Consider the following 54,527-nt stretch of genomic DNA (forward strand, 5'->3'; position numbering starts at 1 on the left):
GACGGCATCCCTCGCAGCGGATGAAGTTCCCCTGCACCGTCACCCGCTTGTCCTTCCGGTTACGCCACTCCCGCGCCATGCCCTCATCCCTTTCTATCCGTTGACCGGCCGCAGGCCCTCAGCCCGCCCGGCGTCCCTCCGCTAACTCGCCCAGTAAGTGAGCGATCTCCCGGACGCCCTCAGGCTGCATCCAGACCACCGACTCACCCCGGATACCCGTGTGCGGGATGGCCCGCACCAGGTGACTGGCGATCCCCAGAGCTTCAGCAGCCTCGTTGACTTCGGTCGCCGCCTCATCCGCAGCAGTCCAGGCAGCAACGTAGTCAACGCCTGCCACCCACACCGCGTCATCCGGCTCCCCGCCGTAGCCCGATCCCCGCTGGCTCACCATTGCGTCCTCACTCCTCACGACGGCATATGCCGCCATCGCATCTGCAACGAACTACGTTGCAGACAGCCTGAGTTCGGCCCGCTCAGGCCTACGGACCCCCGGAAATGCTCAGTCTGCTACAGGCTGTGATGTTTCTGAATGCCAATCACAGAACTATTCCGAAGCCCCATGCGATCAATTGATCTCCCAGGCCGCACGCCACACACTCACCACACGCCCCATCAGGCCGAATGAAGCCAACACCCGCCCAAGCAACGCGAGTTGAACAACCAATGATCGAGGCCAGCGCGGCTGCACCGGGAGCCCACATCGAGCCAAGCGCCAGCGCGGCCCCCTCCCTGCCGACACAGAGCGCGGCCCCCTCCCTGCCGACACAGAGAGGGGGCCGCATTCTTACGGGCTCAACCGCCGCCACAGGCCGTCAGTACAGGTACGAGCCCACGACCCAGCCGACATAGCCACCCGGCAGACCACCCGCCGAACTGCCGCTCAAGGCCACCCGATACCAGGACTGTCCGCCGCTGTCCTGCTTCAGCCCGATCAGCTTCATCCGGTCACCCGTGTAGAGCTGGCCCAGGACCCCGTAGTTGGTACTCGGGCCCGTACGCATCCGCAGCCCGTTGACCGTGGCCCGCACGTGCTCACCGCACGTCAAGCGCCCGTCCGCCAGACCGTTGTCGGCAGTGTTGTGCGGTGCCACGGCGGCACCGCTGGAGCCGTTCGGCCCCGGAAGGGGCATCGCGGACGCTCCCGCCACCCCGACAGCCCCCAGCCCCAGCACCGCCGCGCCAGCAACGACCAGCGCACGCAGACCCTTGCGGTATCCCATCATCTGACTACCCCTCAGTTCGCAACATGACGAGCAGCCACCGGCCACATTCACCGGTTGACCACTCATCCGAATGAGTCACCAGAATGGGGTAGCTCGCCAGACGGGTCAACCACTTATCCGAATGAGTCGGTCTTGGGTGACCTGTCTCGGACACAGTCGGCAGAGGACACGCGCCGGGGCGGCCATTTCGTGGCCTATCGGCCAGCCCTCTTCCGGGAGTAGCTTTGTCGTAGTCCGTGGGATGACTGTTGGCCGTCAGCGCGGCAACGGCGTACCGGCGACCTCATGGGCCCGGAGTGGGCCCCCTACGCCAGCGGCTGCACAGCGGGACTCTGCACCCGCCACATGGCACCGCGAGAGACGCCGCTCCCTTTCGGGGCTCCCCCTGGCTTCGCCTGCTCTCGACGGTGCACGGCATCCGGGACCTTCCATGCACGGCTACTTCGCCGACGATTCTCTGATCATCGTGCCGTCGGGCGCCTCCCAAGGTGTGCGCCTGTTCGGGGAAGTCCTCGGCACGCACAAAGGCGCGCTGACCTTGGCCCTGACCGACCAGCACGGCTCCACGCAAGAGATCGCCATCGACCTGACCGGCGTCCACTACCTCGCCAACAGCGCCCTGGAGATCCTCGTAGCTCTCGCCAACCACCTCCAGCCACCCCACTGCCTCCTCATCCGAGCTACCCCCGAACTGGCCCTGCGAGAGAGACTCACCGCACGCGGATGGGACGACATCGAAACGCTGCAACTGATCGACGGATAGTCACCCGCTCCGCGATCACGGCCCAGCATTCAGCAACCCACAGTGGCACCTGCCGAGCAGGCGAAAGCCCGCGCAACTCCAGGGTCCGGGGAATTGCGCGGACGTTCGCCTGCTCGCCTGCTCAAACTCTTGCCATCTCAGGCGCTACCCGCCTAGATCCTGCTTCTGCCTCTCCGTTGCGAGCTTCAGCGCTTCCGCCCTGGCCCCCCACTGCCGCCCCGAAGGCCTCTGGAGGATGACCTCTCCCCCAGCGACCAAGCGCACCCGCCCGACAAGGTCTGTGTCCAGGTCATGCACGACCAAGCCGAAGATCAGTTCGTGACCCTGCATTGGCGTCTCCTGTGTCAGCGATAGACCCGCTCCGGCCGTTGTCCTCGGTCGCGTGGGAGGAGCGACCGGAGCGGGCTTTATCCGCGCCTGCCGAAGGGACCAACCACAGCAGGGCGGAGCTTCAAAGGCGGCCTGACATGGCCAGACCGATCACGGCGAGCAGGGACGCGACGCACAGCGAAGTGAGAATGCCGCCCCAGAAGGCCCCGTCTGAACTGACCCTCCAGCCCCTTAACCACCTCACGGCAAGGCCCTCTTGCACTGTGCCGCTGCTTCAAGGACCGCGCGTTGAACGAAAGCGAAGCCCTTCCGCTCCCGGTCCGTAGCTGGGCGACACGCCTTGTCGTCGGTGTCCCATGTGATGCCGGACGGTCGGGCGACCGTGAGCCTCTCGGCCTCATCATCAACGGCGATCACCTCCGCAACCTGCCCGTTCCTCCAGTCCTTGACCAGATCACCAACTCTGTTGTCTGCTGCCATGACCTGAGCATGGGCTGTGGTCGAGGACGTATCTCCCCCTGAAATTGGGACAGTTAGAACGTCCCGCGCTACGGTGGAAACGTCCCAACTGTCCATGGGGGAAGTCTTGAATGTCGCTCTAGAGTCGGCTATGGCAGACGCTAATCTCTCCCCGCGGAAGCTGGCTGGGCGTATCGGCGTCTCAGTGAAGACCATTCAGCGTTGGCTAGAGGATCCTGAACTGACACCCCATGCGCGGAACCGCGCGGACGCATGCAGGGCGCTAGGAGTAGACGAAGAGATGTTGTGGCCGCAGTCCATCAAGGACCGCATCAAGACCGGCTCTGATCGCGAGATCATTCACAGCTACCCCTATCGCTCCGCGTGCCCTTCCACGGTGTGGGCGGACCTGGTAGCGGGCGCAGAGACAGACATCTTTCTCGCCGGATACACCAACTACTTCTTCTGGACGCAGATCCCGCAGTTCGCCAACCTCCTACGGCAGAAGGCTGGGCAAGGGTGCCGCGTACGGTTCCTGCTCGGAGACCCGGAAGGCGAGACGACGCGACAGCGCGAAGCTATTGAGGACGCCACCCTGAGCGTGTCAGCACGCGTCCGGATCACGCTAGGGGAGCTGGGTCGCATCTCGCCCGTCGAAGGGCTTGAGACGCGCTTCAGTGCCGCCGAGGACGCGGTGAATCACGTATCCCTTTCTGTGTTCAGGTTCGACGACGACGCGCTAGTGACGCCTCACCTGGCGAGGCTTGTAGGGCATGACTCCCCGCTGCTGCACCTAAGGCGCCAGGGCGACGGGGGCATGTTCGATCGGTTCGCGGAGCACTCCGAAGAACTGTGGACGCGAGCCGTCCCGCCCACGTAGGGCGCAGTCGCGATCCCTCTCCCCAGCCCGTTCGCGGTCCGGGCAGGTAGCCTGTGCAGCGCTCCAGAGCCCTACCTCTCAGGCCCGACGCGCAGTGCCCCGAGACGGGACCCGAGGTCGACACCAAGTCATCACCAGACCCCGCGCGGTCCGGTTTCAACCGGTATGAACAGGGATTGAGGGTAGACCGTGGAAAGCCGCCTGACCTGTACAAACGCTGATCAGAGGGATATGCCCTCCGCTCCCCCGGTGAACTTCCAGTTCACCGGGCAGCGCTTCTACCGCATCGAGAACGGCCGTATCACCGGCCAGCTGCGCGATGTCGCGTACCAGGCGACGACCACCGACTTCTGGGGTTCGATGGCGGCGGTCGGCGGCCCGCAGACGTACGTGCTCGGCGGCGCCTTCAACTGCGGCAAGGCCCAGCCGGGCCAGGTCGCCGCGGTCTCCCACGGCTGCCCCTCGGCCCTGTTCCGAGGCGTCAACATCCTCAACACGACGCAGGAGGCAGGGCGATGACCTCTCGTACGAACCGGGCGAGCCGGATGAACAAGCCGCACGAGATCGTCGAGCGCGCACTCGAACTGTCCACCGCCGACGGCTGCGTCGTCATCGCCGACGAGCACTCGACCGCGAACCTGCGCTGGGCGGGCAACGCCCTGACCACGAACGGCGTCACCCGCGGCCGCACCCTCACCGTCGTCGCGACCGTCGACGGCAAGGAAGGCACCGCATCCGGCGTCGTCTCGCGCTCGGCCGTGACCGCCGCCGAGCTGGAGCCCCTGGTCCGCGCCGCCGAGCGCGCCGCGCGCGGGGCGGCTCCCGCCGAGGACGCGCAGCCGCTGGTGGCCGGGTCCGAGGAGTCCGCGGACTTCAGGGACGCCCCCGCCGAGACGTCGTCCGCGGTCTTCGCGGACTTCGCCCCCGCGCTCGGCGAGGCTTTCGCCACGGCGCGCGCGGGCGGGCGTGAGCTGTACGGCTTCGCGAACCACGAACTCGTGTCGAGCTACCTCGGTACGTCCACGGGGCTGCGCCTGCGGCACGACCAGCCCAACGGCACCCTCGAACTCAACGCCAAGTCCCCGGACCGCACGAAGTCCGCGTGGGCGGGGCGTGCCACCCGGGACTTCAAGGACGTCGACCCGGCGGCGCTCGACGCCGAGCTCGCCAAGCGCCTGGGGTGGGCACAGCGGCGCATCGACCTGCCGGCCGGGCGGTACGAGACGATCCTGCCGCCGACGGCCGTCGCGGACCTGCTGATCTACCAGCTGTGGTCGGCGTCGGCCCGGGACGCGGCCGAGGGCCGGACGGTGTTCTCCAAGCCCGGCGGCGGCACCCGCGTCGGCGACCGGCTCGCCGAGCTGCCCCTGACGCTGCGCAGCGACCCGAACGAGCCGGGCCTGGAGTCCGCCCCGTTCGTCCTCGCGCACGCCTCCGGCGGCGACTCGTCCGTCTTCGACAACGGGCTGCCGCTGACCGCCACCGAGTGGATGCGCGCCGGCGAGCTCTCGCACCTGACCAGCACCCGGCACAGCGCGGCCCTGACCGGCCTGCCGGTGGCCCCGGCCATCGACAACCTCATCCTGGACGGCGGCACCGACCGCTCCCTCGAGGAGATGGTGGCCAGCACGGAGAGAGGGCTGCTCCTGACCTGCCTCTGGTACATCCGCGAGGTCGACCCGGCCACGCTGCTGCTCACCGGCCTCACCCGGGACGGCGTCTATCTCGTCGAGAACGGCGAGGTGGTGGGCGAGGTGAACAACTTCCGTTTCAACGAGTCGCCGGTCGACCTGCTCTCGCGGGCCGCCGAGGCCGGGCGCACGGAAAAGACGCTGCCCCGGGAGTGGGGCGACTGGTTCACCAGGGCCGCGATGCCCGCCCTGCGCATCCCCGACTTCAACATGAGCTCGGTCAGCCAAGGCGTCTGACGCCCATAGACTGGCCGGTACCAACCGGTACCGGCCAGAGCTTTTCCCAGAAGCCTTTCAAGGAGACACAAGACCGTGACGGACATCGTCGACGAGCTGAAGTGGCGCGGGCTTTTCGCCCTGTCCACGGACGAAGATGCACTGCGCAAGGCGCTCGCGGACGGCCCCGTCACGTTCTATTGCGGCTTCGACCCCACCGCGGCCAGCCTGCACGTCGGACACCTGGTGCAGGTCCTCACGGTCCGCCGACTCCAGCAGGCCGGGCACCGCCCGCTCGCCCTGGTCGGCGGCGCCACGGGTCAGATCGGTGACCCGCGTCCGACGGCCGAGCGCACCCTGAACGACCCGGAGACGATCGCGAACTGGGTGGCCCGGCTGCGCTCGCAGATCGAGCCGTTCCTGTCCTTCGAGGGCGAGAACGCCGCGCTGATGGTCAACAACCTGGACTGGACCGCGGGGATGTCCGCGATCGAGTTCCTGCGGGACATCGGCAAGCACTTCCGCGTGAACAAGATGCTGACCAAGGACTCCGTGGCCCGCCGCCTGGAGTCCCAGGAGGGCATCTCGTACACGGAGTTCAGCTACCAGCTGCTGCAGGGCATGGACTTCCTGGAGCTCTACCGGCGCTACGGCTGCACGCTGCAGTCCGGCGGCAGCGACCAGTGGGGCAACCTCACGGCGGGCATCGACCTGATCCACCGCCTGGAGCCGGACGCCACGGTGCACGCCGTCGGCACGCCGCTGATGGTCAAGGCGGACGGCACCAAGTTCGGCAAGTCCGAGAGCGGCGCCGTCTGGCTCGACCCGGAGATGACCACGCCGTACGCCTTCTACCAGTTCTGGCTGAACGTGGACGACCGGGACGTCTCGACGTACGCGCGCATCCTCAGCTTCAAGTCCCGCGAGGAGCTCGAAGAGCTGGAGAAGCTCACCGAGGAGCGTCCGCAGGCCCGTGCGGCCCAGCGCGCGCTCGCCGAGGAGCTGACGACGCTGGTGCACGGCGCCGACCAGTGCGCCGCGGTCATCGCCGCGTCCAAGGCGCTGTTCGGCCAGGGTGAGCTCGGCGACCTCGACGAGGCGACGCTGAGCGCGGCCCTCTCCGAGCTGCCGCGCGTCCAGGTCGCCGAGCTCGGCCCGGTGGTGGACCTCCTCGCGGAGGTCGGCCTGGTGGCGAGCAAGTCCGCGGCCCGGCGCACGGTCAAGGAGGGCGGTGCGTACGTGAACAACGCGAAGGTCGCCTCCGAGGACGCCGTACCGACCCGCGACGAACTCCTGCACGGCCGCTGGCTGGTGCTTCGCCGGGGCAAGAAGAACCTGGCGGCGGTCGAGGTCACCGCGGGCTGACCCGCGGTACCGCAGACGCGCGAGAGGGGCCGGCCCACACGGACCGGCCCCTCTCGCATGCCGCGTACCCGCAGGTCAGGCCTGCTGTTTATTGCCCTTGATCATCTTGTACGCCATGTCTCCGACGCCCACGACGACGAGGGCCGCCACCAGCTGGAGGGCGTGCCGGCCCCAGTCGATGCCCTTGGTGTCATCGATGCCGAATCCTGAGGCAAGCGAGTTGCCGATGATCGCACCGATGATGCCGAAGATCGTGGTCAGCCAGAGCGGACTGTGCTGCTTTCCGGGAAGGATCGCCTTGGCGATAAGCCCCAGCACGAATCCGACGACGATGGCCCACAACCAGCTCATAGCTGCCTCCTCATTCGGCTCAACATGAGCATTACGGTCAGTGTCGGCCGATCCTCCATACGGCGCATGTCGGGCACCCCCATACGTGGCATGACGCAGTCAGGACACCGAGAAGCAACCTGCCCCGGTCTCGAAGGCTGCGCAGCCCCGGCGTAACGTGGAGCGGGTCCGGGCCGGGGAGTGCCCGGCTTCTTGTGAGCAGGCGGTGGAATGTGATGCGGAAGCAGAGCGGCGCCCAGGTCTTCCGGATCACAGGGGCCCGGCAGGGACTCGAGGACGACGTGCGCGGCCGGCAGCGGCGGTACGTGATCTCGATGTCGATCCGTACGCTTTCGGTCATTGCCGCGGCGGTGCTGTGGAACGTCGAGCGGCACGTTGCTTCCGTCGCACTGGTGCTCGGCATCCTCCTGCCGTACGTCTCCGTGGTGATCGCCAACGCGGGCCGGGAGAACACCCCTTCACTGCCGTCGACCTTCGTACCGGCGCCGTCCCGGCCGATGCTCGCGCCGCCCGTCGCGCGCGACGAGTCCGCGGAACCCTTCCCGGAAGCCGACACAGGCCCCGCGCGGGGCGAGCCCAACGCTCCGTCGGGCCACCAGAACTGACCGTCGACGTTGCGCCAAGCTCAAGAAAAGCTCAGATCAATCATGTAGTTCCGGTGCCAGGCAGCGGGTCCCCCGTGACATACTTCGTACGCGCTCCGCATCCCCCGTCGGAGCGACAGACCGACGCCGGGCAGCTCCCCCCGTGGCTGCTCGGCGTCGCCTTGTTTTGAACGCACTTGGACGTTACCTGTGAGCGACGAGACACCCATCTGTTCCGCCAAGGGCTGCCGCGCCGACGCCGTGTGGGTGCTCGCGTGGAACAACCCGAAGATCCACACTCCGGAGCGCCGCAAGACGTGGCTCGCATGTGAGGAACACCGCGAGCACCTCTCCCAATTCCTCGGTGTGCGCGGCATGTTGAAGGACACCGTGCCGCTGGCCGACTGGGAAGCCCCGGAGGGCTAGCCGCCGATCGCCGACATCGGGCGCTCGGGCTGCAGGAACGTCGGGTCGTCGAGGCCCGAGCCCGCCTTCTTGCCCCACATCGCGAGCTTCCATATGCGCGCGATCTCCTCGTCCGAACCCGCCTCGCTGCCCTCCCCATTGGCCCGCAGAGCCGCCCGCAGGTCGGTCTCCTCGGTGGCGAACAGGCAGGTGCGGACCTGGCCGTCGGCCGTGAGCCGGGTGCGGTCGCAGGCCGAGCAGAACGGGCGCGTGACGGAGGCGATGACGCCGACGCGATGCGGCCCGCCGTCCACGACCCAGCGCTCGGCCGGCGCGGAGCCGCGCTCGCCGGAGCCCTCTTCGGTGAGCTCGAAGCGCGTACGCAGAGACTCCAGGATGTCACCGGCAGTGATCATTCCGTCGCGCTTCCAGCCGTGCTGGGCGTCCAGGGGCATCTGCTCGATGAAACGCAGTTCGTAGTCGTTCTCGACGGCCCAGGCGAGGAGGTCCGGGGCCTCGTCGTCGTTCAGGCCGGGCATCAGGACCGTGTTCACCTTGACCGGGGTCAGGCCCGCGTCACGGGCCGCCTCGAGACCGTCCAGGACGTCCTTGTGGCGGTCACGGCGGGTGAGGGTCTTGAAGACGTCGGGGCGCAGCGTGTCCAGGGAGACGTTGACCCGGTCGAGGCCCGCGACCTTGAGGGCGGCGGCGGTGCGCTTGAGACCGATGCCGTTCGTCGTCAGGGACATCTTGGGGCGCGGCTCCAGCTGGGCGCAGCGCTCGACGATGCCCACCAGGCCGGGGCGCAGGAGCGGCTCGCCGCCGGTGAAGCGGACCTCGGTGATGCCGAGCTGCGTCACGGCGATCCGGACGAGACGCACGATCTCGTCGTCGCTGAGCAGCTCGGACTTGGACAGCCACTGCAGGCCTTCTTCGGGCATGCAGTACGTGCACCGCAGGTTGCACTTGTCGGTCAGCGAAACCCGCAGATCGGTGGCCACTCGGCCATAAGTGTCGATGAGCACGTGGGCCCCCTCCCTGATCCTGATTCAGCCGGTCCGGTTCAGATACCACGAGCCTACGTGACGGGACTGACATCGACGGGGGCCCGATCCCACGAGGAGCGGTGCGGCCGCGTCGTAGAGATCTACCAACGATCTACGACGCGGCCGCTGACGTGCGCGTTCAGATGGAATCAGACGGAATCAGTGGGCTCCGGTACCCGTGAGGGACCGTACCTCCAGCTCCGCGTACTTGCCCTTGTCGGGCTCCTCCTTCGACAGCATCGTGCCGAGCCAGCCGAGCAGGAAGCCCAGCGGGATGGAGATCAGGCCCGGGTTCTCCAGCGGGAAGAAGTCGAAGTTCGCGTCGGGGAACATCGAGGTGGGCTTGCCCGAGACGACCGGCGAGAACAGCACAAGGCCGACCGCGGCCACGAGTCCGCCGTAGATGGACCAGAGCGCGCCCTGCGTGGTGAACCGCTTCCAGAAGAGGCTGTAGAGGATCGTCGGCAGGTTCGCGGAGGCCGCGACGGCGAAGGCGAGGGCGACCAGGCCCGCCACGTTGAGGTCGCGGGCCAGGGCGCCGAGTGCGATGGAGACGATGCCGATGAAGACGGTCGACCAGCGAGCGGCCTTCATCTCCTGCTTCTCGGTGGCCTTGCCCTTCTTGATGACGTTGGCGTAGATGTCGTGCGCGAACGAGGACGACGAGGCCAGGGTGAGACCCGCGACGACCGCGAGGATCGTGGCGAAGGCGACCGCCGAGATCACGGCGAGCAGGAGCGCGCCACCGGTGGAGTCGCCACCGCCGCCGATCTCCAGGGCGGCGAGCGGCGCCGCGGTGTTGCCCGCCTTGTTCGAGGCGATGATGTCGCCGGGCTTGAGCAGGGCGGCGGCGCCGAAGCCGAGGACGATCGTCATCAGGTAGAAGGAGCCGATGATGCCGATCGCCCAGTTCACGGACTTACGCGCGGCCTTGGAGGTCGGCACCGTGTAGAAGCGGATCAGGATGTGCGGCAGTCCCGCCGTGCCGAGCACCAGGGCGATGCCGAGCGAGATGAAGTCCAGCTTCGAGGTGCCGCTCGCGCCGTACTTGAGACCGGGCTCCAGGAAGGCCGAGCCCTTGCCGCTGTTGGAGGCGGCGGTGCCGAGCAGGTCGGAGACGTTGAAGTTGAACTTCAGGAGGATCAGGAAGGTGATCAGCACGGTGCCCGCGATGAGCAGCACGGCCTTGACCATCTGCACCCACGTGGTGCCCTTCATGCCGCCGATGGTGACGTAGACGATCATCAGGACGCCGACGAGGGCGACGATCAGGATCTTGCCCGCGTCGCTGGTGATGCCGAGCAGCAGCGAGACCAGGACACCGGCGCCCGCCATCTGCGCGAGCAGGTAGAAGATCGAGACGACGATCGTGGAGGTGCCCGCGGCAGTGCGCACCGGACGCTGGCGCATGCGATAGGCCAGGACGTCGCCCATCGTGTAGCGGCCTGAGTTGCGCAGCGGCTCGGCGACCAGGAGGAGCGCCACCAGCCAGGCGACCAGGAAGCCGATGGAGTAGAGGAAGCCGTCGTACCCGAAGAGCGCGATGGCGCCCGCGATGCCGAGGAAGGACGCGGCGGACATGTAGTCGCCGGAAATCGCCAGGCCGTTCTGGAAACCGGTGAACTGGCGGCCGCCCGCGTAGAAGTCGGCGGCGCTCTTGGTCTGGCGCCCCGCCCAGACGGTGATGACGAGGGTCGCGACGACGAAGGCCGCGAAGAGGCTGATGATCAGCACCCGGTGCTCGGAGGCGTCGGACGTCGCGGCCAGGACTGTGGTGTTCAGCGCGGGGCTCATGCGCCGCCCTCCATACGGGACTTGATGGCCTCGGCCTTGGGGTCGAGCTTCGCAGCGGCGTGGCGCGAGTAGAACCAGGCGATGAGGAACGTGGTGAGGAACTGCGCGAGACCGAGGACCAGGGCGACATTGATGTTGCCGAACAGCTTGGTGCCCATGAAGTCGCCCGCGTAGTTCGAGAGCAGGACGTACGCCAGGTACCAGACGATGAAGGCGACGGTCAGCGGGAAGGCGAAGGAGCGGTGCGCCTTGCGGAGTTCACCGAACTCGGGGCTCGCTTGCTCCTGGAGGAACTCTTCCGTGGACGGCGCGTGCGGAGCGGGGGCTTCTCCGTCCTTGGACGGTGGGGATGCATCGGGGGCCACGGAGTCTTCTCCTCGTGGTGCGGGTGCGGTGGGGACGGACAGCTGATCCATTGACTCTCTCTGGTCCGGCAGTGACGCGGATCACGTGAGCCACGGATGGCGATGCTAAGGCCACAGGACGTGATCCGACAGGGGTCGATGTTGCTTCCGTTACTTGTTCAACGTCACGGCGGCACGCCCGGCGCGGCGAGACGTACTGCTTTCTTCCGGAATCCATTGCTGGCCTGGGAGTTCGGGGGATAGCTTCACCCTGAACGACCCGTCATGTACCTGCCCGATCACAAGTTGTGTTCGGGCAGTTCACGTATCCGGATGATGTGGAGATCCCATGGCTCATCTGCGTTCCAGACGTCGCATCGCGCTCACCGTGCCCCTCGGCATCGCGCTCGCGGCGTCGGTCGGCTTCGCCCCGGGTGTCGCGACCGCGGTCCCCGCCGACGCACCCGCCACCGCGTCGGCGAAGGCCGAGGCCCCGAAGCTCGCGTATGTCGTCAACACCCGTACGGACTCCAAGACGATCGCGTACGTCAAGAAGGCGATCGCCAGGGCGGACGGCTCCGTCGTCGTCGCGTACCCGAAGATCGGCGTCATCGTCGCGCACTCGGCCAACCCCGACTTCGGCAAGCAGCTGCGCAAGGTCAAGGGGGTCCAGTCCGCGGGCGCGACCCGCACCTCGCCCCTGACGGCGGCGGGCACCACGGAGGAGGGCGCGCCGACCCTCCTGTCGAAGGCCGAGGCCAAGTCGCTCAAGGCGCAGGCCGATGCGGGCGCCGAGCCGCTCGAGGCCGACCAGTGGGATCTGCGCGCGATAGGCGCCGACAAGGCAGCGAAGATCAACCCGGGCAGCAAGAAGGTCACCGTCGGCGTCATCGACACCGGAGTCGACGACACCCACCCGGACCTCGCGCCCAGCTTCTCGGCCTCGCAGTCGGCGAGCTGCGTCGGCGGCAAGGCGGACACCTCTCCCGGCGCCTGGCGCCCGGAGAAGCCGGACCACTACCACGGCACGCACGTCGCGGGCGAGATAGCCGCCGCGCGCAACGGGGTGGGCGTCGCGGGTGTCGCGCCCGGCGTCAAGGTCGCGGGCATCAAGGTGGCCGACCCGGTCAGCGAGCTGTTCTACCCGGAGAGCGTCGTCTGCGCCTTCGTGTTCGCCGCCGACAAGGGCATCGAGGTCACGAACAACAGCTACTACGTGGACCCGTGGCTCTACAACTGCATGGACGACCCGGACCAGCGGGCCATCGTCGACGCGGTCAACCGCGCCCAGCTGTACGCCCAGAAGAAGGGCACCCTGAACCTCGCCTCGGCGGGCAACTCCAACCACGACCTCGCCTCCGACGAGATCCTGGACGACTCGAGCCCCGACGACTCGACCCCGGTGCCGCGCACCATCGACCCCTCCGAGTGCTTCGACCTCCCGACGCAGCTTCCCGGCGTGGTCACGGTCAGCGCGACGGGCGTCAAGGACCTCAAGTCGTACTACTCCACGTACGGCAAGGGCGTCATCGACATCGCGGCCCCCGGCGGCGACAAATACCAGATCCCGGCCGACACCCCGTCGAAGAACGGCCGCATCCTCTCCACGATGCCGGGCAACCAGTACGGCTGGCTGCAGGGCACCTCGATGGCGTCGCCGCACGCCGCGGGCGTGGCCGCGCTCCTGAAGTCGACGCACCCCAAGGCGAGCCCCGCCGAGATCCAGCGGCTGCTCAAGAAGCAGGCCGACAACCCGGGCTGCCCGACGGAGCCGTACGACCCGGACGGTGACGGCAAGGTCGACGCGGTCTGCGAGGGCGGCAAGAACAAGAACGGCTTCTACGGCAGCGGGATCGTCGACGCGCTCGACGCAGTGAAGAAGTGATGGGGACACACGACATGACCGCACCCCTCACGCGTTCCCGACGTGTGCTCGCACTCCCGCTCGGCATGGCGGTGGCCTCGGCCGTCGCCTTCCTGCCGGGCACGGCGTCGGCCCAGACCGACGCCGCGTCACAGCCGGGCGGCCCCGTGTCGTCCGTCGTGTCCGCCCTGGACGCGACGCTCGCGGACGGCACGTCGATGAGCTATGTCGTCAACGTCCGCTCCGGGCACGGCGGTTCACCGTCCGCCAAGACGTCGGCGTACGTGAAGAAGGCCATCGCCAAGGCGGGCGGCAAGGTCGTCATCGCGTACGACAGGATCGGCGTGATCGTCGTCCACTCGTCGGACGCGGACTTCGCCAAGAAGATCCGCAAGGCGAAGGGCGTCGCGTCTGCGGGGGCCACCCGCACGGCGCCGCTGTCCGCGCAGTCCGACGACGCCCTTGAGGCCGACCGGCCGCTGACCGCCGCCGAGGCCAAGAAGGCCGCCGGGCAGGCGGGCGCCGGCCAGGACGAGCTGGAGCCGCTCCAGTGGGACCTGCCGGCCATCAAGGCGGACAAGGCCCACAAGGAGTCGCTCGGCAGCTCCAGGGTCACCGTCGGCGTCCTGGACTCCGGCGTGGACGACACGCACCCCGACATCGCGCCGAACTTCGACGCGAAGGCGTCCGCGAGCTGCCTGGGCGGCGTGCCCGTGCAGAAGGACGACGCGTGGCGTCCGGTGTCCGGGGAGAGCGACCACGGCATGCACGTGGCGGGCACGATCGCCGCCGCGAAGAACGGCACCGGCGTCACCGGCGTCGCTCCGGGCGTGAAGGTGGCGAGCCTGAAGGTGGCCGAGCCGGCGACCGGCATGTACTACACGGAGGCCGTGGTCTGCGGCTTCATGTGGGCGGCCGACCACGGTGTGGACGTCACCAACTCCAGCTACTACACCGACCCGTGGCTGTTCAACTGCAAGACGGACGCCGACCAGAAGGCCCTGGTCGACGCCGTCGGGCGGGCCACCCGGTACGCGGAGCGCAAGGGCGCGGTGAACGTCGCGGCGGCCGGCAACGCCGAGACGGACCTCGCGCAGGACGAGATCGTCGACGACTCCAGCCCGGACGACACGACGCCCACGGAGCGCACCATCAAGACGGCGGACTGCCTCGACCTGCCGTCGCAGCTTCCGGGTGTCGTGACCGTCTCGGCCACGGGCGCGAAGGGCATCAAGTCCTCGTACTCGAACTACGGCCAGGGCGTCGTCGACATCGCGGCGCCGGGCGGCGACTCCACCAAGTTCCAGACGCCGGACGCACCGGCCACGGACGGTCGCATCCTGTCGACGCTCCCGGGCGGCAAGTTCGGCTACAAGGCGGGTACGTCGATGGCGTCACCGCACGCCGCGGGCGTGGCCGCACTCGTCAAGTCGGCCCATCCGCACGCGTCTTCGGCCACGGTGAAGGCGCTGCTCTACGGCGAGGCCGACGCCATGAAGTGCACCGATCCGTACGACATCGACGGCGACGGCAAGATCGACGCGGTGTGTGCGGGCGGCAAGAACAAGAACGGCTTCTACGGCGTGGGCATGATCGACGCGCTCGACGCCGTACGGAAGTAGCGGGTTCGCGAGGCGAGCCGGGCCGGGCGGTTGCGTGCCGCCCGGCCCTTCGCGAGAGGATCTCGTCCCATGTATGAGTATCGGAACCCCGCATTCGGCTCCGTCGACACGGACAGCTGGGTGCCCCGGCCCGCCCGGCCCACCTGGCAGCTGACGCTCCAGTTCATCGCCACCGTGATCGTGCTGCCCGTGTGGTGGGTGCTGTGGCTGGCGTTCGCGATCGTCCTCATCGGCATCGCGATGATCACCGAGATCTTCACGTACATCATTCCCGGCTACGAGCGCGGCTTCGAGAAGGTCATGGACGCGACCCTCGGCCGCATGGAGCTGTGGCCGCTGTGGGCCGTGACCTGGCCGGAGCTGCGGCACGAAGGGGACGTCGACTTCTACCGCGCGCGGGTCGACAAGCACCTCGACAAGTGGACGAAGAAACTGTCGGCCCCGAAGGACCCCAAGACCCCGGAGCTGCCCAAGGAGTGCGTGGTCCCGCTGCGGTTCTACCGAGGCGTCGGCGGCTCCTACGTGGTGCGGACCGCGACCCCGCTGGGCTGGGAGCTGCAGCCCAGCGAGCCGGAGAAGGAGATCAAGCTGGGGTGGGCGGCCGCAGCCGCCGAACCGTCGGCGTGAGGCGCGCGGCATAGTGCCCCGCGTGACGTGCGCGGCATAGTGCCCGCATGACGCACACACCGATGGCCGGTACGCGGGCGGCCTGGGCCGCGCTCGGCGGCGACCCCGCTCTCCTCTCCCGTGTCACGCCCCTCGTGCGGGACGGCACGCTGCCCGCGAAGCTTCCGGTGCGCGAGCTGGCCCGCGGCTGCGTCGGGGCCTGCGCGCTGGCCGCCGCCGAGCTGACCGCGGCCCGCACCGGGCAGGCCGTGCCCGGGGTGCGGGTCGACGACGGGGCGGTGGCCACGGCGTTCACCAGTGAGCGGCACCTCCTCGTGGACGGGCGCGCGCCCGTCTCGTTCGCGCCCCTGTCCCGCTTCTGGCGCACCGCGGACGGCTGGGTGCGGACGCACGCCAACTACCCCCACCACCGGCAGGCGCTGCTGGCCGCGCTGAACCTCCCGGATCCCTCCGTGGACGCGGTGGCCGCACGGCTCGCGGAACGGTACTCGCTGGACGTCGAGGACGCCGTGTACGCCGCCGGGGGCCTCGCGGTGGCGCTGCGTACGCCCCAGGAGTGGGCCGCGCACCCCCAGGGCGTCGCGGTGGCCGAGCGGCCGCTGGTGGGCCGCGAGCGGGTCGGTGACGGGCCCGCACGGACCCTTCCCGCGCTCACCGGCTCCCCCGTGCTGCCCGCCGCGGGACTCCGCGTCCTCGATCTCACCCGGGTCATCGCCGGCCCGGTCGCGACCCGCACGCTCGCGCTGCTCGGCGCGGACGTCCTGCGGGTCGACCCGCCCCGGCTGCCCGAACTCCCCGACCAGCACGCCGACACCGGCTTCGGCAAGCGGTCGGCGACGCTCGACCTGGCGGAGCGCACCGGCCGGCGCACGTTCGACGAGCTGCTCGCGCGGGCCGACGTGGTCGTCACCGGCTACCGGCCCGGCGCCCTCGACCGCTTCGGGCTCGATCCTCGGGCGCTGGCCGAGCGCAGACCCGGGGTCGTGGTGGCGCAGCTGTCGGCGTGGGGCGGATACGGGCCGTGGGCGGGGCGGCGCGGGTTCGACAGTCTGGTGCAGGTCGCCACGGGGATCGCGGCCGTCGAGGGGTCGGCGGACCGGCCGGGCGCGCTGCCCGCGCAGGCCCTGGACCACGGCACGGGCTATCTGCTGGCGGCGGCCGTCCTGCGCTCGCTCACGGAGCAGCTGGCGGACGGGGGCGGGGCCCGGTGCGTGCGGCTCGCCCTCGCGCGGACGGCGGGGTGGCTGCTGGCGGGGGACGTGGCGGACGACCCGGGTGAGGGGGCCGCTTCGTACGATCCCGGTGCCTGGCTGACCGAGGCGGAGGGTCCGCTGGGCCGGCTGCGGTACGCGCTGCCGCCGGTGAGCTTCGCGGGCGGGCCGGTGAACTGGGCGCGCCCAAGCGGCCGTTGGGGTGCGGATACACCCGAATGGCACTGAGAGTGGCCCGGCGGGCGGAATGGTGTTCCGCCAGTTGTTTGCCAGGACTTGCCCGTTAAGGGGACACCTGGTGAAGATCATGTGGTGAGCTCCATACAACCGTCCGCCGACCCCGGCGGCGAGGCCACGGCGGACGCGGTCGCCGCCACGCCCATCGCCTCCCCTCGCGCACCGCGCCGCCGCCCCTCGACGGGCCGTGCGGTCGCCGTGCTCGTCCTGGTGACCGTCGCCGCGCTCGTCCCGCTGCTCGGCCCGTCGGCGGCGCTGAGCGGCACCGGAGAGGCCGAAGCGCCCGGCACGGCCGGGATCACGTTCCTGCGGACGGTCATGTTCGCCGCGCTGTGCGTGCAGTTGGGCGAGGTGTACGCGACGCGACTGGCCCGCCGGGTGCCGGGGGCGCCGCTCGACCACGCGCCGCGGAGCTGGGCCGCGTACGCGGCGGGCGCGGGCCTCGTCGCCGCGCTCGGCCTCGCTTCGGTGGTGGCCACCGGCAATCTGGTGCCGCATCAGCTCTCCGACATGGACATCGGCGGTCTCTACGCGTCGCGGGACGGCAGGCTGGCGCTCCTGGAGGTCAACGCCTTCATCGTGGCCCTGCTGTGCGCGCGCTCGCGCCGCCCGTCCGGTGCCACGCTTCCGCTGGCCGCGGTGATCGTGGCGGAGGCCCTTCGGGCGCATCCGCCTGCGGAGGACACCCCGCTCATCGGCACCGGTCTGACGCTGGTGCATCTGACCTGCGGGGTGCTGTGGGCAGGCGGCCTGCTTCAGGTGCTGCGCATGCTGCGGCTGTGGCGGACGTCGGCTCCGGAGGCGGGCGCGGCCGTACTGGGGCTCTACGCGCGCGTGGCGGCCGTTCTGTTCGCCGCGATCACGGTGACGGGGGTGTGCAGCACCCTGCGCCGGATGCCGGCGAGCACAGTGCTCGACCAGCTGACGGACACGGCCTACGGACGCACGCTGCTCGCCAAGGTGCTCCTCGTGGTGGCCGTGGCCGTCCTCGCGCTGCTCGCGCGCCGACGGCTGCGCAGGGCAGCCGACCCTGTGTCCGCGTACTCCCCCGCGCGGGGAGAGGTCATCGTGCTGGGTGTCGTGGTGGCGGTGTCGGCTCTCCTGACGGCGTTGCCTCTGCCGATTCGCTGGTGAGCCGCGCGGGCTGGACGGATTGCGTGGGGCGGGTGGGCTGCGCCGCCAGTACGCCGCTGACCAGCAGGAACTGTGCGGCGATGTAGGTGAGCATGATCCAGAAGTCGGGGCGCGGGGCCTGCGGCCATTCCGCGACGCCGGTCGCGATGAGGGTGTCCGACAGGAGGAAGAGCGCGCCGCCGGCCGCCGCGGTGAGACCCAGCCGCGTGGCGGCGAACGCCATGGCGGTGAGCAGGAGGCTGTAGCCCGCCACCGGGCCGCGCATGTCCGCGGGGAGGTCCGGCCAGAGGAGGGCGACCGTGGCGACGAGGGCGGTGGCGTACCCGGCCACCAGCCAGGCGCCACGCGCGCGTGCCGTGCCGTAGCGCTTGAAGAGGACGAGGTAGCAGACATGCCCCGCCGCGAAGGAGCCCATTCCTGCCAGGAACGCGGGGTCGGCGTCGAAGAGGAGGAGGGTGTCGCCTCCCCAGCCGAAGAGGAGCGCCGCGGTCAGGAGGCGCGGGCCTTTGACCGTGAGTACGTATCCCGCCAGGAGCGGCATGAGGAGGGGCTTGAAGAGCGTGTGCCCCGTGTCCGAGCCCGCCAGGAGCGCCGCCAGGTCGCCGAGCGCGGCGATGCCGAACGCCACGAGGAGCAGCTTGGCCTTGGTCGACGCCTCTGTTTCGGTGCCCGGCAGACGCCTGCCCGCGACGGCGGCGGGACTCATGCCGCGCTCTCCGTCACCGGATCCGTCACTGGCTCCGTCACCGGCTCCGCCGACACCTGCGGTGCCGCAGGCGCCTGTGGCTGCCAGCCAGGACCGCGGAACAGCCTCCCGCTCCGTTCGCGCCAGCTGGTCGCCGTCCGGAGGTCCTTGGCTATCGACGCGTACTCGTGCGTGGCCACCCGCAGCGGGTTGTGCGTGGTGATGTTCTTCGTGAGGCCGTAGACCGGGCGGTCCGTCTCCGCGACCCAGGAGCCGAACATGCGGTCCCAGACGATCAGGATGCCGCCGAAGTTGCGGTCCAGATAGCCGCCCTGCGACGCGTGGTGGACGCGGTGGTGCGAGGGCGTGTTGAAGACGAACTCGAAGGGGCGCGGGAGCTTGTCGATCCGTTCGGTGTGGATCCAGAACTGGTAGACGAGGTTCGCCGACGAGCAGAACGCGAGCGCCGCCGGATGCACGCCAAGGGCGATCAGCGGGAGGTAGAACGGCCAGACCGTCAGGCTCGTCCAGGGCTGACGCAGCGCCGTCGTGAGGTTGAACTTGCGGCTGGAGTGGTGCACCACGTGGCAGGCCCACAGGATGCGGATGACGTGGTGCCCGCGGTGCGACCAGTAGTAGAAGAAGTCCTGCCCGAGCAGCATCAGCGGGATCGTCCACCACAGGACGGGGATGTGCAGCGGGGTCAGCGCGTAGACCGCCGTGTAGATCGCGACGATGGGGATCTTCCACAAGAAGTCGAAGACGAGGCTGCCGAGCCCCATGGTGATGGAGGTGGCGGCGTCCTTCGTCTCGTACCCGGCTTCGTCCTCGTCCGGATGGATCCGGTGGCTCACGATCTCCACGACGGTGAGCAGCACGAAGGCAGGTATGGACCACAGCACGACATCGGGCAGGTTCGGCGGCATGCGTGCACCGTAAAGGCCCCTGACCGGCCGCCGCTAGACGTAGTTACCGACAAGTATTACCAGCGGTAAGAAGACGGATGTTGGTGATCCCCGCCAAAAGCGGACGCTCAGACAACCGCGGAGCCTCAGACACCCACCGCCCCGAGCAGCGCCCCCGCCCCGTACGTCACCGCCATCGCGAGCGCCCCTCCCGCCATGTTGCGCACCACGGCGGGCCGCACCTCCGCGGAGCCGAGGCGTGCGCTGCTCAAGCCCGTGAGGGCGAGCGCGCCGAGGACCGAGACGACGGTGACCACCAGGCGCCAGTCGGCGGGCGGCAGGACGATCGCCAGGAGCGGGAGCAGCGCGCCCACCGTGAAGGCCACGAAGCTGGCCCAGGCCGCGTGCCACGGGTTGGTGAGGTCGTCGGGGTCGATACCGAGCTCCACGCGCGCGTGCGCCCGCAGCGCGTCCCGCTCGGTGAGCTGCTCCGCCGCCTCCCTGGCCACGTCCCGGCTGAGCCCGCGGTCCTCCAGGAGGTCCGTCAGCTCGGCCAGTTCGGCCTCGGGCTGCTCCCGCAGCTCGCGCCTCTCCATGGCCAGCGCGGCCTTCTCGGAGTCGCGCTGGGTGGACACCGAGACGTACTCGCCCGCGGCCATGGACATCGACCCGGCGAGCAGCCCGGCGAGACCGGCCGTGAGCAGCGTGCTGCGGTCGCTCGTGGCGCCCGCGACGCCGACGACCAGACCCGCCGTGGAGACGATGCCGTCGTTGGCCCCGAGCACGGCCGCCCGCAGCCAGTTGAGGCGGGAGGCGAGAGCGCCGCCGTGTGCTTCGTCGTGTTCAGCTGCCTGATCGCTCACCCGGGGAGGGTCTCACCCCCGGGTGAGCGGGGCGGGCAGGGGCACGCCGTCACCAGACGCGCACCGACCCTCCCGGAGCGAACACCGGGCTCGTCGCGCCGGCGGGCGTCTCCTTGAGGGGTTCGTCCAGTTCCTGGACGGTCGGTCCGACCTTCGCGGCGATCGCGTCGAGGCGCTCCAGGTCGAAGCCGTAGACCCGGGCCGCGTTGCCGCCGACCATGGCCGCTATCTCGTCCTTCGGGAGGCCCGCGTAGGCGATGCGGAGGCCTTCGCGCGAGAACGGGTGCGTGCCTTCGTCGTGCGGGTAGTCGCTCCCCCACATGATCTTGTCGAGGCCGATCCTGTCCCGCATCTGCGCCTCGTGCGGGCGCATGAAGCTCGCGCCGACGAAGCAGTTCTCGCGCCACACCTCGGACGGGCCCTTGCCCATCGATGCGGCGAGGCCCGCGCCGAACTTCGACTCCGCCGTCCCGCCGGTGTCCGCCTTCGAGGCCGCCGCGACCAGGCGCCCGTGGTAGTAGTCCAGCATGTCGAGCACACCCGGGATCCAGCCCGAGCCCTGCTCGGTGAGCACGAGCCGCAGCTCCGGGTGGCGGCGGAAGGCTCCGCCGAACACCAGGTGCCACAGCGCCCGGTGCGAGAACCACGTCGTCTCCACCATGAACACGGCCCGCGCGGCCGGTTCCTCGCCCAGCGGCGGCGACGCCGATCCCGCGTGGTGGTTGACCGGCACACCGCGCTCGGCGCAGGCGGCCCAGATCGGGTCGTACGTCGCGGAGTAGAGCTCGGCGAGTCCGCTGCCCGGCGGTGTGCCGGGCAGCAGGAGACCGCCGTTCAGGCCCGCGTCGGCCGCCCAGTGGATCTCCTTGACGGCCTCGTCCACGTCGTTCAGGAGGATCTGGAAGACGCCCGCCCTGCGGCCGTCGGCGGCGGCGCAGAAGTCGGCGAGCCAGCGGTTGTGTGCCCGCAGACCCGCCCAGCGCTGCTCGAACTCCTCCCGTGTGGGCGCCGGGGCCATCAGGGAGGCGGTCGGGAAGAAGGGCGGGATGGTGTTCGGGAAGACGACCTCGGCGACGATGCCGTCCTGTTCGAGCTCGGCCAGGCGGCGGTCCGAGTTCCAGTTGCGGTCGGCGGTGTCGGCGAGCAGGTCCTCGTACGGATTGACGTAGGTGGCCGCCCACGCGTCGAACGCGTCGTGGTGGCGGGAGGCCAAGTAGGGCTTGTAGTCGAGGAGATCGGCGCCCGCGTGGCAGTCCGCCGAGATGACGGTGTAGCGCTCTTCGGTCATGCGTCGTGGACTCGGCTGTGCACTCATGTGTCCGCCCCCATCACCGGGAAGTCGTGGTCGGTCAGCCAGTGGCGGCCCACGTCGCGCGAGCGCGCCCAGGAGGCCTCGACGGCCGACTGGTCCGATTCCTGGCCGAGTTCGGCCGGAGTCGGGCCGATCCTCCGGGCCAGCGGCGCCAGCTTCTCGGTGTCGAAGCCGAAGACCTCCGCCGCAGCGAGACCCAGCATCCGGCGGGTCTCCCCCACCGGGATGTCGTGGAACGTCTTCTTCAGCCACGCGCGCGTGTCGGGCCAGGTCCCTTCGGGGTGCGGGAAGTCGCTGCCCCAGAGGATGTTGTCCACGCCGATCTCGTAGCGCTGGGCGAGTTCTCGGCGCTTGGTGTTGGTGGCGCAGATGAAGATCTGCCGGTCCAGGTATTCGTGCGGGGGCCGCTTGAGCTCCGCGAACGGGGAGAGCTTCTTGCCACCGTGCGCGCCCAGGTAGAGGCGGTCCATGAACCACAGGAGGTTCGGCAGCCACCAGCAGCCGGACTCCGCGACGCCGAACTTCAGCCCCGGATGGCGTTCGAAGACTCCCGACCAGAGCATGAACCACAGCGGCCGCGCGGGCCACCAGGTCACTTCGGAGACGTAGATCCCCAGGTGGTCGCCGTACTCATGGCGGGGCGCCGCCCCGGAGTGGGTCATCACCGGCATCGCGCACTCGGCCGCCGCCGCCCACACCGGGTCGTAACGGCGGTCGTGGTAGGGCGCCTTGTCGACCCACATGGAGGGGATCATCAGCGCGCCGAGCCCGGACTCCTTGGCCCGGTGCACCTCGGCGACCACCCGGTCGACCTCGCCGGTGATGGGCAACAGGGCCACGCCACAGTGCCGTTCGGGGTGCTCGGACACGAAGTCGGCGAGCCAGCGGTTGTGCGCCTGCGCGCCCGCCATGCCGAGCTCCGGGTCCTGGTCCCCCGAGAGGCCGAGGCCCACCCCGAAGGGCGCGGCCGTCTGGCTGTCCACGGCGTCCGCGTCGGGGAAGACGACCTCGGCGGCCACCCCGTCGCCGTCGAGCTCCTTGAGGCGCTGAGCGGTCTCCCAGCCGCCGCGCAGGCCCTCCTCGTTGTCCTGGAACCACTTGGCGGCGAACGCGTCGTTGCGGATGCCGAGCCGCGTCGCCTCCGCGCGGCGGGCGTCGCGCTCCCCGAGGAACTGGTCGAAGTCCCGGTGGAAGCGGCTGTCCAGATAGGGCCGGTACTCCTCGGTGGGAAGCCCGGCGTGGCAGTCGGAGGAGATGATCAGGTACGGGTCGTTCTGCTGGGCGCTTGGCTGAGCGCCTTGCTGAGCCGTCATCACACGTCCCTCAGTCAGTCGAGGATGAAGCTTTCCAGGTACGCCGGGTTGGCGCGGTCGAGCATCGACCGCGACCTGGCCTTGATCTGCCGGTCGCTGTGCTCGCTCCGGGGAAGCAGCCAGAAGCGGTCGGCCGCGATCCCCTCCGCCACGAAGTCCGCGACCTTCTCGACCGGGGTGAACTCCACCTCCTGGCCCGCGTCCTTCATCGCGGACTCCCACTGGTCGAGGCTGCGGTAAGGGGTCTTGCGGGGGCGGGACTTGGCGTACCGGTCGGGGCGGTTGCGGTGCGACTCCCACAGCCCCGTGCGCAGCATGTGCGGCCCCGGGAACAGCACGGAGGCACCCACGCGCGCGTGCTCCGCCCTCAGATGCGCGTACAGGGACTCCGTCATCGTCACGACGGCCGCCTTGGTGACCGCGTACACGGAGGCCGTCGGCAGCGGTGCGATGCCGCCGTCGCCGGAGGAGGTGTTGACGACGTGGCCCGGCTCGCCGCCCGCGATCATCCGGGGCACGAAGGCCTGGATGCCGTGGAAGACACCCCACACATTGACCTCGAAGGCCCACTTCCAGTCGTTCGGCTCGTGCTCCCACATGCGCCCCTCGGCGCCCGAGCCGACCCCCGCGTTGTTGCACAGCACATGGACGGCGCCGAATGCCTCGTACGCCGCTTCGGCGAGCGCGAAGACCTGCTCCCGGGAGCCGACGTCGACCACGCGCGCGTGCACGCTCGCCCCGTCCTCGCGCAGCCCGGCCGCCGCCTTCTCCAGGGCGCCCTCCTCGACGTCCGCGAGGACCACCTTCAGGCCGTCCGCCGCGAACCGCCGCGCCATGGCGAGGCCGATGCCGCTCGCCGCGCCCGTGACGACGGCGACCTGACCTTCCCGCAGCTCCATCTCAGACGCTCCCCTCGGGCGGGCCGTCGAGGATCTGCTGCGGGTCGTCGTAGCGCTGGTGGATGTAGGGAAGCAGCGCCTGCGCGCTGACCCGTTCGGCCACCCGGCCCCTCTGGTCGGTGGTCTTCTCGCCGATGGTGATCTCGACGAGCGCGCGTACGGGGAGGTCGGCGACCGGGTCGTACATCGACTCGCGCAGGACGACGTCCCCGGTGATGCCCTCCAGCTTGCGGACCTTCTCGTTGCGTACGCAGTGCACGAGCACCGGATCCGCGTCGAAGCCCGAACCGTCCACCGCGGGAAGGAACTTGAAGTAGAAGTCCGTCTTCTGGACCGGCTCGGGAAGGGGCAGGGCGCCGCTGACCGCGCCGCGCACCTCCACGAACACGATGCCGTGCCGGGCCAGCGAGGCGCGGACGACCAGGCCGTCGCGCTCCACCTCGACCTCGCCCAGCTTCTTCGGCTCCCCGAAGACTTCACGCCCGCCGATCAGGGCCCGCTCGTGGGTCATCGGCATGACCAGCGGGTACCAGCCCTCCACCCCGCCGTGCTCGGCGGCGACGGCCACCGAGCCCGCGCCCAGCGGATATCCGGGCAGGTCGACCTTGCTGATGTTGGCCCGCACCAGGGGGCGGGCCGTCGGCTTGAGCGGGGGCGGCAGGACGGCCGCCACCGCGTCCGGATCGCTCTCCCAGACGGCCACCACACCGGTGGACCAGATGTCGGGCAGCTTCGAACTCGCGGTGCGCGCCGCGGCGATCTCCGCCTCGGTGCGCGCTCCGTAACGTACGCGTGCCATGTCGTACCACCCTTCGTCAGGACTACAAGAGGTCTTGCGGGCGGTTCTGTAACACAGTTACAACAGGAGGCGTGAAGAGTGAAGAGACGCGTACGCATCCGGTCCGGGAACGCGGCCATCTCGACCGGGAACAGGTCCTCGCCGCCGCCACGGCCCTCGTGAAGCAGCACGGCCCGCAGGCCCTGACGATGCGCAAGCTCGCCGCCGAGCTCGGCACCGCCGTCACCTCGATCTACTGGCACGTCGGCAACCGCGAGTCGCTCCTGGACGCCCTCGTCGAGCGCACCCTCGCCGACCTCGGCGCGATCCACCCCACGGGCCGCACCCCCGGCCGGCGCATCGTCTCCGTGGCGCGCGCCCTGCGCCGGCAGCTGCGCGACCATCCGCACCTCGTCGCGATGGTGCACGAACGCGGCCTCACCGAGCGGATGTTCCTGCCCGCCCAGCAGGTCCTCGTCCACGAGGTGCACGCGGCGGGTCTGCGCGGCGCCCGCGCCGCCGACGCCGTGCGCGCGGTCCAGGTGCACGTCGTCGGCCACCTCCTGGTCGAGCGCAACCGCGAACGCGCGCCCGTGCAGCGGCCGGGCGAGGAAGAGCTGTGGGGCGCGCGGACCGCCGAACAGGACCCGGCACTCGCCCGCGCGCTCGCCCGGCCCGTCGACCCCGAGGCGCTGTTCACCCTGTCGGTCAAGGCACTGGTGTCCGGACTGCTCGGCGCCAGAGCGGACGGAACCCCACCTGCCGGCGACGGAATCGGCCACGCGGCCGACCCGCGCACCGGACCGGGGACCTGACTGTCAGTCGCGGCCCGTATCCTCATGGACCATGCTCGAAGACCAGACGACCGCAGCGTCCGCAGCCACCTGGCCGGCCGCGTACCCAACGGGGTACGCGGTCGTCGACGTCGAGACCACAGGCCTCGCCCGCGACGACCGCATAGTGTCGGCTGCCGTCTACCGCGTGGACGCCCGGGGCGAGGTGGAGGACCACTGGTACACGCTGGTCAACCCCCAGCGCGACCCCGGACCCGTATGGATCCACGGCCTCACCAGTGAGCTCCTCGCGGACGCGCCGCTCTTCAAGGACATCGCCGAGGAGTTCGCCGCGCGCCTCGCCGACCGCGTCCTGGTCGCGCACAACGCGGTCTTCGACTGGTCGATGATCGCCAGGGAGTACGCACGCGCGGAGCTCACCGCCCCCGTGCGCCAGCGCCTGTGCACCATCGCCCTCTCCAAGGAGCTGCGCCTCCCGCTGCCCAACCACAAGCTGGAGTCGCTCGCCGCGCACTTCGGGGTGGAACAGCGCAACGCGCACAACGCCCTCGACGACGCGCGCGTGCTCGCCGAGGCGTTCCGCCCCAGCCTCAAGGCCGCGGCGAGCGACGGGGTGCGGCTGCCGCTCCTGGAGTGCCGTCCGCTCACCGAGTGGTCCGACGGCGCGGCCCGGATCGTCCGCCAGCCGACCGGGCCGGGCTCCGCCGCCTCGTCGTACTCGTCGTACGGTCCGGGGAGTTGGCGCCCCTCGCGCAAGCGGCCCGCCTGCCCCTACCCCAACCCGGGTCGGTACGAAACGGGCAAACCGCTCCAACAGGGCATGCGTGTCGCGTTCTCCGGAGACACCTCCATCGAGCGCGAGCTGCTCGAGGACCGCGCGGTCGAGGCCGGGCTCCACATCGCGACGAGCGTGTCGCGCCTGACCAGCCTCCTCGTCACGAACGACCCGGACTCGGGCACCTCCAAGACCGTGAAGGCGCGGTCCTTCGGCACGCCCGTCATCGACGAGGCCGCGTTCGGCCAGCTCCTCCAGGACGTCGCTCCGGCGGCTCCCGCGACGGGGGCCTGAGCCGCCCGCGGACGTCAGACGGGTGATTATCGGGCCGGTCCCCGCCTGCTTGCTCGCATGCGGGCGCCGCGCGTCCCACCCTGTGGCGCATGGCACGTTGCGAGGTCTGCGGAAACGACTACGGCATGTCGTTCGAGGTGCACGCGCAAGGCGCGGTGCACGTCTTCGACTGCTTCTCCTGCGCCATTCACCGCATGGCGCCCATCTGTGAGCACTGCCGCTGCCGGATCATCGGCCAGGGCGTGGAGGTCGAGGGGCAGTGGTACTGCGGTGCGCACTGCTCCCGGGCGGAGGGGCAGGTGGGCATCGTCGACAGGGTGTGACCCGACCCCACCACCAGGCACCCCACGACCGAGTTGTACCGTCGTGGGGTGTACCGCTTCCTGTTGTCCCGGCAGTGGGTGATCCTCACCCTCATCGGCCTCGTCCTCATCCCCACGATGATCGAGCTGGGCTTCTGGCAGTTGCACCGCCATGAGCACCGCGTCGCGCAGAACGCGGAGATCTCCAAGGCGCTCGACGCGAAGCCCGTACCGGCCGAGCAGCTGACCTCGCCCGGACACTCCGTGGCGGACTCCGAGCGCTACCGCCGGGTGAGCGCCAAGGGGACGTACGACACGAAGCACGAGGTCGTCGTGCGGCGGCGCACGAACTCCGACGAGGAGATCGGCTTCCACGTCCTGACCCCGTTCGTCCTCGACGACGGCAAGGTCCTGCTGGTCAACCGGGGCTGGATCCCCGCCAACGGACCGCAGACCGTGTTCCCGAAGGTCCCCGCGGCGCCCAAGGGCGAGATCACCGTCACCGGCCGCCTGATGGCCGACGAGACGTCCGCGCAGAGCGGCATCAAGGACCTCCAGGGGCTGCCGGACCGTCAGATCATGCTGATCAGCAGCGGCCAGCAGGCGCACAGCCTCGGCAAGGAGGTGCTCGGCGGCTACGTCGAGCTGACCTCGCCGGAGTCCCCCGGAAACTCCCCCCAGCTGATCGGCGAGCCCGAGCACGGCGACATCGGCCCGCACATGGCGTACGCCGTCCAGTGGTGGCTGTTCTGCTCGGGCGTCCCCATCGGCTGGGTGGTCCTGGTGCGCCGAGAGGTGAAGGACCGCCGCGCGGCCGCCGCTGAGGCCGCGCCCGCGACGGAGTCGACGCCGGCCGCCGTCTGACGCGCCTCGCGCTCCGTGGCCGGGACGCGGCAGGATAGGGCCATGGATCTTGGACTGAAGGACCGCGTCTACGTCATCACCGGCGCCACCCGTGGCCTGGGCAACGCCGCCGCGCGTGCGCTGGTCGCGGACGGCGCGAAAGTGCTGATCACCGGCCGGGACGAGAAGACGGTCGCCGAGGCGGCGGCCGAGCTCGGCGACAACGCCCGCGGCCTCGCGGCGGACAACGCCGACCCGGCCGTCGCCGGTCGCCTGATCGCCGCCGCGCGCGAGCACTTCGGGCGCTTCGACGGTGTGCTGATCAGTGTCGGGGGCCCGGCGCCCGGTTTCGCCGCCGACAACACGGACGAGCAGTGGGAGTCGGCTTTCGAGTCCGTGTTCCTCGGGGCGGTGCGGCTGGCGCGCTCCGCGGCGGCGGAGCTCGACGAGGGCGGCGTCATCGGCTTCGTGCTCTCCGCCTCCGTGCACGAGCCGATTCCGGGGCTGACCATCTCCAACGGACTGCGCCCGGGACTCGCGGGCTTCGCGAAGTCGCTCGCCGACGAGGTCGGCCCCCGGGGCATCCGTGTCGTGGGGCTGCTCCCGTCCCGCATCGACACGGACCGGGTGCGGCAGCTGGACGCGCTCTCCGCTGACCCCGAGGCTGCCCGGGCGGGGCACGAGTCGCGGATTCCGCTGCGGCGGTACGGGACTCCGGAGGAGTTCGGCCGTACGGCGGCGTTCTTCCTCTCGCCCGCGGCGTCGTATCTGACGGGGGTCATGCTGCCGGTGGACGGCGGGGCTCGGCACGGGTTCTGACCGCTCCTGTCCTGTATGACGTCGGCCGGTCCTGAACCCCAGGACCGGCCGACGTCATACAGGAACCCGCTCCCTCAACTCACCCGCTCGGCCCGGTGCTTGACCGCCCGCAACTGCACCACCGCGGGCAGCCGGGCTAGCCCCGCCGAATCCCTCGCGTGCGCCAACGCCTCCGCGGAGAGCAGGTGCAGCGCCTCGCCGGGCGTCGCGTGGGGCTCCAGGAGCAGGGACACGCGTGCCTCCGGCGCGTTGCGGCGGCCCGTGAGGGAGACCCCGGCCCGCTGCACGCCCTCCAGGGACTCCGCCTCCCCGACGAGCACGCCCTCCAGGGCCCGCCCCCGCAGCAGCGCGCCCTCTCCGTCCCCGGTCTCCACGAGGACCTCGGCCAGCCTGCGCCGCCGCAGCTGCGCCACCAGCCACCACAGGGCGAGCAGCAGGAACACCGCGAGTACGGCGATCACCGTGGGCCAGAACCAGCCCTCGTCCCGCCACCGCGCCCGGTCCGCGTCGCTCAGCAGGACGTCACGCTTCCCGTCGTGGATCCACCACGACGGGGGCGAGGCCCCGAGCCCGACGGCGAGGACCGAGCCGCCGCCGAGTACGAGCACCAGGCCGATCAGGCCGATGAGTACACGGTTGACCGTCTTCAGCATCGCGAGCTCAGCCCTTCCGACCCGGCCGTGCCACCCGGACCGAGAGGCCGGGGCTGCGGCCGAGGCCCAGGTCCCTGATGCCTTCGGCCAGCGTGGCGTCCAAGTCGCTTCGTACGTCGTCGAGTTCACGGAAGTGCGAGACCGCGTGGACGTCCACCTTGGAGCGCGTCATGCGGACCCGCACCGACTGCACGCCGGACACGTCCATCGCCCGGTCCCGCAGCACCATCGCGGCGGCGCCCCGATGCAGCCCCGCCCGTACGTCCTCGTCCCCGCGCCGCATCGCGAGGACCGCCCGGAGTCCGGGCGTCGCGGCGAGCACGATCAGCCAGATGCCGGCGGCCGCGGCCACCCCGGCGCCGACGAGGACCGCCGTGCTGTCCAGGGGCCGCTCGCCGAGTTCGCGGGCGAGGTCGGGCCGCCATCCCATGGCGGAATGCCCGGCCCGCACAGCCGCGATGTCGTACAGCAAGAGCCCCGCGGCGCCGAGGATCAGCAGCGCGAGGACGGCGGCTGGCACGCGCCGCGGTGACCAGAAGCGGGTCGCCCTGGTCTCGTCGTCGGCCAGTGTGGGCGGCGCGTCGTAGGACGCCGCGGACGCCGACTGGTCCAGTTCGCTCTCGGCGCGTTCGACGACGGGCAGCGGCTGCGTGCCGCCACCGCCGCCCGCCGCATGAGACCCCGAAGCCTCGCTCATCGCGTCCTCCCCTGCGCCGCGGCGTGCACGTGTGCCGAGTACAGCCGCTCGACGTGGACCGCGACCTCCGGCACTTCCATCCCCGCCAACGCCTTTACCCGCTGGGCGACTTGGCGACGCACCGCACCGCACTGCCCGCCGATGTCCGAGGGGTAGTCCAGTTCGACGCTGATCCGCACGCGGGCCACATCATGGCGCACGGTGACGGTCGCGTGCGGCGGGGAGCCGTCCGCGGGCACCGCCGTCAGCGCCTCGCGTGCCGCCTGTGCCGCGATCTTCGCGACGACCCGGTCGGCGATCCGGGTCGCGCCGCGCTCCGCGGGCGCGACCTGCGGCGCCACGGCTCACCGCCGCCGGTCGTCGCCACGGGTACGGAAGAAGTCGCCGAGCTCCAGGTCCCCCTCGAGGAACCGGCCCGCGACGAACCCTATGGCGCCCAGGGCCGCCACCAGCAGAAACGCCCCGAACCCGCCGAAGTACCCGGCGAAGCCGAGCGCCATCCCGGCCACCATGCCGATCACGGCCATGCTCATCGTGTGCTCCTTGGCAAGACGCGTCTGACATCCGGCTCCCGAACGGCCACCGCGCTACTGAAGGCGGCCTTGCGGCTCATCGTCTTCCTCGTCCGGAAGTTTCACATCGCTCACCGCGATGTTGACCTCGACGACTTCGAGCCCGGTCATGCGCTCGACCGCACCGATGACGTTCTCCCGCACATCGCGCGCGACGTCCGCGATCGAGACCCCGTACTCGACGACGATCTCCAGGTCGAGGGCCGTCTGCACCTCGCCGACCTCGGCCTTGACCCCGCGCGACACCGACTTGGACCCCGACCCTCCGGGCACGCGGTCGCGTACGGCCCCGAAGGTCCTGGCGAGCCCGCCGCCCATCGCGTGCACGCCGTCGACGTCGCGGGCCGCGAGCCCTGCGATCTTCTCGACCACGCCGTCCGCGATGGTGGTGCGCCCCCGGGTCGCGGGGTCACCACCGCCCCTCTTGGTCGTACTGCTCTTGCCCACCGCCTCGTCCGGGGACTCCTTCGTGAGGGTCTCCTGAGGCCGGTTCCGCTGTCCGGTGTCAGTCATCGCCGTGTGTCCCTTTCGAAAGGGGATCTACTCCTTCGCCCACACTAAGTGCGGTTACGTCCTCGCGCGCCAGGGATGCGGCAGGCTGGGGCAATGACCGGTGACGGATGGACCGATGCGGTACGGCGGCAGCTCGGCCTGGGGCGGGTTCTCCCGCTGGGAGGACCGCGTGACGGCTCGTGGCTGACCGAGGCGTGCGCGAATGGAGTACTGCGCCATGCGGCGGAGCGGGTGAGCGGCGTGCGGCTCGGCGGCCTGCGGGTGGCGCTGGCCGATCCGTCGACGGCGTACGCCCCCTCCGTGCCGTCACCGCCGAGCGCGCTGCCGCCCGGCCCGCTGCGGATCACGGCCCAGTTCGCCGCCGAGCCGACCGAGCCGCTTCCCGCGGTGGCGGCCCGGCTCCGGGCGGCGCTGTTCGCGGCGGCCGACGAGCGGCTCGGCCTGGTGGTCGATGAGGTGGACCTCGGCGTGACGACGCTGCTCGACGCGGGGCAGGCCCCCGTGGACGTACCGCGGGACATGCAGGAGGCGCCGGACGGGGCGCAGGCGCCCCCCGGAAGCGGCGACGAGGCCCGCGCGGCGAGTGCCGCCCTCGGTGTGCCGGGCGTGCGGCGGCTGACCGGCGCGCTCGGCGGCTTCGGCCGCGCCGTCCACCTCGACGCGTCGCCTGCGCGGGACGGCGCCCTGCCGCGCCGCCACGCGCGCGTGGAGCTCGCGACGGACCGCGAGCACCGCGCCCTGGACGTGGCGCTCGCGGTCCGCACGGCGGTCGGCGACGCACTGACGGACCACCCGACGGTTGCCGTCCTGGTCACCGCGGTGGAGTGACGACCTCAGTCGCCGAGCCCCGCCAGGTCCCGCAGGCGACGCCCCTGCGCGGCACGCTCGGCGGTGCGCTGCTCCTCGTACGTACGGCCTGACACGCCCTGGAGCAGCGCCTTGGTCTCGATGACCGCGTCGCGGGGCGCGGCAAGGAGCGCGGCCGCCAAGTCGCTCACGGACGCGTCGAGTTGGTCACCGGGCACGACGAGGTTGGCCAGGCCCACGCGCTCGGCCTCGGGCGCGTTGACGAACCGCCCGGTGGCGCAGATCTCCAGCGCACGGGCGTAGCCGACAAGTCCCACGAGGGGATGCGTGCCGGTGAGGTCGGGCACCAGGCCCAGGCTGGTCTCGCGCATGGCGAACTGCACGTCGTCGGCGACGATCCGCAGATCGCAGGCGAGCGCGAGCTGGAAGCCCGCACCGATGGCATGTCCCTGGACGGCAGCGACGGACACGATGTCACTGCGCCGCCACCAGGTGAACGCCTCCTGGTATTCGGCGATCGTCGCGTCGAGGACGCCGTCGTCGCCGCGCGCCAGATCGATGAATGACGGCTCACCGTCGAAGCCCTCGGGCGTGAACGCCTGGCGGTCGAGGCCCGCGGAGAAGGACTTGCCCTCACCGCGGAGCACGACGACACGGACACTGCCCGGCAACATCCGGCCTGCCTCGGCCAACGCCCTCCACAGCGCGGGAGATTGGGCGTTGCGCTTGGCCGGGTTGGCCAGCGTCACCGTGGCGACAGCCTCGTCGACAGTCAGGCGTACGCCGTCCTTGTCGAGTACCGGTGCGGATCCGCCGAGTTCACTGCCGGGCGAAACCATAGGAGCCTCCGATGGTGGTGTGCAGTCGGTCCGGACGCGTGTACGCGCCCGTAAGTGACTGCACAGTAACCACCCGGCCGATCAGTCGATCGACCGGGTGGCCACCGTCGAAGCCGGTGAACCGCCCGCAGCCGTCAGCCGGCTGCGGCCTTCTTGCCTCGCGTCGCCCCGCCGCGTCCCCGCAGCGTGACGCCGGACTCGCTGAGCATGCGGTGCACAAAGCCGTACGAACGGCCCGTCTCCTCAGCCAACGCCCGGATGCTCGCACCGCTGTCGTACTTCTTCTTCAGGTCTGCCGCGAGCTTGTCACGCGCGGCGCCGGTTACCCGGCTGCCCTTCTTCAGAGTCTCGGCCACCCGTGCCTCCTCATAGGAAGTGCGCTCTGGACTTCTCATGATCACCCCTCCCGGGCTTCCTGGCCACCCATTCGGCAAGGTCCGTACGACGAGGTTTCCCGCCGGAGAAGGCGGCACCATGAGCGGAATTAACGATTCCGCGTGTCGAATTCCGTACGGCCGAATGGGTTGTGGATCGAAATGCCAGGTCAGCGCGGTGGCGGGCGAAAGCAGGGCCCGACGCCTCTGCCGCAAGGAAAATCCGTGTATCCCACACTTCGGTACGAGGAGACCTCACACAGATGAAGGATCACGGCTCGGCCGAATGATCCATACGCAGTGGATCAGTTATTCGATCAACCAATGTGGACACCCCGGCGGCACGGTTGGTCGCACCGCCCGGGCTCACCGTGAATCAGGCGAGCGCGACCAGATCCGCGTAGTCCTGGCCCCACAGGTCCTCGACGCCGTCGGGCAGCAGGATGATCCGCTCCGGCTGGAGCGCCTCCACCGCGCCCTCGTCGTGCGTGACGAGGACGACCGCGCCCTTGTAGGTGCGAAGCGCGCCGAGGATCTCCTCGCGGCTCGCCGGGTCGAGGTTGTTCGTGGGCTCGTCGAGGAGCAGCACGTTGGCGGAGGAGACCACCAGGGTCGCGAGCGCCAGACGGGTCTTCTCGCCGCCGGACAGGACGCCCGCCGGCTTGTCGACGTCGTCGCCGGAGAAGAGGAACGAACCGAGCGTCTTGCGCACCGCCACGAGGTCGAGGTCGGGCGCGGCCGAGCGCATGTTCTCCAGGACCGTGCGCTCCGGGTCGAGGGTCTCGTGCTCCTGCGCGTAGTAGCCGAGCTTGAGGCCGTGGCCCTCGAGGATCTGCCCGGTGTCGGGCTTCTCCGCGCCGCCCAGGAGGCGCAGGAGCGTGGTCTTGCCCGCGCCGTTGAGGCCCAGGATGACCACGCGCGAGCCCTTGTCGATGGCGAGGTCGACGTCCGTGAAGATCTCCAGGGAGCCGTACGACTTCGAGAGTCCCTCGGCCATCAGCGGGGTCTTGCCGCAGGGCGAGGGGTCCGGGAAGCGCAGCTTGGCGACCTTGTCGCTCTGGCGTACCTCGTCGAGGCCCGCGAGGAGCTTGTCGGCGCGCTTGGCCATGTTCTGCGCGGCGACGGTCTTGGTGGCCTTGGCGCGCATCTTGTCGGCCTGCGAGTGGAGCTGGCTGGCCTTCTTCTCGGCGTTCTGGCGCTCGCGCTTGCGGCGCTTCTCGTCGGACTCGCGCTGCTGCTGGTAGAGCCGCCAGCCCATGTTGTAGACGTCGATCTGGGCGCGGTTGGCGTCCAGATAGAAGACCTTGTTGACGACCGTCTCGACCAGTTCGACGTCGTGGGAGATCACGATGAAGCCGCCGCGGTAGGACTTGAGGTAGTCCCGCAGCCAGACGATGGAGTCGGCGTCGAGGTGGTTCGTCGGCTCGTCGAGGAGCAGGGTGTCGGCGTCCGAGAAGAGGATGCGGGCCAGCTCGACGCGGCGGCGCTGGCCACCGGAGAGCGTGTGGAGGGGCTGGCCGAGCACGCGGTCGGGGAGGCTGAGCGCGGCGGCGATGGTGGAGGCCTCGGCCTCGGCGGCGTAACCGCCCTTGGTGAGGAACTCCGTCTCCTGGCGCTCGTACTGCTTCATCGCCTTGTCGCGGGTGGCGCCCGAGCCGTTGGCGATGCGCTGTTCGTTCTCGCGCATCTTGCGGATCAGGGTGTCGAGTCCGCGGGCCGAGAGGATGCGGTCGCGGGCGAGCACGTCCAGGTCGCCGGTGCGGGGGTCCTGCGGGAGGTAGCCGACCTCTCCGGAGCGGCTGATCGTGCCGCCTGCCGGGATGCCCTCACCTGCGAGGCACTTGGTGAGCGTGGTCTTGCCCGCTCCGTTGCGGCCCACCAGGCCGATGCGGTCGCCCTTGGCGATTCGGAAGGAAGCGTTCTCGATGAGGATGCGGGCGCCGGCGCGCAGCTCGATGCCGGAAGCGGTGATCACGGACAGACTCCTGGGCAGGGGGGATGGACGGCGGAAGGGCTGAAGGCGATCACGCCGTCTAATGCACGAGGAGAATGGCCATGAGGGCAATTCTAACGGGGCGGTGCAAACTCATTTTCTGCCCGGGTGGGTACGCCGTCGGGGGCGCCGCCCGGCAGCTCGTTGCCCAGGGGCGTTCGCCTGGGAACGATCCGGCCGAGGTCGTCCACCGCGATCAGCTGGGAGGTCCAGGGCGTCGCGGCGTCCCCGCACGGCTGGGCGATCATCAGGGCGCTCCCGTGGCGCACGGAACGGGCGGGCTCGAAGGCGCAGCCCGGCCGGGCGGGCAGCACCCAGCGCAGGTCGCCGTCCGCGCTGCGGTAGGCGGCGATGCGGTGCGGGGTGACGACGGCGAGCATCCGGCCACGGGGGTCGAGCGGCTGCAGGACACCGGCGGCGCCGCGGGCGGCGGGAGAGCGCAGCCAGGGTGCGCTGCCGGGGATGGCGCGGTGCCAGCGGACGGCGCTGCCGTCGGCGCGCGCGGTGTCGGTGACCAGACCGTCGCTCCAGAGCGCGATGGCGTGCCCCGGGGCGGGGAGCACGGTGAGCGGACGGGCTCCCTCGCGGCTGTACGTCCAGCGCGGGCGGCCTGTCGCCGGGTCGTACGCCTCGACCGCGCGGCCCGTGCTCCGCAGCCCGGGGGCCGCTGCGCCGTCGTCCACGCGCGCGTGGACGGTGATGTGGTCTCCGTAGGGGGCGGGCCGCGAGTGGTGGGCCGCGGTGATCAGCGGCAGGGCGAGGAGGCCGAGGGCCACCGGGAGCGCGAGCCGGGAACCGCGACGGGCGGGCACCGGTCCCACGGGCCCGGCCGCGGCCACCTCGAACGGCACTACGGACACGACGCCCCCTCTTCGACACCCCTGCCGGTACCTCTGCCGGTACCGCTGCCCACGAACAGGCGCAGAGCGTAGCGGCGGCGTCACCGCGCGGCCCCGGGCGGCGGCCGCGACACGGTGCGCCGTTCGGCGAGGGTCCCCCGTTCGGACCCCCGTCCGGCGCCGCGCGGGGTGGGGCATATCAGGATGAAGGCGCCGACATCTCGGCACAGGGCGGCCACACTCCGCTCCGGATGCGAGGCAGAGGGTGGTGCGCCCATGCAGTTCGACGACGACGCCGATCTGGACACGTCCGAGGTACAGGACGTGCGGGGCAGCCGGATTCCCGGCGGCAAGGCGACGGTCGGCGGCGGCATCGCGGGCCTGATCGCGCTGCTCCTGGGGCTGTTCTTCGGGGTCGGCCCGGACCAGCTAGGCCTCTCGTCCGGCAACGAGGAGCCCGCCGCCACCTCCTCGTCCCTCGCGCAGGTCCAGCAGTCCTGCCGTACGGGGCAGGACGCGAACACCAAGGAGGACTGCCGCATCGTGGCGGTGGTCAACAGCGTGCAGGACTACTGGCGCGCGGAGTTCCGGCTCAGGCAGGCGAGCTACTCCCCCGCCCCGACCGTCCTGTTCACCAGCCGGGTGGGCACGGCGTGCGGCGCCGCGACGTCGGCGGTCGGCCCCTTCTACTGCCCCGGCGACCGGAAGGTCTATCTGGACCTGGGCTTCTTCGAGGAGCTGCGGACGAAGTTCGGGTCGAGCGGCGGCCCCTTCGCGCAGGCGTACGTCGTGGCGCACGAGTACGGGCACCACGTGCAGAACCTGATGGGGACGCTGCAGCGCGCCCAGGACGGGCGTACGGGACAGAACAGCAACGCCGTCAAGGTCGAGCTGCAGGCCGACTGCTACGCGGGCGTCTGGGCGCGGCACGCGACCCGCACTCCTGACGACAAGACGGGCAAGCCGCTGATCACCAGCCTGAACGACGCGGACATCCGCGAGGGCCTGGACGCGGCGGCCGCGGTCGGCGACGACCGCATCCAGGAGAAGTTCCAGGGCCGGGTCACCCCGGAGTCCTGGACGCACGGCTCGGCCGAGCAGCGGCAGCAGTGGTTCTACCAGGGCTACCGCACCGGCGACATGGGGCAGTGCAACACCTTCCGGTGAGGTGCTACACCCCTCCGGTGTGCACCTGGAAGGCCGCACGGCGCACGGCCTTGGCCAGCGCCGGGTCGGGGTGGGCCGCGGCGAGGGCGACCAGGACCTGGACGGTGCGGGGGTGGCCGATGCGGCGGACCTCGTCGAGGAGCGCGGGCACCGTGGGCTGCACCGCGGACTCCAGGTGGCGGATGAGGAGATGGGTCTCCCCGTGGTCGGCGACCGCCGCGGCGGTGTCGACCCACAGCCACGTCGACTCGTCCCGCGTCAGGACGAGGTGGACGTCCTCGGGGTCGGCGCCCTCCTGCTCCGCAAGCCAGATGAGGGCGTAGGGCCGCAGCGGGGTCTCGTCCACGACGGCCCGCACCTCGGACTCGGCCGGGGCGCCGACCACCCGCAGGGCCTCGAAGGCGAGGCCGCGCAGGAGGGCGTCCTCGCCGCGGGCGGCGTCCAGGAGCTCGGTGACGGCGCTGCCCACGGGGCGGGCGGCGAGCCAGGCGCGGTACTCGGAGCGGGCCGCGTTCGGGCGCAGGCGTGCGCAGCCGCGGAGCATGTCCTCGGCGGACTGCTCGATGTTCCCGGCCGGGCTCTGCGCGGCCACGCAGATCTGCTCCAGCTTGACCCAGACCGCCCAGCTGCCGAGCGGCGTGAGCGTGGCCTGCCCGTCGGCGTACGTCAGCGCGCCGACGGCGGCGAGGCCGCGCAGCGCCCAGTCCAGGAGGGTGGCCAGGGACGGCGTCTCGGCCGGGTCCACCGGCTCGGGCTGCGGGCCGTAGGGGATCTCGCAGCGCTCCGTGCGCAGTTCCGTGACGCGCTGGTCCAGGAGGTCCAGGAGCTGCGCCACGGGCACGGGGCCCGCGGAGAGCTGAAGCAGGGTGAGGAGCTGCGGCATGGCCTCGACGGTCTCGGCCACGGTGGCGGGGGCCAGTTCGCGCGATGCCGCGTGCGTGAGCGACCAGGCGTCGAAGAGGGCGACCCAGCCGCGCAGCACGGCGGCGTCGTCACGGTCCCAGGCGCGCAGCCGCCAGCCGGGGCGCGCGCTGTCGCCGTGCACCTCGATGAGGCCTGCCAGGCGTGCGGTGTCCCAGTCGGCGCGGACCTGATCGGGGGTCAGCGCGAGTTCCGCGGCGGCCCGTTCGGCGGTCTCGGCGGAGAGGGTTCCTCTGCCGCCCTGGGCATCGGGCGCGCCCGCGTTCGCGTCGGGCGCTCCCGGGCGGCTGCGTCCCGGACGCAGGGACGTGTCGGCCCAGCGGGCGACCGTCACGGCGTCGGCGAGGCCTTTGCGCGCCATCCGGGCCAGCTCTCCGGGGGCGGGCGTGCCCTCGGGGGGCCGGGGCGCGGGACGGCGCGCACGCTGCTGCGTCACTGCGCCGGGGGCGGTCAGGGGTCGCGCTGTGCCGCGCTCCGCCCCCGCTCGCCTCTCGGCCCTGGGGGACTGAGCGCGGACGAGTCGGAGCCTTGAGTCGCGCGGGATACGGGACGTCACGGGAGCAGTCTTCCTGTTGACGGTCCGAAAACCCAAACGGAATGCCTCCGCAAGGCTCCGGAGCGCTACGTCCTGAGGCCTTGGCGCGCTACATGAGGGGCGTGAGGAAGCGCCGCAGCGCCTCTTCATAGCCCGCGGGGTCGGCGTTCCACATGGCTCCGTGGGGCGCATCCGGAACGGTGTGGAGAGTGACCAGTTCCGGCCGCCGTTCGGCCAGTTGACGGGAAAGCGCCCAGGGGGCGATGACGTCGTCGGGGCCGTGGAAGAGGAGCGTGGGGACCCCCAGCACCTCGGGGTCGGCGGCCTCCAGGATGCGGTCGCCGCGCAGGCCCGTACGCCCCTGGGCGGCGCGCACCGCGAGCGGCAGGAGCGGCCTCGGCGTACGCCGGGCCGCGGCGAGCGCCCGCAGAGTGGTCTCCCAGTTGAGCACCGGGGAGTCGAGGACGAGTCCGCTGATCCTCTCGCGCAGGGCCGAGTACGCGGCGGCGTGCAGGGCCATGGCCGCGCCGGTGGACCAGCCGTGCAGGATCACGTTCTGGGCGCCGTAGCGCACGGCGTAGCGGATGGCCGCGTCCAGGTCGCGCCACTCGGTCTCGCCGAGGTGGCCGAGGCCGTCCGGGGAGCGGGGCGCGCCGAGGTCGCCGCGGTAGGCGAGATCGAGCACCGGGAACTGCTGGCGGTGCAGGAAGTCCATGACGACCATGGGGTGCTCGCGGGTCGTGCCGAGGCCGTGCACGGTGATCACCCAGGTGTCGCGGACCCCCGGCACGAACCAGGCGGGCAGACCGCCGAGTTCGCCGGGGATGTCGACGTCCGCGTGGTCGATGTCCAGTGCCGCGTGCGGGTCGCCGATGTGGACCTGCGGGGTGAGCCAGACCTTGTCGCCGGGGTCGAGGGAGCCGTGCGTGACGCGCTCCAGGCGGCGTACGACGGTGTCCGCCGCGTGCGGCGCGGTGTCCAGGACGGGCCCGATCACCGCATGGCTGCCGTTGCCGCTCAGGCCGTACGTGCCGGGGCGCAGGCTCGCGAGGGCGCGGGTCAGGGTGATCTGGCCCGCGGCCGTGGAGTGGACCGTGAGGCGGGGCTCCGTCGGCAGCGGGCGGCCCGACGGTGCCTTCAGGGCGGCGTTGCTGGCGAACCGGCCCGCGGCGACGGCGGCTGCGCCGCCCAGGAGGGCGGTGGTGACGGCGGTGACGGCCGTTGCCGTCGCTTTGGCTGGGCGCACCTGCCCAGTGTCGGGCCGCCGGGTGGCCACGGCCAGTGGGCGGGGCCCGCGGGGTGATGTCACTTCGTCCGCGGGCCCGTGGCGTGGCGTCCCCCCGCGGGCGGCCCCCGGGGGCGTCAGCCTTGGCCGTAGCCCCGCAGCCTGTCCTCCGCTTCCCGCAGCTGGCCGGCGGACAGGAGCGTGGGGGCGTGCCCCGGGATCGCGCTCGCCGTCAGCCAGAGGCGGGACATCCATTCCAGCTGGGCCGTGCGGTCGTACGCCTGGTCCAGAGTGTCTCCGTATGTGATGGTTCCGTGGTTCTGCAGCAGGCAACCTGTGCGCTCCCTGAGGGCCCGGAGCATGTTCTCGGCCAACTCGTCGGAGCCGTACGGCGCATACCGGGCGACGCGGGCCGGGCCGCCGAGCGCGGCCGCCATGTAGTGGATGGGCGGCAGCTCCGGGACGAGGGTGGAGACCGCGGTGGCGTGCACCGCGTGGGTGTGGACGACGGCTCCGGCGTCCGTGGTGCGGTAGACGGCCAGGTGCATGGGCAGTTCGCTCGTCGGGGCGAGATCGCCGAAGAGCTGATGCCCGTCCGCGTCGACGCCGACCGCGTCCTGCGGTCTCAGACGGTCGTACGGCACCCCGCTGGGGGTGACGAGGATCGTGTCGCCGACGCGCACCGAGACATTGCCCGATGTGCCGACCACCAGGCCGTCCGCCACCGTCCTGCGGGCCGCCGCCACCAGCTCGCCCCACGCCCGCTCCATCGCGTCCTGCCGGTCTTCGCCCCGCTGCTCCGTCATGCCGTGATCCTGCCAGCCACGGGCCGCGGCACCGCCGCGCGGAGCCCCGGAGTCCGGCTCGGAGTCCCGCTCGGAGTCCGGCTCGGAGTCCCGCTCGGAGTCCGCAAGGCCGCGAACGGCGGCAAAACACCCCCACCCCCGAATGGCTGGCGGTCGACCGGCATTCAACGATCTTCCAATACCCTCCGGGTGATTTGTCCCGCACATCGCCATCCGGGGGGAAATATGGCTCGTGACCACAGAACGTCCCGTCGCCGCGCTCACGTCATCGCGGCCTCAGTAGCGACTCTCGCCCTGGGGGGAACCGCCCTCTCCGAGATTCCGGTTTCCGCGGCGGGCCAGCCGCGGGGACACGACGTCTCGTCGCACCAGAAGAACGTCGACTGGCAGAAGGCGAAGAGCAAGGGCGCGCGCTTCGTCTACGTCAAGGCCACCGAGTCCCACACGTACCGCAATCCCCACTTCGCCCAGCAGTACAACGGCTCCCGCAGCGCGGGCATCATCCGCGGCGCGTACCACTTCGCCGTGCCGGGCAAGTCGTCCGGCAAGAAGCAGGCCGCGTACTTCATGAACCACGGCGGACGGTGGCGGGCGGACGGCTGGACGCTGCCGCCCGCGCTGGACATCGAGCACAATCCCTACAGCTCACGGAAGTGCTACGGCGTCAGCAGGACCGGCATGGTCAACTGGATCAAGTCCTTCAGCAACGAGGTCAAACGGCAGACGGGACGGCGCCCCGTGATCTACACGACCACCAAGTGGTGGAACGACTGCACGGGCGGCAGCCGCGCCTTCGGGTCGAATCACGCGCTGTGGCTCGCACGCTGGTCGTCGACGCCGGGGACGCTGCCCAAGGGGTGGTCGTACCTGACGATCTGGCAGTACGACAACAGCGGCGCACTGCCGGGTGATCAGAATCTCTTCAACGGCTCGCTGAACCAGCTGAAGAGCTTCGCCCGGGGGTAGTCGGGAACCCTTGGAAGCCCGGATTCCGGGCCTCGCACGGCCCCTCCGGGCGATCTTCGTCAGGGCCATGACGGAACCGGAGCGGCGGTGCCCCGTATTGGGTCACCGCACGGCCCGGCCCAGTTCACTTTCCGTTCACCCTGGTTGCCTACGTTCCACTTGCCACTGACGTCCAACAGAAGCCTGGGTAAATGGAACACATCACGCTTCTCCTCGGGATCGTGATCGTTACCGCTCTCGTGTTCGACTTCACGAACGGTTTCCACGACACGGCCAACGCGATGGCGACCACCATCTCGACTGGCGCTCTCAAGCCCAAGACGGCGGTGGCCATGTCCGCCGTGCTGAATCTCGTCGGCGCCTTCCTGTCTGTCGAGGTCGCCAAGACGATCTCCGGCGGGATCGTCAACGAGGACGGACTGAAGACAGAGGTGATATTCGCGGCCCTGGTCGGCGCGATCCTCTGGAATCTCCTGACCTGGCTGGTGGGCCTGCCCTCCAGTTCCTCCCACGCACTCTTCGGTGGCCTCATCGGCGCCGCGGTCATGTCGATGGGCTGGTCGTCGATCAACGGCGGCACCGTCGTCACCAAGATCCTGATCCCCGCGATCGCCGCGCCCCTCGTGGCCGGCATCGCCGCGACGCTGGCCACGCGCCTGACGTACCGCATCGGGCGCAACACCGACACCAAGGCGACCGCCAAGGGCTACCGCACCGGTCAGATCGCCTCCGCGGGCCTCGTCTCACTCGCGCACGGCACGAACGACGCGCAGAAGACCATGGGCATCATCACGCTGGCCCTGATCACCGGCGGCGTCCTGAACCCGGGCGCCAACCCCCCGATGTGGGTCATCGTCTCGGCCGGTGTCGCCATCGCGCTCGGCACCTACCTCGGCGGCTGGCGCATCATCCGCACCATGGGCAAGGGCCTCACGGACCTCGCGCCGCAGCAGGGCTTCGCCGCCCAGACCAGCGCCGCGACCGCGATCCTCGCCTCCTCGCACATCGGCTTCTCGCTCTCCACCACCCAGGTCTGCTCGGGCGCCGTGATGGGCGCGGGCCTCGGCCGCAAGGGCGGTGTGGTCCGCTGGTCCACGGCGACCCGCATGTTCATCGCCTGGGGCCTGACGCTCCCGGCCGCCGGCCTGGTCGGCGCGGGCGCGGAGTTCCTCACCAAGCAGGGCCCCTGGGGCGTCGCGGCGACCGCCGCGCTCCTCATCGGCGGCTCCGCCGTCATCTGGGTGCTGTCCCGGCGCAACGCCGTCGACCACACGAACGTGGCCGACGACGAGATCCGCGGCTCCTCGGAAGCCGAGCCCGCCGGTGTCGTGACCACCGCGATGGCCGCCGTCACCCCGCCGCCCACCGGTTCGGCCGTGACGACCTCGGACGTCGACCTCGTCAAGGCCACCATCCCGGCCCCGACCGGCACCGTGGCGGACCCCGCCCGGCCCGCCACGGTGTAAGGACAACTGACCATGAACATCGACTGGGCAGCTCTCGGCTCCGTATTCGGAGTCAGCCTCGGCGTGACGGTGGCCCTGGTGGGCCTCTTCACCCTCGGCATCGTCGGCCTCTCCAAGCGCGAGGCGGCGGCGACATCCGGCGCCACCTCCTCCGCCTCCGCCGGCGGCCCTCCCGTGGCGGCACGCACGGGCGCGTACGTGTGCTTCGCGCTCTGCGCGGCGGCTGTGGCGTACGGGATCTACCTGATCGTCGCCTGAGCCTGACGACGACTCCGGCCTTCGCAAGAGCCGGGTGGGACGCACCTCACGGGTGCACCCCACCCGGCTTTTTCGTGTCCGCGAACCCCGCCTTTCACACGAACGAGCGCATGCGATGCGGCGAAGTGACATATGGCATACTGCTACTAAGCTGTCTGCTAGCGTCGGCTGCACATACGGCTCTCTGCCCTATGTCATTGAATCAGCAGCCATCACGACAGCGAGGAGCCACCATGCCGAGGGATGTCGACCCGAGCCTGAATCGCCGCAGGCTTCGCATCGCGCTCCGCAAGGCCCGCGAGGCCACGGAGCAGTCACAGGGCCAAGCCGCCCAAGCCCTCGACTGGTCACTGTCCAAGATCATGAGGATCGAGCAGGGCACGGTCAGCCTCTCCGTGACCGATCTGCGCGCTCTCCTCCAGCAGTACGGCGTGACGGACCAGGAACTCGGCGCAGAGCTCGAAGCAGCCGCCCGCGGTTCCAAGGGGCCGAGCTGGTGGTCCGCGTACCACGACGTCATCGGGCCGCAGTTCAGTCAGTACCTGGGCTATGAGAGCGCCGCCGCGTCCATTCGCACGTACAACCCGATCATCGTGCCCGGCTTTCTGCAGACGGACGAGTACACGATGGCGCTCCTCGCCCCGCGTGTCGACGAGAAGAAGGCGCGGCGGATCGTGGAGCTGCGGACCGTGCGCCAGGAGCGTGCCCTGGAGGGCGAGAACCCTCCGTGGACGTTCTTCATCGTCGACGAGGCCGCACTGCACCGCCAGGTCGGCGGACCACGCGTACAGCGCGCCCAACTGCAGCGCCTCATCGACGTCTCGGCCCGCCCGAAGGTGTCCCTCCAGGTGCTGCCGTTCACGGCCGGCGCCCACTACTCCACCCTGAGCAGCTTCATCCTGCTCGGCTTCCTGGACGACGAGGACCTGCTCTACCTGGAAGCACAGGGGAACCAGTCGATCCGTGACGACCACGAGCTGATCGTGCGTCACCAGGAGTGCTTCGAGTCTCTCCGCGAGACCGCGTACACCGGGGAGAAGGCCCTTGACCTGATCAACCGGGTCAGGGACGGCATTGACAGCAGCTGACCTCTCGGACCCAAGGAGTCCCTGAGGAGCGAGGAGGCCTCAATATGCCAGCCGCGTTGCGAGAGTGGTGGCAAGGGGTCCTCGCGGCCATCAGATGGGCGCCATGGCGAAGCGGTGGTTCAGGTGGTGCGCAAGGCGCGGATGGGGCTTCGGCCGGCTCGGCGTCCGACGCCGCCGGCGGCGCCTCTGCCGGACAGACACCGGCCGAAGGCCCCACCTACAACCAGCTCGTCCGCGAAGCGATGGCCAACCAGGGCCGCACGGACCGGATGGACACGCTGGACCGCCACCGCACGGACGACAGCCTCCGGATGTTCACGACCAGGATCGTCTACTGCACCGGCTGCATACTCGTTCTGGTGCTGACGCTCACCGGAGTGCTCGTCGTCCTGGGCGCCGTCGGCATGACGGGCTTCTGGACGGTCGGCTCGGTGATCGCCGTCTTCTCGGCCCCCGTGATCGCGCTGAGCCGCCAGCTCACCCAGTTGATCTCGCAGACAGGGGCGACGCCCACACTCAGCGACGACCGCCGTGCTGTGGTTCCCGCTCAGCGGCCCGAGCCCAGGGCCGAGGCCGATGATCCTGCCTGAACTCGGCCAAGCCCCACCAGAGCCCGATGGACACGGCGGCCGCCATGGCCGCGAAGGCCCAGACGGCGAGACGGGCGGCCGTGCCCTCGACCAGCAGCGAAGCCGCCGCGCCGACCAGGGTGGCGGCCGCGCCGAGCAGCACACACCCCGCCACCACCACGACAACCCCTGATGCCTTCCGCTTCCCCCCGTGCACACCGTTCACCAGGTGCCGCACTTCGGCGAGATGATGCTCAGTCATCCTGTTCCCCCTCTTTCTCCCCCGGCACCGACGAAAGCGTTCAGGAACGCCTGCCAGCGCTTGTCGGAGAAGACGACACGTGGCCCCGACGGGTTCTGCGAATCACGGACGATCACCGCATTCCGTATGAAGGCGACTTCGACGCAATCTCCGTCGGCCCCGCTGTAGCTGCTCCTGCGCCAGAAGCACCCGCACGGACTTTCCTTGGCCACGCCGACCTCCCCCTGCCCGAGAGCCGGCGCCGCTCGACGCGCGTCCATGTCGGCGTGCTCCGCCCACGCCGATGCACGATAGCGCCGTGATCTCGGAGGGCCGAGAGGTCCGCCGAGAACCACCACACCACGTAACGACCCGGACCGAATCACTCGTGGACCGCTCTCCGGTTGTCGCGTTCCAGTCTAGGAAAGTTCAATTTCCAGGCCTAGGGAAAAACCGGCCCCATGTGTGCCTCGGCACACTCTCCCGTCCCAGGTCAACGGCAAGTTGACGGGCGTTCGCGGGCGTGGTGGACTGCCGGAGCCATTACGGCGGCAGGAGAGGAAGCCGGTGCGAATCCGGCGCGGTCCCGCCACTGTCATCGAGGAGCGGACTCCTCGGAAGCCAGGAACTCTCCCCGCCGGTCACGTCGAACCAGGGCGCGGACACCCTGAGTGAGGACATATCGCCATGCGCGGCCGCCCGTTGCCGGTTCCTGTGCCCCTGTCTGTTCCCCTCCACGTACCGGCCGGCTGAACCCGTGCGTGCCGATCGCGACTTCGCGTACGGCGCCGCCGCCGGCCTCCTCGGTGATCTGTTCCTCGGCGATCCTCGTCGCGGGCACCCGGTCGCCGCGTTCGGGCGGGCCGCCGGCGCCGTCGAGCGTGTGCTGTGGCGTGACCACCGCGGGTGGGGCGCCCTGCACGCCGTGGTGTGTGCCGGGGGCGCGGCCGGTGCCGCCGCCCTGGTCTCTTCTCTCGTACGTGACTCCCGCGCCGCGTCCGTCGCGCTGACCGCGGCCACCACCTGGGCCGTGGTCGGCGGCACCTCCCTCGGCCGTGAGGCGCGGGCCATCGGCGGGGCGCTCGCCGCCGGGGACGTCGAGGTGGCGCGGGAACGGCTGCCGCATCTGTGCGGGCGCGATCCGCAGGCGCTGGATGCCGACGGCATCGCGCGTGCCGTGGTCGAGTCCGTCGCCGAGAACACGTCCGACGCGGTGGTGGGGGCCCTGGTGTGGGGGGCTCTGGGCGGGGTCCCCGGGCTTGTCGGCTTCCGGGCCGTGAACACGCTGGACGCCATGGTCGGGCACAAGTCCGCGAAGTACCGGCGCTACGGGTGGGCCTCCGCCCGCCTGGACGACGTACTGGGATGGCCGGGCGCCCGGCTCACCGCCGTGCTCGCGGCCGCGGCGGGGGACTCGCCGCGCGGTGCGCTGCGGGCCTGGCGTGACGACGCCGCCAAGCACCCGAGCCCCAACGCGGGGCCCGTCGAGGCCGCCTTCGCCGGGGCGTTGGGCGTACGGCTCGGGGGGACTCTCTCGTACGCGGGGCGTGTCGAGCACCGGCCCGTCCTGAACGGGGAAGGGCGGGGCGTCGAAGTCGCCGACATCGAGCGGGCCGTGAAGCTGTCGCGGCGGGTGGGGCTGCTGACCCTGGGGGTCGCCGCGGCCGTGAGCACGATACGGAAAGGCAGGGCCTCATGAGTGGTGGACTGCTCGTCGCAGGGACCACGTCCGACGCGGGGAAGAGCGTCGTCACCGCCGGGATCTGCCGGTGGCTGGCCCGCAAGGGGGTCTCCGTCGCGCCCTTCAAGGCACAGAACATGTCCCTCAACTCCTTCGTCACGCGCGAAGGTGCCGAGATCGGGCGCGCCCAGGCCATGCAGGCGCAGGCCGCCCGCGTCGAGCCGAGCGCGCTGATGAATCCCGTGCTGCTCAAGCCGGGCAGCGACCGCAGCAGCCAGGTCGTCCTGATGGGCAAGCCCGTGGGCGAGATGACCGCGCGGGGCTACCACGGTGGGCGGCAGGAAGCACTGCTCTCCACCGTCGTGGGATGCCTGGAGGAACTTCGGGGCAGCTATGACGCCGTGATCTGCGAAGGCGCGGGCAGTCCCGCCGAGATCAATCTGCGGCGTACGGACATCGTGAACATGGGGATCGCGCGGGCCGCCCGCTTCCCCGTCCTCGTCGTCGGCGACATCGACCGCGGTGGCGTCTTCGCCTCCTTCTTCGGGACGACAGCGCTGCTCGGCGCCGAAGACCAGGAGCTGGTCGCCGGGTATCTCGTCAACAAGTTCCGGGGCGACGTCTCGCTGCTCGAACCCGGGCTCGACATGCTGCTGGGGCTCACCGGGCGGCGTACGTTCGGTGTGCTGCCGTTCCAGCACGGCCTCGGCATCGACGAGGAGGACGGCCTGCGGGTGTCCCTGCGGGGTGCCGTCAGGGAGTCCGTCGTCGCTCCCCCGGTCGGTGAGGACGTGCTGCGGGTCGCCGTCTGTGCCGTGCCGCTGATGTCGAACTTCACGGACGTGGACGCGCTGGCCGCCGAACCCGGCGTCGTCGTGCGGTTCGTGGACCGGGCCGACGAGCTCGTCGACGCCGATCTGGTGGTCGTGCCGGGGACGCGCGGGACGGTGCGCGCCCTTCAGTGGCTGCGCGAGCGCGGCCTCGCGGACGCCATCGCGCGGCGCGCCGCCGAGGGGCGTCCCGTGCTCGGGATCTGCGGTGGCTTCCAGGTGCTCGGCGAGCACATCGAGGACGACGTCGAGTCGCGGGCCGGAGCCGTCGACGGGCTCGGACTGCTGCCCGTGCGCGTGCGCTTCGAGCGCGAGAAGACCCTCGCGCGCCCGGTCGGCGAGGCCCTCGGAGAACCCGTCGAGGGGTACGAGATCCATCACGGCGTCGCCCAAGTCCTGGGCGGAGAGCCCTTCTTGGACGGCTGCCGCGTCGGCGAGGTGTGGGGCACGCACTGGCACGGCTCCCTGGAGTCCGACGCGTTCCGGCGCCGCTTCCTCACCGAGGTCGCCCGCGCCGCGGGGCGCCGCTTCGTGCCCGCGCCCGACACCAGCTTCGGCGCGCTGCGCGAGGAGCAGCTCGACCTGCTCGGTGACCTGATCGAGGAACACGCGGACACGGACGCCCTGTTCCGTCTGATCGAGACCGGCGCCCCGCCCGGCCTCCCCTTCATCCCACCGGGGGCGCCCTCATGACCCTCCTGCCGCTGTCCCCTGCCCCGCCCCGCACCACGTAATGGAGGCCTTGTGAGTACCCCCTATCCGTTCACCGCTCTCGTCGGGCAGGACGACCTGCGGCTCGCCCTGCTGCTCAACGCCGTCTCGCCCGCCGTCGGCGGCGTGCTCGTGCGCGGGGAGAAGGGGACCGCCAAGTCCACCGCCGTGCGGGCCCTTTCCGCCCTCCTTCCGCAGGTGCCCGTCGTCGCCGGATGCCGCTTCTCCTGCGATCCGGCCGCCCCCGACCCGGCCTGCCCCGACGGGCCGCACGACGCCGGCGGGGCCGCCGTGCGCGACGCGCGGATGGTCGAGCTGCCCGTCGGCGCGTCCGAGGACCGTCTCGTCGGTGCGCTCGACATCGAGCGGGCGCTGTCCGAGGGCGTGAAGGCCTTCGAGCCCGGCCTGCTCGCCGACGCCCACCGCGGCATCCTCTACGTCGACGAAGTCAACCTGCTGCACGACCACTTGGTCGACCTGCTGCTCGACGCCGCCGCCATGGGTGCCTCGTACGTGGAGCGTGAGGGCGTGTCCGTGCGGCATGCCGCCCGGTTCCTGCTCGTGGGCACCATGAACCCCGAAGAGGGCGAACTGCGCCCGCAGTTGCTCGACCGGTTCGGGCTCACCGTCGAGGTCGCCGCGTCCCGCGAGACCGATCAGCGGGTCGAGGTCGTACGACGGCGGCTCGCGTACGACGACGACGCCGAAGGCTTCGCCGCGCGGTGGCACGACGACGAGTCCGCGCTGCGGGAGCGGATCGTCGCGGCGCGCGCGCTGCTCCCCCAAGTACGGCTCGGCGACGGGGCGTTGCGGCAGATCGCCGCCACCTGTGCGGCCTTCGAGGTCGACGGGATGCGCGCGGACATCGTGATGGCGCGTACCGCGACGGCGCTTGCCGCCTGGGCGGGACGCAGCGACGTGCTCGCCGAGGATGTGCGGCAGGCCGCCCTCCTCGCCCTTCCGCACCGGCGTCGGCGCAACCCCTTCGACGCTCCGGGGCTCGACGAGGACAAGCTCGACGACACGCTGGAGCAGGCCGGTGACGGCAGTGACACCGGGGGCGACGGGGACGACGACCCCGAGCCCGACGACGACGGGCCCGGCGGGGGCGGGCAGCCGCCCCAGGGCGGACCCGACACCCCGGACACCCCTGACACGTCCGACGCGCCCGCCGCCGACGACCGGCAGACCGGGCAGGACGACGACTCCTCCCCCGCACAGGTCCCCGCGCAGGCCCCGGCCGGCGGCGGTGAGCAGCAGCCCGTGCAGGCCTCCGAGCCGTTCCGCACGAAGATGCTGACCGTGCCCGGCCTCGGCGAGGGTGCCGCGGGGCGGCGCTCCCGGGCGCGGACCGAGCACGGGCGGACCACCGGGGCCCGGCGGCCTCAAGGGGCGCTCACCAAGCTGCACCTGGCGGCGACCGTGCAGGCGGCCGCCCCGCACCAGCGGGCGCGTGGGCGCTCGGGGCGGGGGCTCGTCGTGCGGCGGGACGATCTGCGGCAGGCGACGCGCGAGGGGCGTGAGGGCAACCTCGTGCTCTTCGTCGTGGACGCCTCCGGGTCCATGGCGGCGCGGCAGCGGATGAGCGCCGTGAAGGGAGCGGTGCTCTCGCTGCTGCTCGACGCCTACCAGCGGCGGGACAAGGTCGGGCTCGTCACCTTCCGGGGGTCCGACGCCGAGGTGGCGCTGCCGCCCACCTCGTCCGTCGACGCGGCCGCCGCTCGCCTGGAGACGCTGCCCACGGGCGGGCGTACGCCGGTCGCCGCCGGGCTGCTCAAGGCGCACGACGTGCTGCGGGTCGAGCGGCTGCGGGACCCGGCGCGGCGTCCGCTGGTCGTGGTCGTCACGGACGGCCGGGCCACGGGAGGCGTGGAGCCGGTGGCCAGGGCGGGGCGTGCGGCGCGCCTTTTCGGGGCCGCGGGGATCGCTTCCGTGGTCGTCGACTGCGAGTCGGGGCACGTGCGGCTCGGGCTCGCCGGGCAGCTCGCGGGCGAGCTCGGCGGGACCGTCGTGACGCTGGACGAACTGCGGGCGGAGTCCATCGCCGGGCTCGTCAAGGACGTAACTGGAACTCGTATGAGGAGCGTGGCCTGATGCCTCAGGGACAGCCGAACGTGGTGCCGGACGACGGGCTCACCACGCGTCAGCGGCGCAACCGTCCGCTGGTGATGGTGCACACCGGGATCGGCAAGGGGAAGTCCACCGCCGCTTTCGGGATGGCGCTGCGGGCGTGGAATCAGGGGTGGCCCATCGGGGTCTTCCAGTTCGTGAAGTCGGCGAAGTGGAAGGTCGGCGAGGAGAACGCCCTCAAGGTGCTCGGGGCGTCCGACGAGGGCGGGTCCGTCACCTGGAACAAGATGGGCGAGGGCTGGTCGTGGATCCAGCGGGCGCCCGCCGAGGGCGAGCCGAGCCACGAGGACAAGGCCCGCGAGGGGTGGGAGCAGGTCAAGCGTGACCTCGCCGCCGAGACGTACCAGCTGTACGTTCTCGACGAGTTCGCCTATCTCCTGCACTGGGGGTGGATCGACGTGGACGAGGTGGTCGAGGTTCTCCGGAATCGTCCCGGACACCAGCACGTCGTCATCACCGGGCGCTACGCACCGGACGCCCTGGTCGAGTTCGCCGATCTCGTCACCGACATGTCCAAGGTCAAGCACCCGATGGACGCCGGTCAGAAGGGCCAGAGGGGCATCGAGTGGTAGCTCGGCTTGTCGTTGCCGCGCCGTCTTCCGGGTGCGGCAAGACGACCGTGGCCACGGGTCTGATGGCCGCGTTCTCGGAGGCCGGGCTCGCGGTGTCCCCGCACAAGGTGGGGCCCGACTACATCGACCCCGGGTATCACGCGCTGGCCACGGGGCGCCCGGGGCGCAATCTCGACGCGTATCTGTGCGGGCCCGGGATGGTGGCGCCCTTGTTCAACCACGGGGCCCGCGGATGCGATCTCGCCGTGGTCGAGGGCGTCATGGGGATGTTCGACGGGGCGTCCGGCCAAGGTGAACTCGCTTCCACCGCGCATGTGTCGAAGCTGCTCCGGGCGCCGGTGGTCCTGGTCGTCGACGCGTCCTCCCAGTCCCGCTCGGTCGCCGCGCTGGTGCACGGCTTCGCGTCCTGGGATCCGCAGGTGCGGATCGGGGGCGTGATCCTCAACAAGGTGGGGTCCGCGCGCCACGAGGAGCTGCTGCGGGACGCCCTGGAGGAGTCCGGGGTGCCGGTCCTCGGCGCGCTGGGGCGGGTGCAGCAGGTCAAGGCGCCCTCGCGGCATCTGGGGCTCGTCCCGGTGGCCGAGCGGCAGGCCGAAGCCGTCGAGTCGGTGGCCGCGCTCGCCTCCCGGGTGCGGGAGGGCTGCGACCTCGACGCGATCCTCGCGCTGGCGCGCAGTGCGCCCGCGATGAGCGGTGAGACGTGGGATCCGGGTGCGGAAGCTCCGGGAACGCCTGAGGGGCGGAAGGGAGACGGCCGTCGGCCGGTCGTCGCCGTCGCCGGTGGGGCCGCCTTCTCCTTCTCCTACGCCGAGCACGCCGAGCTGCTCACCGCCGCGGGCGCCGACGTCGTGACCTTCGACCCGCTGCACGACGAGGAACTGCCGCCCGGCACCGCGGGGCTGATCATCGGCGGCGGGTTCCCCGAGGTGTACGCGCCCGAGCTCTCCGCCAACGAACCGCTGCGGAAGATCGTCGCCGAGCTGGCGCTGAGCGGGGCGCCCGTCGCCGCCGAGTGCGCCGGACTGCTCTATCTGACACGGGAGTTGGACGGAAAGCCCATGTGCGGCGTGCTCGACGCCCGCTCGCGGATGTCCGAACGGCTCACCCTCGGGTACCGCGAGGCCGTCGCCGTGTCCGACAGCCCGCTCGCGGCCGTCGGGACCCGGATGCGCGGGCACGAGTTCCACCGCACCGTCGTCGAACCGGGCGCCGGGGCGGCTCCCGCCTGGGGTCTGCACTCCCCGGAACGACGCGTCGAAGGCTTCGTGCAGCAGGGTGTGCACGCGAGCTATCTGCACACGCACTGGGCCGCCGAACCCGGTGTCGCCCGGCGGTTCGTGGAGAGGTGCGGGGGATGACCAGAGGGCCGGTGGGGGCCGGGCCGCGGGGCGGGGCGCGGGGCGGGGCGTCGTGACCCCGGTGCACGCCGTGGCCTCACTCCGCGATGCCCACCACCAGCCAGATGAAGGCCGCCCCCGCCACCGTGCACAGCAGCGTCGAGCGCGCCGGGTGCTCGTGGTGGGCCTCCGGCAGGATCTCCGCGGCGGCCAGGTAGAGCAGCGCACCGCCGAAGAAGCCGAGATATCCGCCGAGAAGTTGCTCCGGAATGGTGAACAGGAGCGTCGAAGCGGCGCCCGCCACCGGGGCCACCGCGTCCGCGAAGAGCATCGCGAGGGCCTTGCGGCGGGCGTTCCCGTACAGGCTGGTGAGCGTGTACGTGTTGAAGCCGTCCGCGAAGTCATGGGCGATGACCGCGACGGCCACCGCGACACCCATGCCGCCGCCCACCTGGAAGGCGGCGCCGATGGCGACGCCGTCCATGGCGCTGTGGCCGACCATCGCGGCGGCGGCCGTGAGGCCCACCTGCGGGACTCGGCCGTTCGTGTGCTCGTCCGCCCCGTGGGCCGCGTGGCGCCCCGCGAGGAGGTGCTCCACCAGGTGCGCGGTGAGGAAGCCCGCGACGAACAGGAGCAGCGCGGCGGGTACGCCGAAGACCGGGCCGCCCGCTGCCTCCAGCGCCTCCGGCAGCAGGTCGAGGCCGACCACGCCGAGCATCAGACCGCCCGCGAGCCCCAGGACGAGGTGGCGCCGGTCAGTGACCCGCTGGGCCGTCCAGCCGCCCACCAGAGTCATCACAAAGGCGCCGAGCGCCACGAACACCGCCATGCGCCCTTGCTAGCCGATCCACCCCCTGCCCCGCACATCCACATCGGGCGCGCCGCCGCTGCCGAAGGGCCGGAGGCCACCTCATGATCGCTGTCGTCGGTACGGGGACGGGGGCGCCGCTCGACGCATCGGCCCTCGACGCGTTGCGCGCCGCGGGGCTCGTCGTGGGGGCCGGGCGGCACATCGAAGCGGCTCGATTGCTGCCTGGAGCGGACGGGGTGGCGGATGGCAGCGGTGTCGTCGTGCCCGCCTCCGGGGGCCCCGGGTTCTTCGGGATCGTACGGGCGTTCGCCGAGCGGTTCGGGCCCGCCGAACTGGACATCCGGCCCGGCGTCTCGCCACCGGGCGGGCACGAGGAGGGCTTCGTGGCGGAGTTCGTGGAGGGCTTCGTGGCGGACTTCGTGGTGGGCGTCGGTGCGGGCAAGGGGGTGCCCGCCGAGGAAGTCGTCGGGCTCGTCGAAGACACCCTCCGGGACGCGGGGATCTCGCCCGCCTCCGTCGCCGCGTTGGCGACCGTCGACACGAAGGCCGCGGAACCTGCAGTCGTCGGGGCGGCGGCGCGGCTCGGGGTGCCGGTCGTGACGTACACGGCCGACGAGTTGGCCGGTGTCGACGTGCCCAGCCCCTCCGCCGCGCCGCTCTCCGCCGTGGGTACGCCCTCGGTGGCGGAGGCCGCCGCACTGCTGCACGGCGGCGGTGAACTCGTCGTGCCGAAGCGGAAGTCGGCACCGGAAGGCCGGGCGTCCAGGGCGACCTGCGCGGTCGTACGCCGCTCGTACGAGGCGCCGCTCGAGAAGGCGCAGCTCCAGAAGGCGCCGCTCACGTCCGCGCCTCCTCAGGATCCGAACGGAACAGGCACAGCAATCAAGGAGTCCGAGTGACCACCCCGCCCGCACTGCTCATCGCCGGCCACGGCACCCGGGACGAGGCCGGGGCGGCCGCCTTCCGGGACTTCGTGCAGGAGCTCGCCCGCCGCAACCCCGGACTCCCGGTCGCCGGCGGCTTCGTCGAACCGTCACCCCCGCCGCTGGGCGACGCGGTCACCGACCTCGTCGAACGGGGCGCGAAACGTTTCGCGGCCGTCCCTCTGACGCTGGTGCCCGCCGACCGCGCCGACCACGCCGAGCACGCCGAGCACGCCAAAGGCGGCATCCCCGAGGCGCTCGCCCGCGAGAAGGAA

The 54,527-nt window shown here is 71.0% G+C and carries 58 protein-coding genes, 2 pseudogenes and 1 riboswitch (1 of these 61 running past the window's edge); of the genes and pseudogenes, 32 read left to right on the plus strand and 28 right to left on the minus strand.

The features are described 5' to 3' along the window. Positions 1-118 precede the first annotated feature (118 nt). Both ABZ833_RS40690 and ABZ833_RS40695 read right to left on the minus strand, forming a co-directional pair. Positions 119-391: a hypothetical protein gene (locus ABZ833_RS40690; protein WP_361058179.1), complete on the minus strand. Its 273-nt coding sequence runs from the start codon at positions 389-391 to the stop codon at positions 119-121. 421 nt (positions 392-812) lie between these two features. Beyond that, on the minus strand, positions 813-1,223 hold the full coding sequence (locus ABZ833_RS40695) for an SH3 domain-containing protein (protein ID WP_361058181.1): 411 nt from the start codon (positions 1,221-1,223) through the stop codon (positions 813-815). A 430-nt stretch (positions 1,224-1,653) separates the two neighbouring features. On the opposite strand from ABZ833_RS40695, the gene ABZ833_RS40700 reads away from it, so the two are divergent. After that, the gene (locus ABZ833_RS40700; protein ID WP_361058183.1) at positions 1,654-1,986 is read left to right on the plus strand and encodes a hypothetical protein; all 333 of its coding nucleotides are present in this window, start codon (positions 1,654-1,656) and stop codon (positions 1,984-1,986) included. A gap of 570 nt (positions 1,987-2,556) precedes the next feature. Here the strand turns inward: ABZ833_RS40700 and ABZ833_RS40705 are convergent. Continuing rightward, positions 2,557-2,796: a hypothetical protein gene (locus ABZ833_RS40705; RefSeq protein ID WP_361058184.1), complete on the minus strand. Its 240-nt coding sequence runs from the start codon at positions 2,794-2,796 to the stop codon at positions 2,557-2,559. A gap of 280 nt (positions 2,797-3,076) precedes the next feature. On the opposite strand from ABZ833_RS40705, the gene ABZ833_RS40710 reads away from it, so the two are divergent. From ABZ833_RS40710 to tyrS, 4 genes and pseudogenes are all read left to right on the plus strand, one after another. Beyond that, complete coding sequence (locus ABZ833_RS40710; RefSeq protein ID WP_361058349.1) at positions 3,077-3,655, plus strand: XRE family transcriptional regulator; 579 nt, start codon at positions 3,077-3,079, stop codon at positions 3,653-3,655. Positions 3,656-3,907: 252 nt separating this feature from the next. Next, a pseudogene (locus ABZ833_RS40715) lies at positions 3,908-4,174 on the plus strand (metallopeptidase TldD-related protein); the annotation flags it as partial. Beyond that, positions 4,171-5,583 (plus strand): metallopeptidase TldD-related protein, encoded by a 1,413-nt coding sequence (locus tag ABZ833_RS40720; RefSeq protein ID WP_361058186.1) that lies wholly within the window; start codon positions 4,171-4,173, stop codon positions 5,581-5,583. The pseudogene ABZ833_RS40715 and the gene ABZ833_RS40720, both read left to right, overlap by 4 nt. 75 nt (positions 5,584-5,658) lie before the next feature. Continuing rightward, on the plus strand, positions 5,659-6,927 hold the full coding sequence (gene tyrS, locus ABZ833_RS40725; protein ID WP_361058188.1) for a tyrosine--tRNA ligase: 1,269 nt from the start codon (positions 5,659-5,661) through the stop codon (positions 6,925-6,927). A 75-nt stretch (positions 6,928-7,002) separates the two neighbouring features. Here the strand turns inward: tyrS and ABZ833_RS40730 are convergent, their stop codons facing one another. Continuing rightward, the gene (locus ABZ833_RS40730) at positions 7,003-7,278 is read right to left on the minus strand and encodes a GlsB/YeaQ/YmgE family stress response membrane protein (RefSeq protein WP_249590745.1); all 276 of its coding nucleotides are present in this window, start codon (positions 7,276-7,278) and stop codon (positions 7,003-7,005) included. 215 nt (positions 7,279-7,493) lie between these two features. On the opposite strand from ABZ833_RS40730, the gene ABZ833_RS40735 reads away from it, so the two are divergent. Together ABZ833_RS40735 and ABZ833_RS40740 are read left to right on the plus strand one after the other, a co-directional pair. Beyond that, positions 7,494-7,883, plus strand: coding sequence for a DUF3099 domain-containing protein (locus ABZ833_RS40735; RefSeq protein ID WP_361058191.1), 390 nt, complete (start codon positions 7,494-7,496; stop codon positions 7,881-7,883). 189 nt (positions 7,884-8,072) lie between these two features. Then, on the plus strand, positions 8,073-8,288 hold the full coding sequence (locus ABZ833_RS40740; RefSeq protein ID WP_249590743.1) for a hypothetical protein: 216 nt from the start codon (positions 8,073-8,075) through the stop codon (positions 8,286-8,288). On the opposite strand, the gene moaA is transcribed toward ABZ833_RS40740, so the two are convergent. The 3 genes from moaA to ABZ833_RS40755 all read right to left on the minus strand — a co-directional run bounded on the left by moaA (position 8,285) and on the right by ABZ833_RS40755 (position 11,472). Beyond that, positions 8,285-9,292 carry a GTP 3',8-cyclase MoaA gene (gene moaA, locus ABZ833_RS40745; RefSeq protein WP_361058193.1) on the minus strand — a complete coding sequence of 336 codons (1,008 nt, stop codon included), beginning with the start codon at positions 9,290-9,292 and terminating at the stop codon, positions 8,285-8,287. The genes ABZ833_RS40740 and moaA overlap by 4 nt on opposite strands. Positions 9,293-9,472: 180 nt before the next feature. Beyond that, positions 9,473-11,107 carry a cation acetate symporter gene (locus tag ABZ833_RS40750; RefSeq protein ID WP_361058195.1) on the minus strand — a complete coding sequence of 545 codons (1,635 nt, stop codon included), beginning with the start codon at positions 11,105-11,107 and terminating at the stop codon, positions 9,473-9,475. Further along, positions 11,104-11,472, minus strand: coding sequence for a DUF485 domain-containing protein (locus ABZ833_RS40755; protein WP_249590740.1), 369 nt, complete (start codon positions 11,470-11,472; stop codon positions 11,104-11,106). The genes ABZ833_RS40750 and ABZ833_RS40755 overlap by 4 nt, the downstream gene beginning before the upstream one ends. Before the next feature lie 328 nt (positions 11,473-11,800). Between ABZ833_RS40755 and ABZ833_RS40760 the strand changes: the two genes are divergently transcribed. From ABZ833_RS40760 to ABZ833_RS40780, 5 genes are all read left to right on the plus strand, one after another. Then, positions 11,801-13,336: a S8 family serine peptidase gene (locus ABZ833_RS40760; RefSeq protein WP_361058197.1), complete on the plus strand. Its 1,536-nt coding sequence runs from the start codon at positions 11,801-11,803 to the stop codon at positions 13,334-13,336. A gap of 14 nt (positions 13,337-13,350) precedes the next feature. Continuing rightward, on the plus strand, positions 13,351-14,937 hold the full coding sequence (locus tag ABZ833_RS40765; RefSeq protein WP_361058199.1) for a S8 family serine peptidase: 1,587 nt from the start codon (positions 13,351-13,353) through the stop codon (positions 14,935-14,937). A 69-nt stretch (positions 14,938-15,006) separates the two neighbouring features. Then, a complete protein-coding gene (locus ABZ833_RS40770; RefSeq protein WP_361058201.1) occupies positions 15,007-15,564 on the plus strand; it encodes a hypothetical protein in 558 nt (185 codons plus the stop codon). 47 nt (positions 15,565-15,611) lie between these two features. Beyond that, positions 15,612-17,003 (plus strand): CoA transferase, encoded by a 1,392-nt coding sequence (locus ABZ833_RS40775; RefSeq protein ID WP_361058203.1) that lies wholly within the window; start codon positions 15,612-15,614, stop codon positions 17,001-17,003. 153 nt (positions 17,004-17,156) lie between these two features. Further along, complete coding sequence (locus ABZ833_RS40780; RefSeq protein ID WP_361058351.1) at positions 17,157-18,146, plus strand: CopD family protein; 990 nt, start codon at positions 17,157-17,159, stop codon at positions 18,144-18,146. On the opposite strand, the gene ABZ833_RS40785 is transcribed toward ABZ833_RS40780, so the two are convergent. The 7 genes from ABZ833_RS40785 to ABZ833_RS40815 form a co-directional block, all read right to left on the minus strand. Continuing rightward, on the minus strand, positions 18,076-18,852 hold the full coding sequence (locus ABZ833_RS40785) for a lysoplasmalogenase (RefSeq protein WP_361058205.1): 777 nt from the start codon (positions 18,850-18,852) through the stop codon (positions 18,076-18,078). The genes ABZ833_RS40780 and ABZ833_RS40785 overlap by 71 nt on opposite strands. Further along, positions 18,849-19,757 carry a sterol desaturase family protein gene (locus ABZ833_RS40790; RefSeq protein WP_361058206.1) on the minus strand — a complete coding sequence of 303 codons (909 nt, stop codon included), beginning with the start codon at positions 19,755-19,757 and terminating at the stop codon, positions 18,849-18,851. Before ABZ833_RS40790 ends, ABZ833_RS40785 begins: the two co-directional genes overlap by 4 nt. A gap of 125 nt (positions 19,758-19,882) precedes the next feature. Further along, positions 19,883-20,599 (minus strand): VIT family protein, encoded by a 717-nt coding sequence (locus ABZ833_RS40795; RefSeq protein WP_361058208.1) that lies wholly within the window; start codon positions 20,597-20,599, stop codon positions 19,883-19,885. Positions 20,600-20,648: 49 nt separating this feature from the next. Then, positions 20,649-21,887 (minus strand): amidohydrolase family protein, encoded by a 1,239-nt coding sequence (locus tag ABZ833_RS40800; RefSeq protein ID WP_361058353.1) that lies wholly within the window; start codon positions 21,885-21,887, stop codon positions 20,649-20,651. A gap of 23 nt (positions 21,888-21,910) precedes the next feature. Then, positions 21,911-23,224 carry an amidohydrolase family protein gene (locus ABZ833_RS40805; RefSeq protein WP_361058210.1) on the minus strand — a complete coding sequence of 438 codons (1,314 nt, stop codon included), beginning with the start codon at positions 23,222-23,224 and terminating at the stop codon, positions 21,911-21,913. Positions 23,225-23,238: 14 nt separating this feature from the next. Continuing rightward, positions 23,239-24,123 (minus strand): SDR family NAD(P)-dependent oxidoreductase, encoded by an 885-nt coding sequence (locus ABZ833_RS40810; RefSeq protein WP_361058212.1) that lies wholly within the window; start codon positions 24,121-24,123, stop codon positions 23,239-23,241. 1 nt (position 24,124) lies between these two features. Beyond that, complete coding sequence (locus ABZ833_RS40815; RefSeq protein WP_361058214.1) at positions 24,125-24,922, minus strand: acetoacetate decarboxylase family protein; 798 nt, start codon at positions 24,920-24,922, stop codon at positions 24,125-24,127. A gap of 71 nt (positions 24,923-24,993) precedes the next feature. On the opposite strand from ABZ833_RS40815, the gene ABZ833_RS40820 reads away from it, so the two are divergent. The 5 genes from ABZ833_RS40820 to ABZ833_RS40840 all read left to right on the plus strand — a co-directional run bounded on the left by ABZ833_RS40820 (position 24,994) and on the right by ABZ833_RS40840 (position 28,728). Next, on the plus strand, positions 24,994-25,716 hold the full coding sequence (locus ABZ833_RS40820) for a TetR family transcriptional regulator (protein WP_361058216.1): 723 nt from the start codon (positions 24,994-24,996) through the stop codon (positions 25,714-25,716). A gap of 31 nt (positions 25,717-25,747) precedes the next feature. Beyond that, positions 25,748-26,764 (plus strand): DEDDh family exonuclease, encoded by a 1,017-nt coding sequence (locus tag ABZ833_RS40825; protein WP_361058218.1) that lies wholly within the window; start codon positions 25,748-25,750, stop codon positions 26,762-26,764. 89 nt (positions 26,765-26,853) lie between these two features. Then, positions 26,854-27,087 carry a hypothetical protein gene (locus ABZ833_RS40830; protein ID WP_249590727.1) on the plus strand — a complete coding sequence of 78 codons (234 nt, stop codon included), beginning with the start codon at positions 26,854-26,856 and terminating at the stop codon, positions 27,085-27,087. Between the two features lie 48 nt (positions 27,088-27,135). After that, positions 27,136-27,930: an SURF1 family protein gene (locus tag ABZ833_RS40835; RefSeq protein ID WP_361058220.1), complete on the plus strand. Its 795-nt coding sequence runs from the start codon at positions 27,136-27,138 to the stop codon at positions 27,928-27,930. Positions 27,931-27,972: 42 nt separating this feature from the next. Then, positions 27,973-28,728, plus strand: a complete 756-nt coding sequence (locus tag ABZ833_RS40840) for an SDR family oxidoreductase (protein WP_361058222.1) — start codon at positions 27,973-27,975, stop codon at positions 28,726-28,728. Between the two features lie 74 nt (positions 28,729-28,802). On the opposite strand, the gene amaP is transcribed toward ABZ833_RS40840, so the two are convergent. Genes amaP through ABZ833_RS40865 form a run of 5 tightly spaced genes read right to left on the minus strand, consistent with a single transcriptional unit; the run spans position 28,803 to position 31,163 of the window. Continuing rightward, positions 28,803-29,381, minus strand: a complete 579-nt coding sequence (amaP, locus tag ABZ833_RS40845) for an alkaline shock response membrane anchor protein AmaP (RefSeq protein ID WP_361058224.1) — start codon at positions 29,379-29,381, stop codon at positions 28,803-28,805. Positions 29,382-29,388: 7 nt separating this feature from the next. After that, positions 29,389-30,078 carry a DUF6286 domain-containing protein gene (locus ABZ833_RS40850; protein ID WP_361058226.1) on the minus strand — a complete coding sequence of 230 codons (690 nt, stop codon included), beginning with the start codon at positions 30,076-30,078 and terminating at the stop codon, positions 29,389-29,391. After that, complete coding sequence (locus tag ABZ833_RS40855; RefSeq protein ID WP_361058228.1) at positions 30,075-30,419, minus strand: hypothetical protein; 345 nt, start codon at positions 30,417-30,419, stop codon at positions 30,075-30,077. The genes ABZ833_RS40850 and ABZ833_RS40855 overlap by 4 nt, the downstream gene beginning before the upstream one ends. Positions 30,420-30,422: 3 nt before the next feature. Further along, positions 30,423-30,611 carry a hypothetical protein gene (locus tag ABZ833_RS40860; protein ID WP_249590721.1) on the minus strand — a complete coding sequence of 63 codons (189 nt, stop codon included), beginning with the start codon at positions 30,609-30,611 and terminating at the stop codon, positions 30,423-30,425. A gap of 54 nt (positions 30,612-30,665) precedes the next feature. Beyond that, positions 30,666-31,163, minus strand: coding sequence for an Asp23/Gls24 family envelope stress response protein (locus ABZ833_RS40865; protein ID WP_361058231.1), 498 nt, complete (start codon positions 31,161-31,163; stop codon positions 30,666-30,668). A gap of 93 nt (positions 31,164-31,256) precedes the next feature. On the opposite strand from ABZ833_RS40865, the gene ABZ833_RS40870 reads away from it, so the two are divergent. Continuing rightward, the gene (locus ABZ833_RS40870; RefSeq protein WP_361058233.1) at positions 31,257-31,991 is read left to right on the plus strand and encodes a nucleopolyhedrovirus P10 family protein; all 735 of its coding nucleotides are present in this window, start codon (positions 31,257-31,259) and stop codon (positions 31,989-31,991) included. A gap of 5 nt (positions 31,992-31,996) precedes the next feature. Here ABZ833_RS40870 and ABZ833_RS40875 read toward each other — a convergent pair whose 3' ends face one another. From ABZ833_RS40875 to ABZ833_RS40890, 4 genes are all read right to left on the minus strand, one after another. Continuing rightward, complete coding sequence (locus ABZ833_RS40875; protein WP_361058235.1) at positions 31,997-32,809, minus strand: enoyl-CoA hydratase/isomerase family protein; 813 nt, start codon at positions 32,807-32,809, stop codon at positions 31,997-31,999. 134 nt (positions 32,810-32,943) lie between these two features. Beyond that, the gene (locus ABZ833_RS40880; protein WP_249590717.1) at positions 32,944-33,165 is read right to left on the minus strand and encodes a helix-turn-helix domain-containing protein; all 222 of its coding nucleotides are present in this window, start codon (positions 33,163-33,165) and stop codon (positions 32,944-32,946) included. 394 nt (positions 33,166-33,559) lie between these two features. After that, a complete protein-coding gene (locus tag ABZ833_RS40885) occupies positions 33,560-35,158 on the minus strand; it encodes an ABC-F family ATP-binding cassette domain-containing protein (RefSeq protein ID WP_361058237.1) in 1,599 nt (532 codons plus the stop codon). Positions 35,159-35,250: 92 nt separating this feature from the next. Further along, the gene (locus tag ABZ833_RS40890; protein ID WP_361058239.1) at positions 35,251-36,036 is read right to left on the minus strand and encodes a hypothetical protein; all 786 of its coding nucleotides are present in this window, start codon (positions 36,034-36,036) and stop codon (positions 35,251-35,253) included. Between the two features lie 255 nt (positions 36,037-36,291). Here ABZ833_RS40890 and ABZ833_RS40895 point away from each other — a divergent pair, with 255 nt between their 5' ends. After that, positions 36,292-37,182: a neutral zinc metallopeptidase gene (locus tag ABZ833_RS40895; RefSeq protein WP_361058241.1), complete on the plus strand. Its 891-nt coding sequence runs from the start codon at positions 36,292-36,294 to the stop codon at positions 37,180-37,182. A 4-nt stretch (positions 37,183-37,186) separates the two neighbouring features. On the opposite strand, the gene ABZ833_RS40900 is transcribed toward ABZ833_RS40895, so the two are convergent. The 3 genes from ABZ833_RS40900 to ABZ833_RS40910 form a co-directional block, all read right to left on the minus strand. Then, the gene (locus ABZ833_RS40900; protein ID WP_361058243.1) at positions 37,187-38,659 is read right to left on the minus strand and encodes a hypothetical protein; all 1,473 of its coding nucleotides are present in this window, start codon (positions 38,657-38,659) and stop codon (positions 37,187-37,189) included. A gap of 88 nt (positions 38,660-38,747) precedes the next feature. After that, positions 38,748-39,884 carry an alpha/beta fold hydrolase gene (locus tag ABZ833_RS40905; RefSeq protein ID WP_361058245.1) on the minus strand — a complete coding sequence of 379 codons (1,137 nt, stop codon included), beginning with the start codon at positions 39,882-39,884 and terminating at the stop codon, positions 38,748-38,750. Positions 39,885-40,000: 116 nt separating this feature from the next. Next, positions 40,001-40,669 (minus strand): class II aldolase/adducin family protein, encoded by a 669-nt coding sequence (locus ABZ833_RS40910; protein ID WP_361058247.1) that lies wholly within the window; start codon positions 40,667-40,669, stop codon positions 40,001-40,003. A gap of 225 nt (positions 40,670-40,894) precedes the next feature. On the opposite strand from ABZ833_RS40910, the gene ABZ833_RS40915 reads away from it, so the two are divergent. The 6 genes from ABZ833_RS40915 (at position 40,895) to ABZ833_RS40940 (ending at position 45,209) form a co-directional block, all read left to right on the plus strand. Continuing rightward, positions 40,895-41,635, plus strand: coding sequence for a lysozyme (locus ABZ833_RS40915; RefSeq protein ID WP_361058249.1), 741 nt, complete (start codon positions 40,895-40,897; stop codon positions 41,633-41,635). Between the two features lie 191 nt (positions 41,636-41,826). After that, complete coding sequence (locus tag ABZ833_RS40920) at positions 41,827-43,101, plus strand: inorganic phosphate transporter (RefSeq protein WP_361058251.1); 1,275 nt, start codon at positions 41,827-41,829, stop codon at positions 43,099-43,101. 12 nt (positions 43,102-43,113) lie between these two features. After that, a complete protein-coding gene (locus ABZ833_RS40925) occupies positions 43,114-43,359 on the plus strand; it encodes a hypothetical protein (protein ID WP_249590708.1) in 246 nt (81 codons plus the stop codon). Between the two features lie 233 nt (positions 43,360-43,592). Continuing rightward, positions 43,593-44,447, plus strand: a complete 855-nt coding sequence (locus ABZ833_RS40930; RefSeq protein WP_361058253.1) for a helix-turn-helix transcriptional regulator — start codon at positions 43,593-43,595, stop codon at positions 44,445-44,447. Positions 44,448-44,491: 44 nt separating this feature from the next. Beyond that, positions 44,492-45,037: a hypothetical protein gene (locus ABZ833_RS40935; RefSeq protein WP_361058255.1), complete on the plus strand. Its 546-nt coding sequence runs from the start codon at positions 44,492-44,494 to the stop codon at positions 45,035-45,037. Next, positions 45,024-45,209, plus strand: coding sequence for a hypothetical protein (locus ABZ833_RS40940; RefSeq protein WP_361058257.1), 186 nt, complete (start codon positions 45,024-45,026; stop codon positions 45,207-45,209). Before ABZ833_RS40935 ends, ABZ833_RS40940 begins: the two co-directional genes overlap by 14 nt. Positions 45,210-45,274: 65 nt before the next feature. Here ABZ833_RS40940 and ABZ833_RS40945 read toward each other — a convergent pair whose 3' ends face one another. Beyond that, the gene (locus ABZ833_RS40945) at positions 45,275-45,538 is read right to left on the minus strand and encodes a DUF397 domain-containing protein (RefSeq protein WP_361058259.1); all 264 of its coding nucleotides are present in this window, start codon (positions 45,536-45,538) and stop codon (positions 45,275-45,277) included. 237 nt (positions 45,539-45,775) lie between these two features. After that, positions 45,776-45,910, plus strand: a riboswitch (cobalamin riboswitch). 104 nt (positions 45,911-46,014) lie between these two features. On the opposite strand from ABZ833_RS40945, the gene ABZ833_RS40950 reads away from it, so the two are divergent. Genes ABZ833_RS40950 through ABZ833_RS40970 form a run of 5 tightly spaced genes read left to right on the plus strand, consistent with a single transcriptional unit; the run spans position 46,015 to position 52,539 of the window. Continuing rightward, a complete protein-coding gene (locus tag ABZ833_RS40950) occupies positions 46,015-46,956 on the plus strand; it encodes a cobalamin biosynthesis protein (protein WP_361058261.1) in 942 nt (313 codons plus the stop codon). After that, positions 46,953-48,461: a cobyric acid synthase gene (locus tag ABZ833_RS40955; protein ID WP_361058263.1), complete on the plus strand. Its 1,509-nt coding sequence runs from the start codon at positions 46,953-46,955 to the stop codon at positions 48,459-48,461. The genes ABZ833_RS40950 and ABZ833_RS40955 overlap by 4 nt, the downstream gene beginning before the upstream one ends. Before the next feature lie 51 nt (positions 48,462-48,512). Beyond that, the gene (locus ABZ833_RS40960) at positions 48,513-50,573 is read left to right on the plus strand and encodes a putative cobaltochelatase (RefSeq protein WP_361058265.1); all 2,061 of its coding nucleotides are present in this window, start codon (positions 48,513-48,515) and stop codon (positions 50,571-50,573) included. Next, entirely contained in the window at positions 50,573-51,181 is a 609-nt protein-coding gene (gene cobO, locus ABZ833_RS40965) for a cob(I)yrinic acid a,c-diamide adenosyltransferase (RefSeq protein ID WP_361058267.1), read from the plus strand. The genes ABZ833_RS40960 and cobO overlap by 1 nt, the downstream gene beginning before the upstream one ends. Beyond that, positions 51,175-52,539, plus strand: a complete 1,365-nt coding sequence (locus tag ABZ833_RS40970) for a cobyrinate a,c-diamide synthase (protein ID WP_361058269.1) — start codon at positions 51,175-51,177, stop codon at positions 52,537-52,539. The genes cobO and ABZ833_RS40970 overlap by 7 nt, the downstream gene beginning before the upstream one ends. Before the next feature lie 76 nt (positions 52,540-52,615). Here ABZ833_RS40970 and ABZ833_RS40975 read toward each other — a convergent pair whose 3' ends face one another. Next, positions 52,616-53,347, minus strand: a complete 732-nt coding sequence (locus ABZ833_RS40975; protein ID WP_249590698.1) for a ZIP family metal transporter — start codon at positions 53,345-53,347, stop codon at positions 52,616-52,618. A gap of 401 nt (positions 53,348-53,748) precedes the next feature. Between ABZ833_RS40975 and ABZ833_RS40980 the strand changes: the two are divergent. Further along, positions 53,749-54,117: pseudogene (locus tag ABZ833_RS40980) on the plus strand (cobalamin biosynthesis protein); the annotation flags it as partial. Positions 54,118-54,224: 107 nt separating this feature from the next. Continuing rightward, positions 54,225-54,527 carry the beginning of a sirohydrochlorin chelatase gene (locus ABZ833_RS40985; protein WP_361058271.1) on the plus strand. Its footprint extends 516 nt past the window's final position, so only the first 303 of its 819 coding nucleotides appear in the window; its start codon is at positions 54,225-54,227; the stop codon falls past the right edge of the window.

Origin of the sequence: Streptomyces sp. NPDC047525 (genome assembly GCF_040643025.1) — a bacterium.
GTDB lineage: Bacteria > Actinomycetota > Actinomycetes > Streptomycetales > Streptomycetaceae > Streptomyces > Streptomyces durmitorensis.

Coding starts and splice junctions, on each gene's coding strand:
- ABZ833_RS40830 (WP_249590727.1), top strand. CDS start 26,854: ATGGCACGTTGCGAGGTCTGCGGAAACGACTACGGCATGTCGTTCGAG.
- ABZ833_RS40865 (WP_361058231.1), bottom strand. CDS start 31,163: ATGACTGACACCGGACAGCGGAACCGGCCTCAGGAGACCCTCACGAAG.
- ABZ833_RS40860 (WP_249590721.1), bottom strand. CDS start 30,611: ATGAGCATGGCCGTGATCGGCATGGTGGCCGGGATGGCGCTCGGCTTC.
- ABZ833_RS40925 (WP_249590708.1), top strand. CDS start 43,114: ATGAACATCGACTGGGCAGCTCTCGGCTCCGTATTCGGAGTCAGCCTC.
- ABZ833_RS40775 (WP_361058203.1), top strand. CDS start 15,612: ATGACGCACACACCGATGGCCGGTACGCGGGCGGCCTGGGCCGCGCTC.
- ABZ833_RS40815 (WP_361058214.1), bottom strand. CDS start 24,922: ATGGCACGCGTACGTTACGGAGCGCGCACCGAGGCGGAGATCGCCGCG.
- ABZ833_RS40700 (WP_361058183.1), top strand. CDS start 1,654: ATGCACGGCTACTTCGCCGACGATTCTCTGATCATCGTGCCGTCGGGC.
- ABZ833_RS40805 (WP_361058210.1), bottom strand. CDS start 23,224: ATGACGGCTCAGCAAGGCGCTCAGCCAAGCGCCCAGCAGAACGACCCG.
- ABZ833_RS40875 (WP_361058235.1), bottom strand. CDS start 32,809: ATGGTTTCGCCCGGCAGTGAACTCGGCGGATCCGCACCGGTACTCGAC.
- ABZ833_RS40810 (WP_361058212.1), bottom strand. CDS start 24,123: ATGGAGCTGCGGGAAGGTCAGGTCGCCGTCGTCACGGGCGCGGCGAGC.
- ABZ833_RS40935 (WP_361058255.1), top strand. CDS start 44,492: ATGCCAGCCGCGTTGCGAGAGTGGTGGCAAGGGGTCCTCGCGGCCATC.
- ABZ833_RS40730 (WP_249590745.1), bottom strand. CDS start 7,278: ATGAGCTGGTTGTGGGCCATCGTCGTCGGATTCGTGCTGGGGCTTATC.
- ABZ833_RS40800 (WP_361058353.1), bottom strand. CDS start 21,887: ATGACCGAAGAGCGCTACACCGTCATCTCGGCGGACTGCCACGCGGGC.
- ABZ833_RS40840 (WP_361058222.1), top strand. CDS start 27,973: ATGGATCTTGGACTGAAGGACCGCGTCTACGTCATCACCGGCGCCACC.
- ABZ833_RS40765 (WP_361058199.1), top strand. CDS start 13,351: ATGACCGCACCCCTCACGCGTTCCCGACGTGTGCTCGCACTCCCGCTC.
- ABZ833_RS40760 (WP_361058197.1), top strand. CDS start 11,801: ATGGCTCATCTGCGTTCCAGACGTCGCATCGCGCTCACCGTGCCCCTC.
- ABZ833_RS40720 (WP_361058186.1), top strand. CDS start 4,171: ATGACCTCTCGTACGAACCGGGCGAGCCGGATGAACAAGCCGCACGAG.
- ABZ833_RS40750 (WP_361058195.1), bottom strand. CDS start 11,107: ATGAGCCCCGCGCTGAACACCACAGTCCTGGCCGCGACGTCCGACGCC.
- ABZ833_RS40850 (WP_361058226.1), bottom strand. CDS start 30,078: ATGAGCGAGGCTTCGGGGTCTCATGCGGCGGGCGGCGGTGGCGGCACG.
- ABZ833_RS40910 (WP_361058247.1), bottom strand. CDS start 40,669: ATGACGGAGCAGCGGGGCGAAGACCGGCAGGACGCGATGGAGCGGGCG.
- ABZ833_RS40790 (WP_361058206.1), bottom strand. CDS start 19,757: ATGCCGCCGAACCTGCCCGATGTCGTGCTGTGGTCCATACCTGCCTTC.
- ABZ833_RS40785 (WP_361058205.1), bottom strand. CDS start 18,852: ATGAGTCCCGCCGCCGTCGCGGGCAGGCGTCTGCCGGGCACCGAAACA.
- ABZ833_RS40710 (WP_361058349.1), top strand. CDS start 3,077: ATGTTGTGGCCGCAGTCCATCAAGGACCGCATCAAGACCGGCTCTGAT.
- ABZ833_RS40695 (WP_361058181.1), bottom strand. CDS start 1,223: ATGATGGGATACCGCAAGGGTCTGCGTGCGCTGGTCGTTGCTGGCGCG.
- ABZ833_RS40825 (WP_361058218.1), top strand. CDS start 25,748: ATGCTCGAAGACCAGACGACCGCAGCGTCCGCAGCCACCTGGCCGGCC.
- ABZ833_RS40870 (WP_361058233.1), top strand. CDS start 31,257: ATGACCGGTGACGGATGGACCGATGCGGTACGGCGGCAGCTCGGCCTG.
- ABZ833_RS40915 (WP_361058249.1), top strand. CDS start 40,895: ATGGCTCGTGACCACAGAACGTCCCGTCGCCGCGCTCACGTCATCGCG.
- ABZ833_RS40920 (WP_361058251.1), top strand. CDS start 41,827: ATGGAACACATCACGCTTCTCCTCGGGATCGTGATCGTTACCGCTCTC.
- ABZ833_RS40770 (WP_361058201.1), top strand. CDS start 15,007: ATGTATGAGTATCGGAACCCCGCATTCGGCTCCGTCGACACGGACAGC.
- ABZ833_RS40930 (WP_361058253.1), top strand. CDS start 43,593: ATGCCGAGGGATGTCGACCCGAGCCTGAATCGCCGCAGGCTTCGCATC.
- ABZ833_RS40945 (WP_361058259.1), bottom strand. CDS start 45,538: ATGGACGCGCGTCGAGCGGCGCCGGCTCTCGGGCAGGGGGAGGTCGGC.
- ABZ833_RS40940 (WP_361058257.1), top strand. CDS start 45,024: ATGATCCTGCCTGAACTCGGCCAAGCCCCACCAGAGCCCGATGGACAC.
- ABZ833_RS40895 (WP_361058241.1), top strand. CDS start 36,292: ATGCAGTTCGACGACGACGCCGATCTGGACACGTCCGAGGTACAGGAC.
- ABZ833_RS40735 (WP_361058191.1), top strand. CDS start 7,494: ATGCGGAAGCAGAGCGGCGCCCAGGTCTTCCGGATCACAGGGGCCCGG.
- ABZ833_RS40705 (WP_361058184.1), bottom strand. CDS start 2,796: ATGGCAGCAGACAACAGAGTTGGTGATCTGGTCAAGGACTGGAGGAAC.
- ABZ833_RS40690 (WP_361058179.1), bottom strand. CDS start 391: ATGGTGAGCCAGCGGGGATCGGGCTACGGCGGGGAGCCGGATGACGCG.
- amaP (WP_361058224.1), bottom strand. CDS start 29,381: ATGCTGAAGACGGTCAACCGTGTACTCATCGGCCTGATCGGCCTGGTG.
- ABZ833_RS40975 (WP_249590698.1), bottom strand. CDS start 53,347: ATGGCGGTGTTCGTGGCGCTCGGCGCCTTTGTGATGACTCTGGTGGGC.
- ABZ833_RS40955 (WP_361058263.1), top strand. CDS start 46,953: ATGAGTGGTGGACTGCTCGTCGCAGGGACCACGTCCGACGCGGGGAAG.
- cobO (WP_361058267.1), top strand. CDS start 50,573: ATGCCTCAGGGACAGCCGAACGTGGTGCCGGACGACGGGCTCACCACG.